This is a genomic window from Synechococcus sp. PCC 7335 (genome assembly GCF_000155595.1).
Taxonomy (GTDB): domain Bacteria; phylum Cyanobacteriota; class Cyanobacteriia; order Phormidesmidales; family Phormidesmidaceae; genus Phormidesmis.
The window spans coordinates 1385636-1443306 of record NZ_DS989904.1 but is presented as its reverse complement, the minus strand read 5'-3'; the positions used below and the strand labels follow the sequence as shown (position 1 = coordinate 1443306).

44 protein-coding genes (1 of these 44 cut by a window edge) are annotated in these 57671 nt (G+C 48.4%); 30 read left to right on the top strand and 14 right to left on the bottom strand.

The window, feature by feature from the left end; genetic code table 11:
- The 6 genes from S7335_RS06415 to S7335_RS25785 all read left to right on the top strand — a co-directional run.
- On the top strand, positions 1-244 hold the end of the coding sequence (locus S7335_RS06415) for a DUF3084 domain-containing protein (RefSeq protein ID WP_006455389.1). It extends 1187 nt beyond the left edge of the window; 244 of the gene's 1431 nt are visible here — the last part of the coding sequence; its start codon lies off the left edge, out of view; its stop codon occupies positions 242-244.
- Positions 245-532: 288 nt separating this feature from the next.
- The gene (locus S7335_RS06410; protein WP_006456267.1) at positions 533-967 is read left to right on the top strand and encodes a PadR family transcriptional regulator; all 435 of its coding nucleotides are present in this window, start codon (positions 533-535) and stop codon (positions 965-967) included.
- 446 nt (positions 968-1413) lie between these two features.
- Entirely contained in the window at positions 1414-1986 is a 573-nt protein-coding gene (locus tag S7335_RS06405; RefSeq protein ID WP_038015787.1) for a cofactor assembly of complex C subunit B, read from the top strand.
- A gap of 716 nt (positions 1987-2702) precedes the next feature.
- On the top strand, positions 2703-3062 hold the full coding sequence (locus S7335_RS06400) for an Hpt domain-containing protein (RefSeq protein ID WP_006455476.1): 360 nt from the start codon (positions 2703-2705) through the stop codon (positions 3060-3062).
- Between the two features lie 11 nt (positions 3063-3073).
- Positions 3074-4240 (top strand): histidine kinase dimerization/phosphoacceptor domain -containing protein, encoded by a 1167-nt coding sequence (locus S7335_RS25790; RefSeq protein ID WP_006454426.1) that lies wholly within the window; start codon positions 3074-3076, stop codon positions 4238-4240.
- Positions 4241-4444: 204 nt separating this feature from the next.
- Positions 4445-5938 (top strand): response regulator, encoded by a 1494-nt coding sequence (locus S7335_RS25785; RefSeq protein ID WP_006456165.1) that lies wholly within the window; start codon positions 4445-4447, stop codon positions 5936-5938.
- 368 nt (positions 5939-6306) lie between these two features.
- Here S7335_RS25785 and S7335_RS06385 read toward each other — a convergent pair whose 3' ends face one another.
- Positions 6307-6615, bottom strand: a complete 309-nt coding sequence (locus tag S7335_RS06385) for a DUF3155 domain-containing protein (protein WP_006455133.1) — start codon at positions 6613-6615, stop codon at positions 6307-6309.
- 334 nt (positions 6616-6949) lie between these two features.
- On the opposite strand from S7335_RS06385, the gene S7335_RS06380 reads away from it, so the two are divergent.
- Positions 6950-8542 (top strand): GAF domain-containing sensor histidine kinase, encoded by a 1593-nt coding sequence (locus tag S7335_RS06380; protein WP_006453884.1) that lies wholly within the window; start codon positions 6950-6952, stop codon positions 8540-8542.
- 401 nt (positions 8543-8943) lie between these two features.
- On the opposite strand, the gene S7335_RS06370 is transcribed toward S7335_RS06380, so the two are convergent.
- Positions 8944-11430 (bottom strand): GH116 family glycosyl hydrolase, encoded by a 2487-nt coding sequence (locus S7335_RS06370; protein ID WP_006456137.1) that lies wholly within the window; start codon positions 11428-11430, stop codon positions 8944-8946.
- Between the two features lie 483 nt (positions 11431-11913).
- Here S7335_RS06370 and uvrB point away from each other — a divergent pair, with 483 nt between their 5' ends.
- The 4 genes from uvrB (at position 11914) to S7335_RS06350 (ending at position 22085) form a co-directional block, all read left to right on the top strand.
- Positions 11914-13956 (top strand): excinuclease ABC subunit UvrB, encoded by a 2043-nt coding sequence (uvrB, locus tag S7335_RS06365; RefSeq protein WP_006453603.1) that lies wholly within the window; start codon positions 11914-11916, stop codon positions 13954-13956.
- 394 nt (positions 13957-14350) lie between these two features.
- Positions 14351-18829, top strand: a complete 4479-nt coding sequence (locus tag S7335_RS06360) for a chemotaxis protein CheB (protein WP_006457207.1) — start codon at positions 14351-14353, stop codon at positions 18827-18829.
- A 255-nt stretch (positions 18830-19084) separates the two neighbouring features.
- The gene (locus S7335_RS06355; protein WP_038015784.1) at positions 19085-20686 is read left to right on the top strand and encodes an FAD-binding domain-containing protein; all 1602 of its coding nucleotides are present in this window, start codon (positions 19085-19087) and stop codon (positions 20684-20686) included.
- Complete coding sequence (locus tag S7335_RS06350; protein ID WP_038015781.1) at positions 20676-22085, top strand: hypothetical protein; 1410 nt, start codon at positions 20676-20678, stop codon at positions 22083-22085. Before S7335_RS06355 ends, S7335_RS06350 begins: the two co-directional genes overlap by 11 nt.
- Here S7335_RS06350 and ffh read toward each other — a convergent pair.
- The gene (ffh, locus tag S7335_RS06345) at positions 22080-23555 is read right to left on the bottom strand and encodes a signal recognition particle protein (RefSeq protein WP_006454126.1); all 1476 of its coding nucleotides are present in this window, start codon (positions 23553-23555) and stop codon (positions 22080-22082) included. The genes S7335_RS06350 and ffh overlap by 6 nt on opposite strands.
- Positions 23556-23719: 164 nt before the next feature.
- On the opposite strand from ffh, the gene S7335_RS06340 reads away from it, so the two are divergent.
- From S7335_RS06340 to S7335_RS06315, 6 genes are all read left to right on the top strand, one after another.
- Positions 23720-24643 (top strand): DNA methyltransferase, encoded by a 924-nt coding sequence (locus tag S7335_RS06340; protein WP_050765791.1) that lies wholly within the window; start codon positions 23720-23722, stop codon positions 24641-24643.
- A gap of 116 nt (positions 24644-24759) precedes the next feature.
- On the top strand, positions 24760-25317 hold the full coding sequence (locus S7335_RS06335; RefSeq protein WP_050765789.1) for a hypothetical protein: 558 nt from the start codon (positions 24760-24762) through the stop codon (positions 25315-25317).
- A 5-nt stretch (positions 25318-25322) separates the two neighbouring features.
- Positions 25323-26597, top strand: a complete 1275-nt coding sequence (locus S7335_RS25780; protein WP_006455287.1) for an endonuclease domain-containing protein — start codon at positions 25323-25325, stop codon at positions 26595-26597.
- Positions 26594-27682, top strand: a complete 1089-nt coding sequence (locus tag S7335_RS06325; RefSeq protein ID WP_227499955.1) for a hypothetical protein — start codon at positions 26594-26596, stop codon at positions 27680-27682. The genes S7335_RS25780 and S7335_RS06325 overlap by 4 nt, the downstream gene beginning before the upstream one ends.
- Positions 27683-27727: 45 nt before the next feature.
- Positions 27728-30889 (top strand): helicase HerA domain-containing protein, encoded by a 3162-nt coding sequence (locus tag S7335_RS06320; RefSeq protein ID WP_006456860.1) that lies wholly within the window; start codon positions 27728-27730, stop codon positions 30887-30889.
- 452 nt (positions 30890-31341) lie between these two features.
- Positions 31342-32133, top strand: a complete 792-nt coding sequence (locus S7335_RS06315) for a hypothetical protein (RefSeq protein ID WP_006455467.1) — start codon at positions 31342-31344, stop codon at positions 32131-32133.
- Between the two features lie 12 nt (positions 32134-32145).
- Here the strand turns inward: S7335_RS06315 and S7335_RS06310 are convergent, their stop codons facing one another.
- Positions 32146-32733, bottom strand: a complete 588-nt coding sequence (locus S7335_RS06310; protein ID WP_006455277.1) for a TIGR04376 family protein — start codon at positions 32731-32733, stop codon at positions 32146-32148.
- Between the two features lie 17 nt (positions 32734-32750).
- Positions 32751-34301 (bottom strand): hypothetical protein, encoded by a 1551-nt coding sequence (locus S7335_RS06305; RefSeq protein ID WP_038015775.1) that lies wholly within the window; start codon positions 34299-34301, stop codon positions 32751-32753.
- 232 nt (positions 34302-34533) lie between these two features.
- Between S7335_RS06305 and murF the strand changes: the two genes are divergently transcribed.
- The 4 genes from murF to S7335_RS06285 all read left to right on the top strand — a co-directional run bounded on the left by murF (position 34534) and on the right by S7335_RS06285 (position 38364).
- The gene (murF, locus tag S7335_RS06300; RefSeq protein ID WP_006457057.1) at positions 34534-35901 is read left to right on the top strand and encodes a UDP-N-acetylmuramoyl-tripeptide--D-alanyl-D-alanine ligase; all 1368 of its coding nucleotides are present in this window, start codon (positions 34534-34536) and stop codon (positions 35899-35901) included.
- Between the two features lie 60 nt (positions 35902-35961).
- Positions 35962-36489: a M67 family metallopeptidase gene (locus tag S7335_RS06295; RefSeq protein WP_006457143.1), complete on the top strand. Its 528-nt coding sequence runs from the start codon at positions 35962-35964 to the stop codon at positions 36487-36489.
- 117 nt (positions 36490-36606) lie between these two features.
- The gene (gene moeB / locus S7335_RS06290) at positions 36607-37785 is read left to right on the top strand and encodes a molybdopterin-synthase adenylyltransferase MoeB (RefSeq protein WP_006457265.1); all 1179 of its coding nucleotides are present in this window, start codon (positions 36607-36609) and stop codon (positions 37783-37785) included.
- A gap of 120 nt (positions 37786-37905) precedes the next feature.
- On the top strand, positions 37906-38364 hold the full coding sequence (locus tag S7335_RS06285; RefSeq protein WP_006454955.1) for a GatB/YqeY domain-containing protein: 459 nt from the start codon (positions 37906-37908) through the stop codon (positions 38362-38364).
- 36 nt (positions 38365-38400) lie between these two features.
- Here the strand turns inward: S7335_RS06285 and S7335_RS06280 are convergent, their stop codons facing one another.
- Both S7335_RS06280 and S7335_RS06275 read right to left on the bottom strand, forming a co-directional pair.
- Entirely contained in the window at positions 38401-38838 is a 438-nt protein-coding gene (locus S7335_RS06280; RefSeq protein ID WP_006455093.1) for a DUF29 domain-containing protein, read from the bottom strand.
- A gap of 17 nt (positions 38839-38855) precedes the next feature.
- On the bottom strand, positions 38856-39935 hold the full coding sequence (locus S7335_RS06275; RefSeq protein ID WP_198011416.1) for a D-alanine--D-alanine ligase family protein: 1080 nt from the start codon (positions 39933-39935) through the stop codon (positions 38856-38858).
- Positions 39936-40140: 205 nt separating this feature from the next.
- Here S7335_RS06275 and S7335_RS06270 point away from each other — a divergent pair, with 205 nt between their 5' ends.
- Positions 40141-40437, top strand: coding sequence for a hypothetical protein (locus tag S7335_RS06270; protein WP_006456652.1), 297 nt, complete (start codon positions 40141-40143; stop codon positions 40435-40437).
- A gap of 62 nt (positions 40438-40499) precedes the next feature.
- Here the strand turns inward: S7335_RS06270 and S7335_RS06265 are convergent, their stop codons facing one another.
- From S7335_RS06265 to S7335_RS06255, 3 genes are all read right to left on the bottom strand, one after another.
- A complete protein-coding gene (locus tag S7335_RS06265) occupies positions 40500-42473 on the bottom strand; it encodes a TolC family protein (RefSeq protein ID WP_198011353.1) in 1974 nt (657 codons plus the stop codon).
- Positions 42474-42532: 59 nt separating this feature from the next.
- A complete protein-coding gene (locus tag S7335_RS06260; protein ID WP_006457262.1) occupies positions 42533-43960 on the bottom strand; it encodes a TIGR03279 family radical SAM protein in 1428 nt (475 codons plus the stop codon).
- 78 nt (positions 43961-44038) lie between these two features.
- Complete coding sequence (locus tag S7335_RS06255) at positions 44039-44932, bottom strand: undecaprenyl-diphosphate phosphatase (protein ID WP_006453688.1); 894 nt, start codon at positions 44930-44932, stop codon at positions 44039-44041.
- A gap of 600 nt (positions 44933-45532) precedes the next feature.
- Between S7335_RS06255 and S7335_RS06250 the strand changes: the two genes are divergently transcribed.
- The 4 genes from S7335_RS06250 to nadB all read left to right on the top strand — a co-directional run bounded on the left by S7335_RS06250 (position 45533) and on the right by nadB (position 50053).
- On the top strand, positions 45533-46381 hold the full coding sequence (locus tag S7335_RS06250) for a DUF3120 domain-containing protein (RefSeq protein WP_006456499.1): 849 nt from the start codon (positions 45533-45535) through the stop codon (positions 46379-46381).
- Between the two features lie 185 nt (positions 46382-46566).
- On the top strand, positions 46567-47586 hold the full coding sequence (locus S7335_RS06245; RefSeq protein WP_038017258.1) for an adenylate/guanylate cyclase domain-containing protein: 1020 nt from the start codon (positions 46567-46569) through the stop codon (positions 47584-47586).
- 138 nt (positions 47587-47724) lie between these two features.
- Entirely contained in the window at positions 47725-48207 is a 483-nt protein-coding gene (gene psbU, locus S7335_RS06240; protein ID WP_006455429.1) for a photosystem II complex extrinsic protein PsbU, read from the top strand.
- Between the two features lie 190 nt (positions 48208-48397).
- A complete protein-coding gene (nadB, locus tag S7335_RS06235; RefSeq protein ID WP_157620402.1) occupies positions 48398-50053 on the top strand; it encodes an L-aspartate oxidase in 1656 nt (551 codons plus the stop codon).
- 73 nt (positions 50054-50126) lie between these two features.
- Here nadB and S7335_RS06230 read toward each other — a convergent pair whose 3' ends face one another.
- The 4 genes from S7335_RS06230 to groES all read right to left on the bottom strand — a co-directional run bounded on the left by S7335_RS06230 (position 50127) and on the right by groES (position 53331).
- A complete protein-coding gene (locus S7335_RS06230) occupies positions 50127-50540 on the bottom strand; it encodes a DUF2358 domain-containing protein (RefSeq protein WP_006455385.1) in 414 nt (137 codons plus the stop codon).
- 4 nt (positions 50541-50544) lie between these two features.
- Positions 50545-51111 carry a hypothetical protein gene (locus S7335_RS06225; protein WP_006453625.1) on the bottom strand — a complete coding sequence of 189 codons (567 nt, stop codon included), beginning with the start codon at positions 51109-51111 and terminating at the stop codon, positions 50545-50547.
- Between the two features lie 199 nt (positions 51112-51310).
- Positions 51311-52936 (bottom strand): chaperonin GroEL, encoded by a 1626-nt coding sequence (groL, locus tag S7335_RS06220; RefSeq protein WP_038015768.1) that lies wholly within the window; start codon positions 52934-52936, stop codon positions 51311-51313.
- Positions 52937-53016: 80 nt separating this feature from the next.
- Complete coding sequence (gene groES / locus S7335_RS06215; protein ID WP_006456873.1) at positions 53017-53331, bottom strand: co-chaperone GroES; 315 nt, start codon at positions 53329-53331, stop codon at positions 53017-53019.
- 495 nt (positions 53332-53826) lie between these two features.
- Here groES and atpD point away from each other — a divergent pair, with 495 nt between their 5' ends.
- The 4 genes from atpD to S7335_RS06195 all read left to right on the top strand — a co-directional run.
- The gene (gene atpD / locus S7335_RS06210; RefSeq protein WP_006454031.1) at positions 53827-55287 is read left to right on the top strand and encodes a F0F1 ATP synthase subunit beta; all 1461 of its coding nucleotides are present in this window, start codon (positions 53827-53829) and stop codon (positions 55285-55287) included.
- An 80-nt stretch (positions 55288-55367) separates the two neighbouring features.
- Positions 55368-55784, top strand: a complete 417-nt coding sequence (gene atpC / locus S7335_RS06205) for an ATP synthase F1 subunit epsilon (RefSeq protein ID WP_038015765.1) — start codon at positions 55368-55370, stop codon at positions 55782-55784.
- 222 nt (positions 55785-56006) lie between these two features.
- The gene (locus S7335_RS06200; protein WP_006455345.1) at positions 56007-56906 is read left to right on the top strand and encodes a M48 family metalloprotease; all 900 of its coding nucleotides are present in this window, start codon (positions 56007-56009) and stop codon (positions 56904-56906) included.
- A 217-nt stretch (positions 56907-57123) separates the two neighbouring features.
- Positions 57124-57671 (top strand): Uma2 family endonuclease (locus S7335_RS06195; RefSeq protein ID WP_071776911.1); only part of this gene is annotated, 548 nt, incomplete at its 3' end.

Here is a 57671-nt window from a genome sequence, read left to right as displayed (position 1 = left end):
TAGAAGAGACGGTATTGTCTACTTCAATCCAATTGTTGCTAGGGGGCTAACTGATCCGGTCGTAGATTTTTTGCGGCAGGTACAAGTTTACGATCAGCCCATAGAAATTCAGGCGATCGCAAGCCAATCGACTTACACCATAGGCCCAGTCTATTTGGAGCTAGCTGCCGTCCAGCGAGATCGGGTGCTCTTTACTACCCAGAGCTTACAAACAGAAGCGTCCGAAGCACCTAGACCGTTCTAGTCAAACGCTATTTCGCTAAAAGCAAATAACCATACTCCGTAACAAAAGTTCTTCTATCTAGAGCAAGGACTTACAAGAATATGACGAAGTTAAACTTTTTATCATAATTCTAGGTACAAATCTGACAAATTCTTGCAGATGATTACTACTTACGTGAAAGTTAAGCAAATCTTTTATTCCATGCCTAAAATAAATCAGCAGTTCTAGCGCACGTGCTAAACATCCTGACGTAATTCATCTAAGCCGGCTGTCGCTGTTCCTTTACTCACCCGCTATCGGAGCTTCCCCATGAAGTTTGAAGATATCTATCAGTTTTTTGACGATCCGCCGCCGGTTTATCTCAATAAAGAGCTTGCTGTCTGTTACGTTCTGTCTGTACTCATCCGGCATGACTCATACGGCACTGAGCTTATCCATGCTATTGAGAAAGACTACCCAAACTATCGGCTGTCTGACACTGTGCTCTACAACGCTCTCAAATTTCTTGAGAACCAAGCGGCCATTATGGGCTATTGGAAAAAAGTAGAAGGACGAGGTCGACCTAGACGAATGTATCGCTTGCGCCCGGACTGGCAGATGAAAGCTCGTGAGTTAGCCGATCTATGGCAACGCTATATGGTAGGAAAACAAGGCACGACGCCATCTATCTCGCAAAAGAGTGGCATACCAGTTGCGGCTACAGTTCGCTCCGTACCAGCCGGCATCAAGTACGCAGGCTCCTAACTAGCAGCATGCTAAAGCTACCTATAAAGTCAATACCTATTGGGTAAAATGGCTTGCTTAGACTAAACGCTGAGGCAAACAATTGCCCCAGCGTTTTTTAAAGGGTGCTTTCATGGGAAAGTAGATCACAGTCAGGATGTATTCTTAACTTCAATAGTCGGGTAAACCGTTACAACTTAAGATTTTGCACTCCAAACTTCATTCGTAGTCCTAGTCAGCCTGAGATGCTAGTCAACCTGAGAGTTTTAATATAGCTAGCCTACGGATACGCATCGGATGAGTAGCTATACCTATATGCGCTAGCTGAGCGCCTTACTTTGTCACATCACTTTGTCACACCAGTGATTTTGCCGTTTAAGACTGTACGAAATAAAGTGGCGATCGCCATGTGCGTACAGCTTGCTAGATAGCTGTTATTATCGTTTGCCTCGGAGTTCCTTTTCGACGTGTTCACTGACCCTACTAGAACATCTACACTACTACTGACGAGTCTGATGGTAATTGGGCTGGTCTTTTTCATTCGAGCCTCCACTAAGGACAGAATTGAGGTAGCTCAGTTTGGCTCTACCCAACCTGCTGAACCGTTGCAAAAAGCAGTGATCGACTATTTTCAGCGCCGTGCCTATAGGCAAATAGAGTCCCCGGTAGAAGATATTGATACAACCGAACCTGTTGCATCCCTCAAAGACGACGCAGCCATCACTGTAGCTGGGTTAGTTAGACCTAGCTGGTTTTTGGCAATTTTTCTATCGGCTTTAGCAGCAGTAGGATTTGCCTGTTTAGCACTCATTATGATTACGCTGTTCCCAAGCTGGGGCCAAGTGATGTTTGGACTAGTCGCAGCTTCCCCTTTAGCAGGCATTTTCTACTGGCGGAAGTCAAGTCGGCCCGAAAAAGTCGTTTTTAAAGTAGAGAGTGAGAAAACAGAGAACTTTGTTTCTAAACTGACGGTAAAAGGGCATCGAGATGAGCTCGCAAAGTTCAAGCAGGCCTTTTCTTCTCAGCTAACGGCCTGCTAGCTGTTTACACTAAAGTGCTAGTAAATAAGGACCTCCTAGATCTCATTCTTAAGCTTCGTGCTTAGCAAAATAAGAAATAGTCAACGTCCCTTCAATTAAAGACTGCTAAAGACTGACTACTTGTAGAAATCTACACTTGGCTTATCGCATGCTCAAACGCTAAAACCCTCCGCCAAGGGTAACTTGCTTAGCAATGTATCATTTGTTCGCATAGCCATCTTCTATGGAAGTTAACTACTTAGAACAACTTTGCTTGCTATAGCAGGGAAAGAATTCTCTAAAACCTGAATGCTTAAGAGATATAGGCGCACTGGGGTGAACTTACTAGGCTCATTCGTTTATTTGTTCGTGTGGAATAAAAATCACAGGAACTACCTAGATTCTTCCATCAGCAACGTGGGTTTTATAAGAAGAAGCACCAAGTTAGTCAAAAGCTTCTATGTTTTCGTCTATGCCTGCTGATATGGAACACCAATCAGTTCAACCGGCACATAGCTTCGATCGACGAGGCGCTAGTCACTTCCTACCGCTTCTGATAAGAATGAGGCAAGGGAATCTTTCTGTGTCAAAAGCTAATCGCTAGCCAGACTTACTGGACTTCTTGCGACAGCGTTCATAGCTAGAGCAGCGTTTTACTACAGCCAACGTGGCAAATCCTAACACTCAGAAACTCTATGAACCATAGCTACGAAGGATAGTAGGCACTAGGGGTCAATATGTCTATCAATACGCAAAATGTTCCGACGCTAGATACGCAGGCGCTAGAAAGTATCAGTAGTGATAGCTCATTTCTAATTGAGGTGTGTGACAGTTTCTTGAAAGAAGCACCCCAGCGTATAGCAGCGATAGAGGGTGCGTTCGCCAAAGAAGATTCTGCTGAACTGAGTAAGACAGCTCATGACCTAAAGTCGATCAGTAGCTGTGTGAGAGCCACAGGTCTATTCAAGATCGCTGAGGTAATAGAAGTGATTGGGAAAGATAACTGTACACGGCCGTCTCTATCACTGGTAGAACAAGTCAGCGCCGAATATCAAACTGTTCACCTCGCTATTCAGGCTTATAAAGAGGCCCACTAGAAAAATTGCATATGCTGCCTACCACTACTCCAAAAGAAAACAAAGCCGAAGCGGGTAAAGTTCCTAGCTATCAATCTCCAGCATCCAAGACCATCCAGTCCCTTACAGATAGGAAGCTCAAATGCTTATCAGTTTTAGTCGTCGATGATGAGACCACCATTCGATTATTGCTCAGGGTCGCTATGCAGAAAGAAGGCTTTCGAGTAATCGAAGCAAGCAATGGTGTAGAGTGCCTGTCTCTTTTTGAGCAAGAGCGTCCAGATATTGTTCTATTAGATGCTGTCATGCCTGAGATGGATGGGTTTAGATGCTGCGCTGCGCTACGAGAGACATCTCAAAAAATAATTCCTAAATCAGAACAGAAAGGCGCCACACCTATTTTGATGATCACGAGCTTGGATGATTCTCAGTCTGTCGAACAGGCTTTTGCAGTGGGCGCCAGCGACTACGTGACCAAACCGATTCATTGGGCGCTGCTCCGTCAGCGGGTGCGAGGCTTACGAGATAGTATCAAACGTCGACAGGCTGAAGCTCAGATCAAAAAATCCCTAAGAGAAAAAGAAGCCTTGCTAAAAGAGGTCCATCACCGAGTAAAGAACAACCTACAGATCATCTCTAGTTTGCTAAGTCTTCAGTCCAATGCCGTTGAAGACGAGAATATCTTAGAACTTTTTCAAGACAGCCAAAACCGAGTTCGACTGATGGCAATGATCCACGAAAAGCTCTATCAATCTAATGACTTTGGAACTATTGAGCTATCAGGCTACATTCGAGATTTATCTAGTCACTTACTGCGCTCCTATAGAATCGATCAGACTAAATTCTGTCTAGAGATTGATATCGAACGTATCTATTTAGAGATAGATACTGCTGTTTCCTGCGGCTTGATCATCAATGAACTAATTACTAACTCTTTGAAATACGCCTTTCCTCCAGATCGAGCCCCGTGCCCACTAGGACAAATCAATATTGCCGCCAAGCTAACCGATTCCAATCACTTCTCTATCTGCTATCAAGACAATGGGATTGGGCTGCCTGATGACTTAGATATTGAGAATACAAAATCGCTAGGACTACAGCTTGTGACTAGTCTCACCGAACAGTTAGGAGGGCTCTTGGATATAAACAACCATCAGCCAACAGAATTTCGCCTCAGTCAACTTTCGCTATCGAGCTAGATAACGCAAAGTAAGGGTGCTTTACTTTGTCTTGATAGACATTCGGTAGCGCCTTACGACGACGCGGTTCCTACCACTGCGGGTAGAGTCGCCCCTTTGCCCTATAACGGCTTTAGCCGATGAGCAGATCCTAAGCAACCCTATGAAAGCTATAGCTGCTATCGAAGCAACCGTCCACTGCTATTCAATTGATGGAGTACTGTTATGACAACTGAGCTAGACGCTAAACCTATCCACCAGTCGGCACCTCCTAAAAAGAGGATCATGGTCGTCGAAGATGAGAGCGTGATTGCGCTAGACATCATATCTAGTCTTACTCGACTAGGCTATGACGTTGCAGGGAAAGCGGCTTCTGGAGATAGCGCACTAAGAAAGATTCAAAACAGTCGCCCCGATCTGATCCTGATGGACATCCATATCAAAGGGGAAATGACAGGAATCGATATTTCTGAAAAAGTCAAATCGGAATTTCAAATTCCAATCGTGTATTTGACAGCTAATGCAGATGATAGCACCTTCAAGCAAGCCAATCAGACCGAACCATACGGCTATTTGCTAAAGCCGTTTGAAGAAAGAGAGCTAAGCATCGCAATCGAAATTGCCCTTCACAAGCACGAGCAAGAACAAGTTATTCGCTCTAGCGAGCACTGGTATGCAACCGCTTTCCAATCGCTGAGCGAAGCAGTAATGGCAACCGATCGTCATGGTAATGTCATCTTTATGAATGCCATGGCCGAGTCCATTACAGACTGGTCGCTACAAGAAGCTTTGGATCGGCCAATTGCTGATGTCCTCAAGTTTCGAAGCGAAATGCAAAAATCTGACACTTCTGACACTATAAATAGCTCCCAAGCCGTGGGCTTAAGAAGTGTTCGCTCGATTGTGAAAGCGATCCTAGAAGGGACAGATGTTGTGCAGCTACCGGCGCACACTCAGCTATTACCGCGTTCGAAACAAGCAGTCTCGATAGTAGGACATGTAGTCGCTATCAGAGATACGATAGGCGATATTACAGGCTGTCTTTTCACATTTAGAACCCCTGTGATCACAGCTCAAACCAAGTCGTCAAACTCTTCGTTAGATACTTCAAAAGAGAGTCAGCCACCGCTGATAACCAAAACACCCAGTACTACCAGTGAGTTGATTGGCGATCGCGAAATCGACGCTATAAAAACATTTATCGACTCGTTTGTTAGTAAGCAGCCTACCCACTTTACGAGCGGTGAGCTAACTGCTAGCTACGACCACGCATCAGCTACACTCACTAGTCAAACACAAGGCGATATCGTTATCGGAAAGCTGGTGCGAGGCACACAGACGGCTATTGTCAACCGTAACTCCGACTATTGGGAAGCGGTGTGCCATCACTTGATAGTAAATAGCTTTTTCCCAGTCAGCCAAAGAACGAATGGAACCTGCTATTTTCAACATTGCACCGTTCCTAAGAATTGTCAGGTGTATCGTACTCATGCACAAGAGCTGTGGGAAGTATGGCATGGGAAAGCCTGTCCAAAAGGGGACGAGACAGCTAGCGCTACAGTCTCTAGGGCGAATCTTATGGTGCTAAGACGAGGCAGCTGGTATCACGTCCAGTCTCTGACATTGGCCGATGATATGCTCAAAATCCAAACAATTGGCGGAGAGATCTTCATATCCAGGCATGATCTGTTGGTTTGGGGAACGCAGCGCTGGCGCTAGTAGCAGGAATTGCCAAATGCAACTGGCGATTCCCAACCAAGATCTATATGTATCAACGACTCTACCCATCACGAATGTGTAGAGCTAAGTGGTGAACGCTATAGCAATGCGCGAATACATCCGCACATTGCGAGTCACTTAGCCTGTTGAAACACAAGGGTTATAGCCAACGACTATGCCGCAAGCTAAGTGACCAAAGCTACATAGTTGCAACGCATCTGTTTGAAACGGATTTGTAGCACACTAAGAAGCGCAATAAGAAAGGAGCGATGGATATCCACCACTCCTCTTATCTGGTACTTATTTAGCCCTATGCTTATCTCAACTAGTCATCTCAAATAGGTTGAGGTCCGCAGCTAAAGCCTTTTCTACATGGAAACTGCTACGTCTTCTTCTTCGCTCATGAGTAGGCGAAGGCTGGGGAACAAAAAGTGGTTCTCTTCCACATACTGAGCGCCAAATAGGCCTTTCTCTGCCCAAAAGTAGCGATCAGTTGTATGTTCATTACGCTTGACTAGCAGCAGGGCCGGAGGACAGATACCTTGAGCATGAATGTAGTTTCGAGCCGCTGTGACTGGCTTCTCCTCGCCACTTTCGATGCTAAATTGAGGAACTGATTCTAAAATGCGACGTCCCTCTAGGCGACGACGGCTTTTGCGCTTGCGTCTTCGTGCCAACTTCTTCCCTCCTGTAGTGTGATTTAGATGTAGCGAGAGCTACAAAATAATTAAAGCCTTGCAAAATATATCAGGTACGACTTAGAATTTCAAGTTGGTTTAAAAATCAATCTACGTTTGTTTTTGCTTGCGTTTTGCGGCGTGTCGTATAGCAGGCAGTGTTTCTATAGGTTGCACTCGGCAGCGTTCTTAACCAGAATGTATTAAGGAAATGTTAGAAACTTATTGCTTTCGTTCCCTTTTCTGCTGTTGCTTTGTATATAGTCTGCTGTTGCTCTGTATATAGATATAGTTCACATAGATATCGTTCCGCTTTGCTTTTGTAGACGTTTTTATGGCCGCGATCGCCAGTCCAGAATTTTTATCGCTTTGCCAGGTTCAGCTGCGGTTGTTAATTCAGCAGATGGAGGAGTCTTCTGCAGCTATCTATATTGCCGAACTAGCAACCGACGATTCAGCAGCAGAGGAGGGCGAGGCGTATACTCGTCAGCAGTCCAGTTTTGCGCCTGTAGTCAGCTATCCTGAGTCGATTGAGCGCTGGGTAGAGAACTTTGAAGGCCGACGGGGCGACAGTCAGTTTAGGGTACTGGCGTTACCAGGAAGTGCTGAGACAGCCCTGTCGAAAGAATCGAAAACCAGCGCTAGCAAGCAGAGTACTGATACACGGAACTCTGGTGAGCAATCTAGTGAGCAAAGTTCTGAAAAATCCTCAGGCGACAAACCCCCTAGTGACAGGGCTAGCGACAGAGCCGAGTCTGATAGCGTTTTTGATAGGGCCAAAGGCGATCACCCTTGGCCAGAGCTTCAGTCTGATCGACGGTTAGTGGTGCCACTGGTCTATAGCGATGTGGTAGTCGGACTACTGGTAACTGTGCGACGTGACCGCGCTTGGAGAGAGGACGAACAGCAGCATATTGAAGCAGTTGCTCAGATGCTAGCGGCAAGCTGTGTATTAGAGCGGCGCAACCAGTGGCTGCAAGCACAGCTTTCTAACAAGCGAGCGCTTCAAAGCCGTCAGTCAGAAATTTTTCACAATTTGCTGCACCAGTTCCGCAATCCCCTGACTGCCGTGACGACCTTTGGTCAGTTACTGGTACGGCGGCTAGAACCAGAAGACTCAAATAAGCCAGTAGCAACAGGAATTGTGCGCGAGAGTAAACGGCTGCGAGAGATGGTGGCCCACTTTGACGAGACGGTGGCGATTGGTGATGCGAATCTAGCAGATGATGTCGCGCTTGGTCCACCACTGCTACCACCTGCGCCGCTGAGCCTACCACCTCGGACAGAGCCTGTGGTGTCAGCAGCTGGGGATAGGGTAACCGCAGCAGCAAAGGAAAATGGAACAGGAACAGGGCTGGGGCACGCGCTGACGCTATCTGCCCAGTACTTGCCTGACATTTTAGAACCTGTCTTGGCGGTGGCTGACATTGTTGCTACTGAAAAAGGAATAGAGCTACACGCACAGGTGGCACCAGATACACCTTCGGTGTGGGGAGACGAAGAAGCGCTAGGTGAGGTAGTGAGTAATCTGGTCGATAATGCGGTGAAATACACTCCTGCTGGCGCTCAGGTATGGGTACAAACTGGTGTCAGTCGAATGCGTCAGATTAGCAGTCGGTATTCAGCGCAGGGGCAGTATCAAGGAATCGTAGTCGGTGATACAGGACCGGGGATTCCAGCGGATGATTTGGTACGGCTGTTTGAACGGAACTATCGAGGCGTGCAGGCTGAGGGCGATATTCCAGGGACTGGGTTGGGGTTAGCGATCGCACAGTCGCTGACTGCTGAGATGCAGGGATTCATTGAAGTTGTTAGTCCGGCAGCAGGAACACCCTGGTTGCCGTTAAGCGCTTTCGATGCTCATTCTGGACCAGGAACCGTATTTATTGTGTGGCTATTGGAGGTAGAGCGTAGGGTAGTGGACTAGTCGGTAGTGTTACAAGCCGCGGAAAAGGTATGCCTCTATTAGCGCTGGGCAAACTAGAACCGTAGCAACAAACGTATGTCTAAACACGAACAGTCACATGCAGAAAAAACCTAGTAAGAACAAACCTACGAAAAAATCGATTATATTCGCACTGCTTCTAGCAATGGGGTTCATATTTGCGGTGGTCTCCTTTCATATCCAACTATTGGTGCTAAACGTACCCGTATGGATTTTTCCAGCTACCTTAGTTGTTGTTATTCCCTTCTGGTTTCTGGTGTCTGTGGCAATCACTGATTCTATAGATAACTAAATCTATCCACACTATCTATCTACACTATGCTACATGTCGCAGCGTATGAAGTCGCAGCGCTTATGGAATTGAAGATATGCGTTACAAATGGCTACCTTACGAACCCGCATTGGTACACTGCCCAAATTGCCATTGGCCTTAGATAGTGACAGGCGCGAAACGTGCCAACCGCTGTGATTGCCTCTGGTGTACGAAACTGCAATCCGTGCTCATACACCTGTCGTACCACCGCCTCTGTAATTTCCATTGCTTCGTGCAGCTTGCCCTCATGAGCCAAGAATGCCGCTAAACCAAAATTAATCCCTGTCCAAACCTCTAGTTGATGAGTATCGTCAGGGTTTTGCGGTGAGCCGTCCGGTCGTACACCATTCGCACAACCTACTTTAACGCCAAGTTCTGAAGCGCTAAAATATCCAGTCTGAGCACCTTCAAACTTCTGATTCTGAGGACCCAACTGCGCAGTGTACTGATTAAACCTAACGAAACAAGCCTCATAAATCGCTCTCAAGGTCGGTTCTACAAATTCGCTATCCACCACATCTGGAAGGCCCATCGTAGAGGCACAAAACTGCCCACAGAGCTGATCGGCCATGACGACATCCGAACCGCTGCCTGTATCCAATCGATAATATTCGCCATTCCAAAGCTGCTTTTGATAAGCTGTGCGGCCATGCTGCCACCAGCGTCGATATTGAGCAAGTAAAATCACAATCGTTCCTTCTACTCGCTTGCTCTCTTGTAAAATCTCTCCTATCTTGATGGCTGCACTTAGAGCCGCAATCCATAGGCCGCCACAGTAGGCGCTAATTCCCTGCAATTTCCAATCATCAAAGGTCTGGTCGGGTGCGCCGCTATTTTCGATCAAACCGTCGCCATCGGTATCGAACAACTTTGTATAGCCTAGAGTTTCTACAATCGCAGGCCAACAATCTAAGAGAAAGTCCATATCCACGCTGCCCGTCGATTCAAAGGCCCTATATACCTGTAGAACAAAGTCGCTAGAAAGATCTTTCCACTGATTACAATCTTGATAGCTCGTGTAATTCGTTGCCATCCACGGATTCTCATTTGGTGCCCCCAGATCGTGTGGAGTGGCACCTTTGAGCTTGCGTGGGGCCATGTGATCGGCTTCGCCAACGGTGTAGTAATAGCCAATGATCCGTTCTTTCGCGTTAGCAGTAGGAATCGCTCTAGCAAAGGCTCGCAGGATGGATTTCTCCAGTTCTGGCCAAAGCAGGAGGAGAGCATAGCCACCATAGAGACGCACATCTAAGCTCTCATACCAACGGTAGTCAATGCATTCGAGCACACCGAACTGTCCAACCGGGTCGCTTTTGCTAGCAGCAGACCATAGCGTACCGCCACTCGCGAGATCATATAGCTCGTTGAACAGGGCCATCTTGAACCAGTTAGGCAAATCTGTTCTATCTAGAATTGGCTGCTGCCAGTTAATGATGTTCTGTTGCCAAATGGCGTAGTTATTTAGAGCAGTAGAGGCGATCACCCAAGCATTGCGACCGCTCCGATCAAAAAAGTCTGTGTAGCGCCGATAGGCTCGCTTTCCCTTAGCAAATTCAGTGACGGGTAAGTCCCAGCTAAGAGTAAAAGGAATTTGTTTCGTCTCACCAGGGGCAAGTGTGAAGCGTAGGGCGATCGCCCCTCCAATCCGTTCACCGCCGCTTTGATCTACATCTTCAAGATTGCTGAGGCGGCCGGTTGTTGAAAAGTCATTCCATAGCTCACTGCCGTCTCCATCGGGATGCCATCGGGTATGATACGAGACTTCCGCTTCGAGATGATGAGCTGCGATCGCCAACTGTCCTTGACCTTCCGCCGGACTACCTGTCCAGTTCCCGTCTAGAACAACACCTCTAGCAACACCTTCCTCACAAACCAGGGTGTTGTAATTTCCTTTACTTTCTCTCAGTAGCGGAACGTAGTCGTAAAAAGGACTGCCATCCTCTCTTTGCTGAATCTCTGGAGAGGTCTCACTATTAGTGAACCAGCCCACCATATTCTCCCAGCTCAGCATGATGCTAAGTGTCAACGGTTGGTCAGTATGATTGTGAGCAGTCCATATGAAAGTAGCGGTTGGATAGCTGCTTTCTATATAGTTGTTTGCCCAGATAGGAGAAAGCTGCTCACAGGTTAGATCTGCTTTGAAGATATTTTCATACAGGTACCAGCTACGTGGATACAGCGCATGATAGGTGCCTGTGTTTTCTGTTGTTTTGCCAGCGGGATACCACTGCCAGCTAGCGAGTTCAGTCTCTGGCTTATCCGAACTCATTGCATAGGCTTTTGTTTCACCGTCCGCGCTTTGCTCAAAGACACTGAACTGACAGCCAGGGAAACTGTCAAAGACATGTTCGCCCCCGTCTAGATGCCATAGATTGAATGTACCGTGCGGAGAGCGACCAATACAGCCTGCTCCAAACCCACCTAAAGGCGCACCATGCTCTGGCCCATCATCCAGATTACTGGCATAGCGCACAATATAGGGGGTATCCCAGGTCTTTCCAATTGGCCACTGCCAGACGCACTGCGGAATCTTAGAGCTAGGATCACTGGGCTTCATCTATAGGACACTACACGCTAGAACACCCCGGATTATCCTACGCTTTGTCAACTGCGCCAACTATATTTAGCGATCCGACTACGCCAAACTATTGCCAGCTATATATGACGGTATAGAGGCCATCTCTCTAGGAGAGATGGTAAGCGAAAGCTTATTCCTAAAGACGCCTTTTCCTTTATGGATAGCTGTCTGGTTTTGTTCGTAGACGACAGGGTTGCTCTCCCTGACATTTTGGCCTTAGAAATTTTAGCCTTAACGGTCTGGCACCCGTGGCTTGCATAGAGTTGCCTTGAAAGAGCGTTAGGCATAGATAGCGAAGTTAGTACTTGTGTATTATTATGAACGCACTAGCTCTCATTTGTTCTGCACTTGAGCGATCGCGGTCTCTATCGAAAGATGCGATCGCCGCTAGCTAATTCGTCTACCATAAGACAGGTTAAGTGCTATAAAGCCTGACGGTTGCCGCCGCTCTTGTTCTCATCCATGCCAAAGAAATTCAATATTCAAGCCCCTTTTGAACCTGCAGGCGATCAGCCCCAAGCAATCAAGCAGCTTGTAAAAAACCTCAAAGCGAACAGAGAGTATCAGACCCTACTAGGCGCGACCGGTACCGGTAAAACGCACACCATTGCCCGCACTATCGATCAGGTAGGTAAACCGACGTTGGTGCTAGCCCACAACAAAACGTTGGCCGCTCAGCTATGCAACGAGCTGCGCGAGTTCTTTCCAGATAATTCCGTCGAATACTTCATCAGCTACTACGACTACTATCAGCCAGAAGCCTACATCCCTGTCACCGATACCTATATCCAAAAGACATCTTCTATCAACGATGAGATTGATATGCTGCGGCACTCTGCTACCAGATCACTCTTCGAGCGCAAAGATGTCATCGTTGTTGCCTCTATCAGCTGTATCTACGGCTTAGGGATTCCCTCTGAATATCTCAACGCTTCGATTCCGCTGCGAGTAGGTGCAGAGACCAACCAGCGCCAAGTACTACGCGATCTAGCTTCTGTTCAATACACGCGTAACGATCTTGAAATGGGCCGCGGTCGCTTTCGGGTCAAAGGCGACGTGCTAGAAATTGGGCCTGCTTATGAAGACCGGGTGATTCGCGTCGAGTTCTTTGGCGATGAGATTGACGCTATTCGCTACATCGATCCGGTGACAGGGGCGACGCTGCAAAGCATGGACGCGCTAAATATCTATCCGGCCCGTCACTTTGTTACCCCCGATGACAAGCTAGAGGCTGCTTGCAAAGGCATTCGAGCTGAGCTTAAAGAGCAGCTCGAATTTTTAGAGAGTCAAGGTAAGCTGCTAGAAGCCCAAAGGTTGGAGCAGCGAACTCGCTACGACCTAGAAATGCTCGAAGAAGTTGGCTATTGCAACGGCGTCGAAAACTATACTCGCCATCTAGCGGGTCGCCTACCGGGTGCGCCGCCAGAGTGCCTGCTCGACTATTTTCCACATGATGACTGGCTACTCGCTGTAGATGAGTCTCACGTGACTGTGCCTCAGATTCGAGCCATGTACAACGGCGACCAGGCCCGCAAGAGAGTGCTGATCGAGCACGGCTTCCGGTTGCCCAGTGCTGCTGATAATCGACCGTTAAAGGCCGAGGAATTTTGGGATAAAGTCAATCAGTGCATCTTTGTATCAGCGACGCCCGGGGACTGGGAAATCGGTCTTTCTGAAGGACACGTTGTCGATCAGATTATTCGCCCAACAGGCGTACTTGATCCTGAAATCATGGTGCGACCTTCCGAAGGTCAAGTAGATGATTTGCTAGGTGAGGTTCGTATGCGAGCAGAAAAAGATGAGCGAACTCTGGTAACTACCTTGACCAAACGCATGGCCGAAGATCTTACCGACTACTTTAACGAGCACGGGGTTCGAGTTCGCTACCTTCACTCAGAAGTGCATTCAATTGAGCGAATCGAGATTATTCAAGACTTGCGCAACGGTGTATTTGACGTGCTCATAGGCGTCAATCTATTGAGAGAAGGACTAGACCTACCCGAAGTTTCCCTCGTGGCTATCCTAGATGCGGATAAAGAAGGCTTTTTGCGAGCGCAGCGATCGCTGATTCAAACCATTGGCCGTGCGGCTCGCCATATAGAAGGCAAGGCGATTCTCTACGCGGATAATATGACTGAGAGTATGGAGCAGGCAATTGGTGAAACTGAGCGCCGACGGGCCATTCAGGCTGAATACAACGAGAAAAACGGAATTACGCCGACCGCGTTGATTCGTCGTCAGTCCAACTCTATTCTCTCTTTCTTGGATGTTTCGCGTCGTCTTAATGCTGAAGAATTAGAACAAGCTGTTAGTCATAGCGATGAGCTAGCGTTAGAAGATATTCCGGCGCTGATCGGTCAGTTAGAGACAAAGATGAAACAGGCAGCGAAGGAATTGAAATTTGAAGAGGCTAGTGAGTTTCGAGATCGGATTAAACATTTGCGCGATCGCCTGCTGGGGAAACACAAATCGCCTTCTAGGCTAGACAAACAAGAAGTCAGTTAGAAAGCCTATCTTCTTTAATACCTTTCCAATCAGAGGAGTGTCTACCATGCACAGTTCTAATGCTAAGAAGCTTCGACGGAAATTTCATAAGCACAGACACTTCATAAATAGAGATTTTATACCGACATAGCAGTATTTTATACCTGCGCATTTACACCGACATCGTTGGACTATCAATCGATATCATTGGACAAAAAGTACTGCTTTCATTAAGACTACATCTATGTAATTTGTTCTTAATAATAAATTAAATCCAACAATCTCAATCAACCGTGATGTGTTGTCATATATCGATACAATTGATATGCGATAGAACTCACTCTTTAAGCATATAAGAGATATTAGTAATAAGCGATAATAGTAAGCCTAGCTACCGTCGACAATTCTTCCCAGTATGACAGTCTCATCCTCAGATTTCTTTATCGTTGGGATTGGTACCTCAGCCGGAGGTATCCAGGCGCTAGAAGAGTTCTTCTCAAACCTTTCTGATCATCCGAATGCGGCGTTTGTAGTTATTCAACATCTTTCGCCAGATTTTCGTAGCATGATGAGTGAAATTCTGCAGCGCAAGACAGCGATGCAGGTGCGTCAGGTGGTCGAAGAGATGCCTGTAGAGGCTGGCATGGTGTACGTGATGCCGCCTGGGAAGAACATGCTATTGCAAGATCGGCAGTTTGTCTTAGTTGATCGCGCTGAGCATCTGAACTATCCGATCAACCTCTTTTTTGAATCGATGGCTCAAAACTTCGCTGAGCGAGCCATTGGAGTGGTGCTAACAGGCGGTGGCAGTGATGGGTCAGATGGGTTGCAGCAGATCAGTAGAGCGGGGGGTGTTGTTTTAGCTCAAACACCAGAGTCGGCCCAGTTTAGCAGTATGCCTATTAATGCGATCGCCACAGGCATCATCGACAAAATCCTCTCTCCCCAAGAACTTGCTAGAGCTGTCTACAATATTGTTCGCTTCACCTATGACCAAAATCAAGGGGAGAAAGCCGAAGCAGCCTTTGTTAGCCCCGATGCACTTCAAGAAATAATTAGCATCCTAGCAGATCAAGCCGACATTGACTTTTCTGACTATAAGACAAATACCCTTCGAAGACGAACACATCATCGCTGTGCGCTCAATCACTGCCGGAATATCACTGAGTACATTAGCATTCTTTCTGAGTCAGCAGAAGAGCGGCAGCTGCTACGACAAAGCTTGTTGATCGGTGCTACTCGCTTTTTTAGGGACGGTGCGCCTTGGGTACGCTTAAGAAATCAAATACTGCCCGACCTCATAGAAAAACAGGAAGCAGGCGGCCAGCTTCGGATCTGGGTAAGCGCTTGCTCTACGGGAGAAGAAGCTTACAGCATGGCGATGACAGTCGCGGATGCGTTGGAGACAGCGAATAAAGAGCTAACAGTTAAGATCTTTGCGACAGATATTGATTCTAAGTCACTCTCTTTCGCGGCAAAAGGCGTTTATCCAGCCAGCATCGCCAACGAAATCACGGCAGATCGCTTAGAGGACTACTTCGATAAAGTCGGAGATATGTACAGGGTTAAGCGGTTCTTGAGAGAGATGCTGATTATCGCGCCGCACGATTTGACTAAAAATGCGGGATTCTCAAAGATGCATCTAGTTAGCTGCCGCAATGTGCTGATCTACATGAATTCTCGCCTTCAGCAGCAGGTAGTGAGACTGTTGCACTTTACACTTGCACCAGAAGGCATTCTATTTCTTGGTGGATCTGAAACGCTAGGTGAATACGCTGAAGATTTTGAGGTAGTCCATGCTGAAAGTAGGCTGTATCGTAAAAGAGAGAACGGGCGAAGGCTACTACCCAACGCCTATGTGCAGCCTACTGCCACAGCGTCTCGATCGCGAAGACAGATCAAAGACGACAGTCAAAGAGATAAACAAATTGTTGAAACTGCGTTTAAGCATGCGCTGGGTGATCGCAAAGTTACTTGCCTAGCCGTCAACCACAATAATCAGCTGCTGCAAATTTTCCACAATTCGGCGCAGCTTCTAGAGCTTGCTATTGGGGAGGTACGGATGGATGTTACTGAGATGGTGCCAAAAGCGCTACGCTTACCCCTAGAAACCGCCCTGCATCGAGCTAAACGTGAGAAAGAATCGGTGACCTATACAGGCATCCCGCTGCCTAAAAACGATACCGTTCACCATATAGATTTAAAGGTAGGCTTTGAGCCAGAAAACGGGCGAGACAACAATCTTTTAGTGGTTATGCTAGAGATTGTTAGTGCTACGCTTGCTGTTGATTCGAGTCCTTGTGAAATCTCGGCGGATGCGGCAGAACAAATCAGTGCTCTAGAATACGAACTTAGACAAACCAAAGAGAACTTACAGGTTACGATCGAAGAATTAGAAACCATCAACGAAGAACAACAGGCTACGAATGAAGAGCTGTTGGCCTCGAACGAAGAACTACAAAGTACCAATGAGGAGATGCAGTCCGTCAATGAGGAGCTATACACTGTTAACGCTGAGTATCAAAGAAAGATAAATGAATTAGTGCAGCTCAACGAAGATATTGACAATCTGTTACGCAGTACAAATGTCGGCGTAGTCTTCTTAGACCGCAATTTGTATATTAGAAAATTTACGCCTGCTGCTGCGGCTGTGGTAAACCTGCAGGCGGGTGATGTCGATCGACCCATTGCTAACTTCACTAATCGCTTAGTGGAAACGAGTCTAGACGCTTTGGCCCGAGAGGTCATTGCTCATGAATCTTTGATAGAGAAAGAGGTCTGCAACGCCGATACCAAAGAATCCCTGTTGCTAAGAGCCTATCCGTATATCAAAGCGGATGGTGAACTAGACGGTGTGACCTTGACATTCTTAGAAGTCACTGAACTAAAGCGGGTGCAGGCAAAACTAGAAGAAAGTAACGCCGTATTAGAAACTGTCTATGCTACGAGTCCAGTAGGATTTGCGCTGCACGATGAGAATCTGCGCTTTGTTAGGCTAAATCAAATGCTAGCAGAGATCGATCAGCTATCGATCGAAGAGCATATTGGTAGGACAATGGCTGAAATCCTGCCGTCTGAAATCGGAGAGCAAGCAATGGCTCTACATCGACAGGTATTAGAAACAGGAAACCCTGTTCTAGATTACGAATTTGAAGGGGCGCTGCCAACCGAACCGGATGCGTATCGCCACTGGCTAGCGAGCTACTTTCCCGTAGATCTAAAGAATGGTCGCCGCTGGGTAGCTGCCGTGGTCAATGAAATCACAGCGATCAAGAAGGTACAAACAGAACTGCAAGATAGCCGTAACTTTGCTCAGAGACTGTCTGAGTCTAATCCTGGCATCATTTACATATACGATATTCCCTCTATGTCAGCGACGTATCTAAACTCCTCGGTGAGTAAGATCTTGGGCTATACCCCAAGAGAAGTTCGTGATATGGGTGATCACATCATCCAAAGACTTGTTCATCCCAAGGATTTCTCTAAAGTCATTCAGTACTATCAGCGATTTATCCATAATCATACAGACGTCTTAGAGACCGAACTCCAGATCAAACACAAAAATGGAAGCTGGAGATGGATAGCGCTTCGCAGCGTGGCTTTTGATGTCGATAGCGCAGGAAGAGTCCAGCAAGTATTAGGCCTTGCAACAGATATTACCGGGAGGAAAACAACCGAAAGGCGGCTGACAAAACAGAAACAAACCTTGGAAAATGCGATCGCGGCGGCCCAGGCTGCTGATTCTGCCAACCAAGCCAAATCGGAATTTCTTGCGAATATGAGTCACGAAATTCGCACCCCAATGAACTTAATACTAGGAACTAGCCAGTTACTAGAGCGCACAGGATTAAACGAAAGGCAGCAAAATCTATTAGAAGTCCTCCAGCGCAATGGACAAACCCTGCTGACTTTAATTAATGACGTGCTAGATCTTTCTAAGTTAGAGGCTCAAGAACTCCACATTGACTGCAAGCCTTTTGATCTTGGGACCCTACTTAAAACGACTTTCGCTAACTTTGCACCTAGCGCAGAGGAGAAAGGACTATCGATAACATTAGAGGTAGATAGCACTTTACCAACCCTTGTTATCGGCGATAGCTTTCGACTACAACAAATATTGCATAATCTACTAGGAAACGCAGTCAAGTTTACAGCAAAAGGAAGTATACAGCTGCGATCGCAACGCATTCAGAGAGCTAAGAACAAAGTAACCGTCCGCTTTAGCGTTACGGATACAGGTGTAGGAATTCACCCAGATGCACAAGAAAATCTGTTTGAGCCTTTCATTCAAGCAGACAATTCGAGCACTCGCCAATATGGCGGCACTGGACTAGGCTTAACCATCTGTCGTCGCATCGTCGAACTCATGCGAGGCGAGATCGGCGTCGAAAGTCAACCTAACCAAGGGAGCACCTTTTGGTTTGTAGTACCGTTAGAGAAAGCGGGAGACAGTGAAGACGTTTTAGAAGCACAAGCCCTTCAACCGCCGGCAGAGGATGCTATCGACAGTAGTCAGGCTCGCATCTTGGTGGCTGAAGACAATATCGACAACCGAGATTTGCTAGTGATGCTGCTAGAAGATATAGGCTACGACAATGTGGTGACCGTAGAAAATGGGCAAGAAGCGCTGAATAAAATCAACGCCGAATTATTCGATCTAATTTTGATGGACTGTCAGATGCCAATAGTCGATGGATATGAAGCGACTAGAAAACTAAGAAAGCAAAACTCTCGCAATAGTAGTATTCCAGTCATTGCAATCACTGCGAATGCCATGAAAGGCGATCGCGACAAATGCCTAGCTGCAGGAATGAGTGATTACATCACTAAGCCCTTTGCCAGTGACGATCTAGAACGTAAGTTAGTGAAATGGGCTCAGCCAGATAGCCCTTGAACTAACGGGAATAGTGAGTAAATTACCAGAACAACAAACACAATCACAATTGCCTTCTTGAAGCGTATGCATCCGCGCTTTGCTATACAGGCGCTTACAGACAAAAGTAAAAAGTAAGTAGGAAGGATGATGCTCTGGGCACCCAGAATCTTCTAATGTTTGAATAAAATAGCGCTGTTTGATTCGAAGGACTTATTTCTTCTTGATTGACGCTGCTGTTTTGATCAGACCCTTACCGTTAGCGGATAGCAATTGATGAGCGCTGTACAAGTTGTGTGGTTCAAAAAAGACTTTCGACTCTTCGATCATCGCTGCTTGACGTTCGCTGCGCAAAAGGGACCGGTTCTACCGCTTTATGTTGTCGAGCCAGACTACTGGGCACTAGAAGATACGAGCTATCGGCAGTATTTGTTCCTCAAGGGCTGTGTAGAAGAAACGATTGAGGCATTAGAAGAGCTGGGTGGGTCGATGGCGATCGCCTCTGGTGATGTAGTAGAGGTGCTCAGTCGACTCCAGAAAACATACGGCAATATCGAGCTTTGGGCACATCAGGAAACAGGCAACAACTGGACGTTTCAACGGGATAAAGCGGTTAGAAAGTGGTGCCAGCAAGCAGGGGTAGCCTTCCATGAGCCGCTTCAGTTTGGCGTATGGCGAGGCTCCAAAATAAACCGCGATCACTGGGCTAAGCAGTGGGATTCGCTGATGGCAGAACCCATCGCATCACTGCCAGAAAGCATCTCTTTTGTAGCGCATTCTGAAGATAGAACGATGCCATCGCCCGAAGTACTAGGGCTGAAGCACGATGGCATCACCGCACTGCAGCCACCCGGTAGAAACGCAGCGCTTCAGGTTCTAAGCAGTTTTTTGTACGAACGCGGCGAGAGATATCGTACAGATATGTCTTCGCCTGTGACTGGTGAAAGTGGCTGCTCTAGGCTTTCTCCATACCTGGCCTACGGTGCGATCTCCATGCGCGAAACCTATCAAGCCACTCAAAAAAGAATTGCCGAAGTCGCTGCTATGCCCAAAGCAGAAAGGGGGACCTGGGCCGGATCGCTCTCTTCTTTTGTGGGCCGTCTGCACTGGCACTGTCATTTCACTCAAAAGCTAGAGCTAGAGCCTGAACTTGAGTGGCTACCCATGGCAAGAGCCTATACAGGCATCCGAGACGACGGCGACCATGCAATTAAGCTACGAGCGTTTGCAGAAGGTCAAACTGGCTACCCCTTTGTTGATGCCTGTATGCGTTACCTGCGCGCGACCGGTTGGATTAACTTCCGGATGCGAGCGATGCTGATGAGCTTTGCTAGCTACGACCTATGGCTGCCCTGGCAAAAGAGTGGCGATGTTCTAGCCAGGCTTTTCACCGATTATGAGCCTGGCATCCACTGGCCTCAATCTCAGATGCAATCAGGCGTCACAGGTATCAACGCTATCCGGATCTATTCACCTATCAAACAAGGGCTAGACCAAGATATAGAAGGGACGTTTACCCGCCAGTGGGTTCCAGAACTCGCCGCACTACCTGACGAAATACTACAGACACCTTGGCTCTTAGAAGGAGAACTCTCGTATCCGCCGCCCATTGTGGAACATAAAGAGGCTGCAGCCTTAGCAAAGTCTAGGCTCTGGGCAATCAAGAAAACACCTGAAGCAAAGAAAGAAGCTGAGCAAGTATACGAAAAGCACGGATCTAGAAAGAAACCTCGTCGCAGAACTTCTTCAAGAAAGGCTTCGGCTACTTCCGCTCAGCGCACAAAAGCTAAGCGTACTTCAAAAGGCAAGGCAAGCGCACAAAAAACGACTGAAAAACTCCCTACAAAAGCTGCTCAGGAGGCTGCTCATGTCAGTTGATATCGGGTTCGCTCAAAGCAGCGGCGATCTGCCTGATAGAGTGACTGTTGCGAATGATCAACCTGTTTTGGGAGAGGGCAACTATGTTCTAGTGATCCTCAACCGAGCCTTACGAGGTGAAGACAACCCGGTCATAGACGCAGCACACCATCACGCGCGGGCGCTGGATTTACCTGTTGTTGTTTACAGCCAGTTAGACGAGCAGATCGATTGGGCGAATGACCGTCTGTTCTACTTTGCTTTGGGTGCGTTTAGAGAATGTGCGATCGCCCTTAGAAAGCGCAAAATCCAGTGCGTACAGACTCTAGAGCGAAAGGATGAGGAAGGGACTATGCGATCGCTGCTCGCCGAAGCCGTCGCCATCTATACCGACGAAGATCCTACCTTTCGAGATAGGGCTAGATTAGACAAAATTCTAGCAACTGCCCATCAAACCGTATTCTTTGTAGACGCCGCTAGACTTGTTCCTGTCCGCAAGCTGCCAAAAGGGCTCAAGACAACCCCTGCTTTTAGAAAAGCGCACGGAGAGTTGAGAGAGCGTTATGCTGAGCTGCGAGCAGCGACCCAAACCAGTCAGATCAAGGCACAAACGCTATCGCTACCAAACGAACACAACTTCGCAGACTACAGCGACGCAGCTCTCAAAGATCTGGTTTCACAGTGCGATATCAATCACAGTATCAGAATCTCGAAAGAGCACCCACCGACTCAAGCAGTCATAGAAGCTCGAGTCAAAATCCTAAAAGAGAAAATCCTTGCCAAATACAAATGGATTAGAAACAACGCAGCACTAGAACATTCCACCTCACAGCTATCCCCCTATCTACACTTTGGCATGATTAGCCCGCACCAGCTCCTAGCTGAAATTGAATCTTCAGAGGTTCCCAAAACTTACACCTGGAAATTTCGAGACGAATTCCTAACCTGGCGAGAATGGTCCCACTATCAGGCCTTCTACGTTCCTAATCTGCATGAATACAGGGCCTTACCAGACAAAGCAAAAGAGACGCTAGAGGCTCATGCAGGCGATCCACGCCCCGAGCTGCAATCAGATGAAGACATTTTGAACGCTCGCACGTCCGATAGTACCTGGAATGCTGCTCAAAACGAGTGGTCGAATACGGGATGGCTACACAACAACCTGCGGATGTACTGGTCAAAACAAATCTTACGCTTTACCCGAACACCAGAAGCCGCCTGGGAAATGGCTTGCTACATCAATGACCATTTCTCTTTAGATGGCAGAGATCCTGCAACCTATGCCTCTATGCAGTGGGCCTTCGGTAATGCGAAAAAAGGCTACAGCGAGAAGGAGATTTACGGATGGGTAGCACCGAAGTCTGACAGAGCTATCTTGAAAAGAGACGGCATGAAAGCATGGATTGAGCAAAGGCTATAGAGAGCCAAATCCCTTCTTTTTTTTGTTCTTCTTTTTCTTCTTTCCACCGCCAGCGCCACGCCAACCGGGCCTAGGCGCCCCACCGAAAGGATTTCTCCCCATCGGTCCGCCACCCATTGGACCGCCGCCCATACCAGGAAAGCTACCGTCAAATCCTGGTAGCCCCATATTTCCTTGGCCCATTTGCTGCATGAGTCCGCGCATCCGCTGAAAATCACTCACCAGCTTGCCGACATCCTTCTCGGCATAGCCAGCACCCTTTGCCACCCGCCGCCGCCGACTAGGCGAACCGGACAACACTTCTGGGTTCTGCCGTTCTTCCATCGTCATCGAATTGATCATGGCCTCACAGCGCTTTAGCTGCTGCTCACCCTGCTGTAGCTGGTCAGAAGAGAGCTTATTCCCCATACCTGGAATCATCTTCATGATGCCTGCTAGTGACCCCATGTTTTTCATCAGTCGGGTCTGCTTCAAGAAGTCATTAAAATCAAATTTCGCCGACAGAATCTTCTCTTGCAGCTTCTCTGCATCGGCAATATCAACTTCTTCTTGGGCCTTCTCTACTAGGGTCAACACATCACCCATCCCCAGAATTCGAGAGGCCATCCGGTCTGGATAGAAAGGCTGTAGCGCTTCAACTTTCTCGCCGACACCAATGAACTTGATCGGCTGCCCAGAAATTCGCCGCACAGATAGCGCCGCCCCCCCGCGCGAATCGCCATCCATCTTGGTTAAGATCGCGCCGGTAATCCCAATTTCATCGTGGAACGTGCGAGTCAATGTGGCCGCCTCTTGGCCTGTCATCGCATCTACAACCAGCAATACTTCATCTGGCTGCGCAACTTCTTTAACCTGCGCCAGCTCGGCCATCATGTCCGTATCAATTTGCAATCGACCCGCCGTATCGATAATGACCGTATCAATACCGTCTGCTTTTGCCTTTTTCAAACCCTGCCGGGCGATTTCCACCGGGTTTGCATCCGCGCCGATCTCAAAGACGGGCACATCGATCTGCTTACCTAACGTCAGAAGCTGATCAATCGCCGCTGGTCGATATACGTCAGTTGCGACTAGCAAAGCAGAGCGTTCTTGCTTGCGTAGATGCAGAGCGAGTTTGGCAGAAGCTGTTGTCTTACCCGTACCTTGCAAACCAGCCATCAAGACAACCGTTGGCTTGTTCTCGCTATCGGCCAAGGGGACATTAGTATCGCCCATAGTCTCCACCAGCTCGTCATAGACGATCTTGATGAACTGCTGGTCAGGGCGAACGCCAGATACCACATCAGCGCCCTGGGCCTTTTCTTTAACATCGGCGACGAAGCCTTTGACCACGTCCAAGTTCGCATCCGCTTCTAAAAGGGCGCGCCGAACTTCTCTCAGCGCCTCTGTAATATTTGCATCCGAAATTTTGTCCTGGCCACGCAGTTTTTTCCAGGCGGATTCAAATTGTTCTGAGAGGGCTTCAAACATAGGAAGTGATCGGGTTATAGACAAAGTTAATTACGTGTTTCTATTCTAAGGGGTTCGGTTCAAATCATCTGATAAGCTGCTGTGTGAGTTGAGTGGTGGAGCCTGAACCGCTGTCGAAGCAAAGATTGTCAAAGCAAAAAGCACCCAACAATCGAACCCTGACAATGAGTACAGCAGAAAAAGTTGCCTATGCAACCAAATTGCTAAGGATAAGTGGCCCCCAGTCAGTAGCCGATATTCTAGATCGGACAATTCATCAAGATTCGTTGACTGCTTTACCGTTGATGCCAGATAGCTTCGTTGACTTGCTGATCGTCGATCCGCCCTACAACCGCCAGAAAGATTTCAACGGTTCGACCTTTAAGGTGATGCCTGAGGCTGACTATCAGATCTGGCTAGCGAGCTGGATGTCCCAACTACCGCGTCTACTAAAGCCAACAGCCTCTATATATATGTGCTGTGATTGGCAGTCATCAAATGCGATCTATCAGGTGTTTTCTAGGCACTTTCAGGTACGTAACCGAATCACTTGGGAACGCGAAAAAGGACGCGGGGCAAAGCGCAATTGGAAAAATGCCTCTGAAGATATTTGGTTTGGCACAATGTCGGACAAGTACACCTTTAATGTGGAAGCAGTGAAGCTACAGCGGCGAGTTCGAGCGCCTTATCGAGACAACGCTGGTAAACCCAAAGACTGGCAAGAAACTCAGCAAGGCAACTTCCGCAACACCTATCCCTCAAACCTATGGACCGATATCTCTATTCCTTTCTGGTCCATGGCAGAAAACACAGACCACCCTACTCAAAAGCCTGAAAAGCTGATAGCCAAGATGGTTCTAGCCAGCTCCAACCCGGGTAATGTGGTGTTCGATCCATTTCTTGGATCTGGAACGACTTCTGTTGTGGCTAAAAAGCTCGGTCGGCACTATGTGGGTATAGAGCAGGAAGAACTCTATGCCTGTTGGGCACAGAAACGATTGGCACTCGCTGAGCAAGATACTTCGATTCAGGGATATACAGATGGGTATTTCTGGGAGCGGAATGTGGGGCTGGGTGATCGCATACCGGCAGTGAAACAGAATCACTAACCCGATCACTTCCCACACAACCTATACGTAAGTGCGCAAAGAAAGCGGAAGAATAGCTTTTAGCCCTATCAAGTTTGGCTAAGCTATTGAAAGCTATTGGATTGGATAAGCAGAGGATGACAAGCTTGGGGGCAGCAGAGGTGAAGTTCTTGCTGAAGCTGCTGGGATGTGACAACTATCAAGTCAGTGTTTCAGAATTAAGTCCTAGCAGCAAAACTAGTCTGGCTGAGTACAGCCGGATTTGTGAGTCGTTGAAATCTAAGGGACTAGTAAATTACAGCAGCGAGATTGCTCGTTTCACAATTGCCCCGCCCGGTAGAACGTTGCTAGCACTAGACACCACTAGCTTGCCGGTGACTCCAGATGAGCTAAAGGTACTAAGAGCTTGCAAAGGATCAATGACGCCTGAAAGTCTAGGTAGTAGAGTCCCCGACAACGCAAAGCAACAGCTCATTAGAAACCTTGCGGAGCGAAGGATGCTGAAGATTACCAAGTCCGTGATTAAGGAAGTCTGGCTAACTACCGAAGGAAAGCAATTCTTGTGTCATGACTATGAGCCCAGTGGGAACTATGTGATTGGCACAGCAGACATAATGGCCCACTACGTGCGCTTTTTGCGTGAAAACTTGGGTCGAGAGGCTGCGCGGCGCTCACCGACTGAGCATCCTAGATAGTTTCTATGTCAGTTGATCAACAGCAAACAGGCTTTGTAAACAAGCTGTCGTTGCACCAATCCCGCCGAAATCAGTCTATTCCTACGCTTTCTACTCTAGTAGGAGGGACTGCAGCAACGCATCTGCTGTGGGTCAGATGGATGCGTCAGACGGGGCGATGTACGGCTGTTTGTACCTACGAGTCACTGCCATCGCTCTTTTGTGCGTGGCTCTCTACAGCTATTTCGTACTGTGACTTGCAGTCCTTAGCATTGACGCGGACGGCTCAATTGGCTGAACGAGAGGTTGAGCAGCTTTCTAAGTGGTTAGCCTACGTGGGTGAATATCAAAAAAATCAATTCTGGCAGCATCTTACTGCTCTGTTTCCTCAGGCTCTTTGGCTAAGAGCACTGATATCACTGGGCATGAATCATCCTGCCAAATGTATGGAGACGCTCACGCTTGAGGGAATCACATTACAAGAAGATGATCCAACTGTGGTTGCTCAAGGTTTCGCTGTTGTGTCTAACCTTCTGCCTGACACCACAATCCCAGGACTCCTTATTCACTTACCTTCTGGTTGCAGCGAGCTATTCTTTCGATACTCTGTCCTGCCAGCTCTAACTCGGTTAGTTGAATCCGTCCCTGCAATCCCGGTTGGCCTTTTGTTTAGTCTGTCGCAATCCGATGAGCTGATAGAGCAGCTACCAGAATCTAGGGAGAAGGCAGTTGTTCGAGGCGGAATGGTAAAGCTAACCACACCGAAAGAAGAGGAGCTGCGTCAGTGGCTGGGCGAACACGGACTACATCAAGAAGATAAGATACAGCCTATTCTTCATGCTGCGCGGCAGTACGGCGCTACCAAGGAAATCTTAATAGCAGCGGTAGGACTTGCTAAGACAGTTAGCCAAAACGAACCTGCTAATAGTAGTGGCGATATCTATCGCAGTCACCCAGAACGGCTTCTGTTTCAATATTTAGAAGCTAGGCCGGCAACTGCCGGACAGTTTCAGGTGAACGCCCAGGTTGATATTACCTTTGGTAATCGCGCTATGGAAGTCGATTTTTTAGCAGACAAGGCCAAAGTCGTTATTGAACTAGATGGTAGCTACCACCATCTGCGATCACTTGATAGCTATCGCCGTGATCGCCGTAAAGACTTTGCCTTGCAGCAAGAAGGCTTCTGGGTTCTTCGCTTTCTTTCTGAAGATGTGATCACTCACCTCGAAGACATCCTCAATGCTATCGACCAGGCCCTAGCCCTGCGGCTAGCTGAAGCGCCCGTTCAAATGGAGACATGATGCGTCCACTAAAACCCATATTCCTCTCAGATTTGATTCTTAGTCGACTGCTCCTGGTAAAAGATGGCGGTTTGACTAAAAGTAAGTTAAAAGATGCTGTAAAGGCGATTACAGCTAGTCAGCTGTCTGCATCAGCCTTGTCTGAGAAACTAGAACAAGCGCTTCTATTACTTGAGAAACAGAGCTACGTTGAGCTAATTGGGAAAGCCCGTTACCAGACTACGGATAAAGGTACTCAGCACATTCTTAGTCTGCTCGGGTTAAAAACGCTGCCGACTAGGTTGCAGTGGACTACCCTCAAAAGTACATACTGGATCGCCTACGCCCTAAGTTTGCCAGCGCTGAGTTCAGAAACCAGAAAGCAGCTAGCTGATGCGGACGGATTACGAGCAGCTATTCTCCAGTCTGAATATGACCTGCCCGTAGAGGCATTCTCGACACTCGTCCAAACCCGCAACGCTCTGCTGTGGCAGCAACTATGCGATCCGTCCGTCAGCCAGAGCTTGCAAGACCAGCTACACCAGCTTAATCAGCAACCATTCAATCAGGGGAACATTATGGGTGCGTTGCTGAATAATCTTTTGCAAACACCCAATTCTTTGAAATGGGATAAGGCTCTCAAACAGCTCGTAGCCAAAGCCATCAGCGCTAGGCGAACTGATCCCAACGAATTGCGCTTAGCGGTGTTGCGTCAGGCGCTCTCGGATACTGTAGCCGAATCAGTCTCTGGTCTTGAGGTTTTAGATCAATCAATATCTAAACCTTCTACTGACCACCAAGAGTTCTCCAATCTGGAGCTTGAGGACTTTTCCAATACCGTATTGATGGCTGCTAAAGATACTGATGAAGGCTGGTTTGGAGATAATAAGGTGTTTATCTCGCGAGTGTGGGAGACGCTGAATTCGCAGCAGCCAGATTGGAACCTCACGCTAGAGGCGTTTAAGCAAAAGCTATTAGAAGCGAGTCGCAAAGAATGGATTCAGCTCAGCCGCGCTGACTTAGGCTATTTGCTCAACGCCAAGGACTTGGCCGCTTCTGAAATTATCTATTTGCAAAGCCAATTCCATTTCATCCGTATCGACTGAGTTCGCCACGAACAAGCTTTTTACTGTCTGGACTTTCCTCTCATAATGACCATAGAACCGCGGCTAACCGTATTTTGCTCTCACCAAGGCTTAGATACTTTTCACGCAATTACGCATCAGCATCACATCTGGCATTCAGATCCTTACGATGTCGACACCATTCATCAGCCGGCTCGATCTGCTTATGAACGCTTACTCAGCAGAGTAGATAGCGGTGTTGCGGATGATTCGGGGCGTATTTTGCTGCTGCTAGGAGAGTCGGGAGCAGGCAAAACTCACCTGATGCGCGTTTTCCGTAATCAAACTCACGGGCGTAATCAGGGATTTTTTAGCTATATGCAGATGACCTCTGCTGTTTCCAACTATGCGCGGTATGTGCTGAGAAGCACCATTGACTCTTTTGAGAAACCTTATTATGAGAACTTTGGCGTCACGACAGGATTGATGAAAATTTCAAACGCTCTGGCAGAAAGCCCTAGCGTGATGACCAAAAGCGAGCTGCATCTATTGAGACAAGAGAATCTCAACCCTTCTGAGCTATTAGGTCTGATCTATCCTGTTGCGGATCGGGTGATAGGGCTAGAGAAGTTCAGTGGTGTGGATTTGGACGTTATCCGAGCGTTGCTGTATCTTCAATCAGGTCAACCGGCTATCAGCGCTAAGGTGCTGAAGTTTTTGCGATGCGAGCCACTAGCGCCCTATGACAGCGACATGTTAGGTGGGATGGCTTCGCGAGATCATGACGACGATCCCTTACGAGTGCTACAGTCTCTAGCGCTTCTGGTTCGAGCGGTGACAAGCGGCGCTTTTGTTATCTGCCTCGATCAGCTAGAAGACATACGCACAATGGAATTTGCCGAACAGAGATTTCAAAGAGCTATTCAAACCATTGTTACCCTAGCTGAAATTCCTAACGTGGTTGTAGTACTCTCTTGCCTAGCCGATTTCTATGAAAGCTTGAAGAAGCAACTGCCTACACCCTATGTTGATCGTTTGGAGCTAGATCCTACGCCTGTCACACTCAAAGCGCAAAGAACGACCGATGAGGTTCATCTGATCATTGAAAAACGATTGCAGCACCTTTATGATGCAGCCGATATTGACATATCAGATATTCAAAATTCTTTGTATCCTTTTCCATCGGGAACAGTAGATAAACTGGCAAGCTTGCCTACTAGACGTGTTCTAGATTGGTGCCTGCAAAAGAGAGAAGAGAGCATTTCTACAGGTAAGCCTCCTGAGCTTGGTCCTAGCCTAGGCCCAGACCCAGACCCGGAGTTCACAGAGCTCAGCCAGCTTTGGAACGATCATTCAGCTGGTACCTTTTTACCACCTGAGAGCGATCACGACCTACTGCGCCTTCTAGGCAACAGCATCGTACAGTGCGCCAAAGAACTAGGTGACAGCTATTGTTTTACAGTGGACAAAAGCGGAGACTATCTCACAACTGATATTCAGATAGGACAAAACCCAATTCAAGAATCCCTGCTGCTTGGGCTATGTCAAAAGTCATCTGCTGGGGGTGCTTTATTACGACAGATCCAAGCTTTTGAGAGCGCTGCTAGTGGCTACATTCCAGTAATTCTTAGGACCACAGAATTTCCGGGCAACCCTAGAACACAAACTGCTGCGAAGATAGGTAGTTTCATCAGCAATGGTGGCCGCAGAGCTATGGTTGTAGATTCTGACTGGCGCAAAATGATAGCGCTTCAAAAGTTTCGGGAACTTCATGGTTCCCGGACTGACTATCAGCAGTGGTTGCAAACAGAACGGCCGCTGTCTCAGCTTCCCTCTATCCAAGAAATACTTAAGTTGAGGCAACTGATAGTAGAGATTCCAAACTCACCGCCCACGGCTATACCTGCATACCCTAGTCCGACTCGCGAAACTAGCTCTACAGAACCACAACCAAAAAGACCCGCATCTTCTTCGTCCTATACAATCAACTCTTCTCCACCCAAGCCAGGTTCAGCCATCCTACTAGGTCATACCCGCACATCTGTGCCAACGTCGGTAGAGATCAAACCAGAAGCTCTGGTGCGGCACGGTGCCTTTCTTGGTGGCTCCGGCAGTGGAAAAACAACGCTAGCGCTAAGCCTAATTGAACAGCTACTGCTGCGTGAAATTCCAGCAATCTTGCTTGATCGCAAGGGTGACTTATGCAGCTATGCAGATCCTACGGCTTGGAACAAGCCCAACAGCGATCCTCAAGTTGCTGTGTCTCGTCAACTATTACAAGACAAGATAGAGGTTTCTGTCTACACACCTGGAACCATCCCAGGACAAGGTCGACCGTTGAGCATTGCGATCGCACCTCCTGGCTTAGGTCAACTGCCCAGCGGCGAACGCCAGCAAATTGCCAACTATTGTGCAACAGCAATTGGAGGCATCTTGAACTACAAGCAGTATGGTCAAGACAAATCGCGCGTAGCTATTTTAGGGCAGGCGATCACAGTTCTTAGCGAATTACAAATCGACAACCCACTTAGCATCAACCGACTCATAGAATTCATTGCAGAAGAAGATCCATTGTTAGTAAACGCGATCGGCGTTCTAGATCCAAAGCACTGCAAAAAACTTGCCGAAGATCTTCAGACACTCAGCCTAATGAGAGGTCATCTATTCAATAGTCAATCAGAGCAACTATCAGTCGATCGACTATTGACTAGTCCAACATCTGAAAAAACACCTCTATCGATCATCAATTTGGGTTCTTTAGGCGACAACGACAACATTCTTTTTTGGATCTCTCAGTTTTTGCTCGATCTCAACCGATACGCTCAGAAACATCCCTCAGGAAAGCTGCAAGCAGTGGTCCTATTTGATGAAGCCGATCTCTATTTACCAGCGCAAGGTAAACCATCTACTAAAGAGCCGATGGAAAGTCTCCTAAAGCGGGCTCGTTCGGCTGGGATCGGAATTCTATTGGCAACTCAAAGCCCCGGTGACCTAGATTACAAATGCCGTGATCAAATTTCCTCTTGGTTTGTTGGGAAAGTAAAAGAAAACACAGCACTCAAAAAGCTGAAGCCAATGCTGAGCGAAGCCAAAATTGACGTTACTAGCAAGCTAGCCAATCAAAAGGTTGGTGAGTTCTTTGACATTCGCGCTGGCAATGTCACGAGTTTGAAAGCTAACATGTCGCTGGTCAGAGCAGAGCAAGTGCCTCTTGAGGAGATTAAAAAGATAGCAGCCCAATCTCAATAGCCAAACTACGATCTGCTAGGTGATGTGTTCTACTTTTTGAGTAGAGGGACAGACTAAATTCTCTTATCAAGACGGCCTATCGGCAGGTTGGTGCGGGTGACAGCTTCGTACATCACAGTCAGTCGTTACGTTTTCTATAAACTGGTCTACCCTAAGATAGTCATCTCCAACGCATTGTGCATAATATTCTCGTCAAGCACACAGGCCTTCTCAGTTGTCTGAATCTCATACAGGGCTAGAGTTCGGGGCGAGCGTTTGAGCCGTGGTAGGGACAAAGGAAAACGCTAAGCCTCGTTACAACAGTTGGCCTGTTGCCAACTGCTAAATGAACAAATTGTCACACGACTTTGTACCTCCGTAGAACGAAGATATTAGCAAAATAAAAGTAAGGTAAATTTCCTTTCTCTTCGGATCTCTTTTCTACCAATAAGCGCTAGGCTTTACCTATTCTATTGAGTTTAGTCAATACATCACTGCTGCGATCGCGTCAGCGAGACACAGACAGCAAAAACTACATACAAACCCAAAATAATTTAGTGGTGGTGGTGCAATCAGTGAACACGAAAAGTACGAAAATCAGTCGGCTAGAGCAGTTAGGGTTGGCGATCGCAGCTACCTTTATGACCGTGGGCTGCACCGAATCGCCCATAGTCGGCAATCTACTCAACAACGAAAATCTTGCTCAAGCAGAGGTCACTCAGATATCGAGTAATCCAAGCACTCCAAGTTCGATAGCGGACGCTGAACCTGTTGAGTTTGAGGTATGTGCGGCAGTCGATAGCTGGCGAAGACCTACTGAGAGCGAGCAGGAAAAACAGCTTAGCCAGAATGGTAGGTACGCTGAAGCGCTCAACAGCGATCACTCAGAAAGTCCATCAAAAATGGCATCTAGTCAATTCTGGGATCATCGCATTATTAGCTTTACCACTTATGGTCTCAGCGCTCGGATAGAGCCCATCAGCTTGGCTGGACTGTGGACCGTAGAAGATCAGCTATGGGACTGCTACGAACCCGAAGTCACTGCCGAGATCAATGAAGGTGATCGCGCTGAAACCTGGCTTCTCAACCAGCAAATTACCCGCTTGCAATGGGATGGCAGCAGCTACGTGATGATCGTAGAGCCAGTCTCAACCGGGATGCAGGTCGTTCAATTCGAGCGAAGAGACCGCTCGGAAACTTTGCCACTAACCGTTGTGAGTGTATCGGGACAACCCATTGAGGTGACTTCTGGCGACTGGCAGTAGAGAAAATTTATCTCACCGTCCCATCTTGCGTTTAAGCTCGTTGAGATCTTCTTCTGCTTCCCACTGACGAAAGGTTTCATCTAAAGGATCGAAGGCTTGATTCCCCGTGTAGGTGGTTTGATTCCAGCCAGCGGTCCCCCAGTCGGTATCTGCAGATTGAGCGGCCCTTTGAGCAGCCTGTTGAGCTGCTGCCTGAGCAATCTTTGTTTTGACTTCTTGGCGCTTTTTGCTAACGCGCTGCCGCAGCTGTGTCGTTTGGGTGATGCGCTCTTTGACGCTTTTCATCTGACCCCACAGATGATTGCCTCTTCGTAGTAGGGCAGCTTCTCTTTCTTGAGCAGGGCCAACGAGATCTTGCCGATTAGCGGCTTTTGCCTTCTCAATGCGTTTGTGCCATTGCTGAATGTCTTGCGCGGTATCTAGAATATTGCTTTCTAATTCCTTTTCACGTCGCTTTAGATTGGTTAATAGTCTAAGCGCATCTTCTTCTTGCCCGCGTAGCTGATCTTCTAGCGCCCGTAACTCTAGATGGGGGTTAGCTCTCAAGAACTCGTCTAGCCGAGTTTCTAGAAAACGGCTGAGATCGTCGAATAAGCTCATAGGATTGGTCAAAGAAATTAGAACCTTTGACCAATATAAACTGAGCGCACTTCATCGTTGCGGCGAATCATAACGTCTTTGCCATTCACACCGACCAGCGTCCAGTTGGACAAACCGATGCGATCGCCTACATAGGCCCGTTGCGAACTGCCATCGACTTCAAATAGTGCTGCTGAGCGATCGCCTAAATTCAATACGCCCACCAGCGCTAATTCCGATCTCGGCGTCACATCATTTAGCGCAGCCGTTGGGGCGACAGCAGAACCTACGGCCAAATCAACGCTAGGAGGAGGTAATGACTCACTACTAGCAGGCACGAGCGGAATAGAAGAGATTCCGGTAGTTGGTGGGTCGGGCGGCAAGGCCATGGCCGTACTAGATTCTAGAACAGGAATAGTAGGACGCTGTGGCAGGCCAGTCGCAGCGGATAGTGCAATCGGCGGTAGCGCAGCCGTTGCCCGAGCGGAGGGAGAGTTTGCAGCTACATTATCTTGCAATCGACCATTTTGATAGGTCGGCACAGAGACATGCTCAACATTAGGGGGGTCAATCACTACAGGGGGGTCAGTCACTACACTGGGTAGCTGCGGCAATCCGTCAGCACCAGCAGCACTACTGGCAGCAGCACTGATTGTAGGTAAGGTCTTAGGCAAATCGAGAGCAGGAACCGGAGTGATAGCAACTGCCTGAGCCGCTATGCGCTGACTCGCACTGACAGTTGCTAGTGCCTTTTCTAGATAAGTTAGAAAATCCGCATCAGAGACAGCAGCCGGCTCTACAACAGGATCTGAATCTAACGGTAACTTTGTATCAAGCGCAGCGCTAGCAGTCCAAAGTCCTAGCACACCCGCAATGATGACTCCCACCGCGCCCATCGTTAGATAAAGTAGTGACGCTCGCCAGTGTTTGAAGCTAGAGAGGGTCTGAAAAGGCCGAGATAAAGTCTTAGTGGTAGAATTCGAGTTAGGGGAGGGTGGATAGAGAGACACTAAAACTGGCTGAACAGCAGGATCAAGCTTAAAGCTATTCGTGTTTGCGCTCGGTATGCCCTGACTTGAAACACTATCTGCACTTGAAGCACCATCAGCAAGTGGATAGCCAGATGTCTGCATACTGCTTTGAAGGATACTTACAAATGACTGTTCAAACCGAGTGGCAGGCTGCTCCCCTACCTGATAGCCAGTTCGGTAGCTTGATGATACGCAAGGAACAGGCGACAAGGAACTGAGTATCGAGGAACTGAATGATGAGCTACTAGAAGGACAGGCGGCGATGGCCGTTTCGTAAACATCTGCGGCACTTCGAGCAGGGAAGTGAGAAGCTGGTTGAACGATGGGGGACGTAGGCGCAGGAGCGAGTTGGGAGTGCGGCCTAACGAGGGGCTCATAGTCACTAAGATCACCGTTTAAGAGCCGGTCAACGTCGCCAAAAAGATCGTCCATCAGGCTATCGCTGTACGAATCGATCATCGGCTCACTAGACTGTGTTGCCAGACCGACAGCAGCATTGCTGGAGATAGAACGGCTATTCGAGATCGAGATTCTAGTAGATAGAGTAGACCTTGGCATCAAGTTTTCTGGTGATGTTCCTTGCGAGCTAATTTTGCCCGAGCGCTCGACAAACCTATCAAGTTTCAATGTTTAGCTCGAATGAGAACCAGTTTGGTTGAGGATCTCTCGACAAGAAGCTCCTTAAGACTATGCCCTTAAGACTATGCCAGTTACTAAGCTCTGTTTTCTTCTGCCGTTTCTAGCGCAGGTACTTGTATTATCCGATTAGTCAAGTGGGGCATAAAAATGTATGGGCGGTTTCAGTGCTTCTCTAGGTGAAATTGCAAAGGTGCTTGGGGTAGCACCACAGGCTTGTGTGGAGATAGAAACACAAGCTATGGCAACAGGAGTAACCACAGATACACGAACGGTACAAGCTGGCGAGCTGTTCGTAGCATTAGTCGGTGAAACTTTTGACGGGCATGAGTTTGCTAAACAGGCGGTGGAAAAAGGCGCGATCGCAACGATTGTCAAAAAAGGCGTCTTTTCTAAGACAGTAACTTTGCCACGTATAGAAGTAACCGATACGCTCGCAGCCTATCAAACCTTAGGTCAGTGGTGGCGATCGCAATGTGCCATACCGGTTGTCGCAATCACCGGGTCAGTCGGTAAAACCACCACCAAAGAACTGGTCGCAGCGGCACTCTCTCAATTCGGAACCGTGTTTAAAACGCGAGCAAACTACAACAACGAGATTGGCGTACCCAAGACGCTACTAGGCCTGACAACCGAGCACGATTATGCAGTGGTCGAGATGGGAATGCGTGGCTTAGAAGAAATTGCGCTACTCACCCAGATTGCCAAGCCAACGGTCGCGCTGATCACCAACGTAGGAACAGCGCATATCGGCAGGCTAGGATCAAGAGCGGCGATCGCCCAGGCTAAATGTGAACTGCTAAGAGAATTACCCACTGATGGAACGGCTGTTCTGAATCATGACGATGCCCGGTTGATGTCTACTGCGGCTAGATTCTGGTCTGGGACGCAAATCACTTATGGGCTCGAAGGCGGTGATGTACGCGGCCAGATAGCAGGCAGCGATATCATCGTTGACGGGGTAAAGATTCCGCTACCTTTACCGGGTCGTCATAATGCGCTGAACTTATTGAGCGCGATCGCCACTCTTAAAGCGCTTAATCTCAATTGGCAGCAGCTCTCGCAAGGCTTCAGCGTCCCCATGCCAGCTGGGCGATCTCAAAGACATCAACTGCCCAACGATATTCTGTTGTTAGATGAAACCTATAATGCTGGAGCCGAAGCTACGATCGCCGCCCTAGAGCTATTAGCAGATCAGCCAGGCACTAGGCATATTGCTGTACTTGGTACTATGAAAGAGCTAGGAACTCAATCGGTTGACTTACACAGACTTGTCGGTAAAACCGTCGCCGACCTAGCACTCGATCAGCTCCTGATCTTGGCTGATCCCATTGAAGCTAAAGCGATGGCCGACAGCGCTAGATCAGTGCCTAGTCAGCAGTTTGACAATCATGATCAGCTAGCCCAATGTTTGAAAGCTCAGCTTCAGGCAGGCGATCGCCTTCTTTTTAAAGCTTCGCGCTCAGTCGAAATGGACAAAGTCGTCGATCAGCTTCTAAAAGATTTCATGGTTGATACGTAGCCTAGTAGCCTAGAATTAACAAGTATTTTTCACACCTCTATTCCTAAGAGTCAGCGCTTTGTGGTGCTAGTCCTTTCTAACCAACAGCTATTAGCTATGTACTCTCACGCTGAACGGGTATATCCCGAAGAGTGCTGTGGGCTTATGGTTGGTACCCTCGACGCTTCTCAAGCCCAACCCTTCAAAAGGGTCGCTGAGTTAGTGGCGCTCGACAATAGGTGGACACCTGATGTCATTGAATCTAATGCTGTTGAGCCAGGTAGTGACCCAGGGCGCTCAAGGCATCTCTCCAAACAGCGACGCTACTGGATAGATCCTGCGGACATGTTACGGGTGCAGAAGCAGGCAAGAAATAAAGGCCTCAACATCATTGGGGTTTACCACTCGCATCCAGATCATAGAGCGGTGCCTTCAGAGTGCGATCGCGCTCTAGCCTGGCCTGACTACGCCTATACAATTGTGTCAGTTCAGCGTGGCAAGGCAGTTGATGTTCAAAACTGGGCACTAGACATCGCCCATCAGTTTCAACCAGAAGCCATGCAAATAGCGCCCTCTTCAGCAACAGATCGAATGCCGCTCTCGGCTTAAATAATTGTCTTACCACTACTCACGCTCTCTAGCTGCCGTCAGCTGCAATAGGTTTGTGATTCACAGTATGTAATCACCGCCTCAAATCCAGACTCCAAGCCCCTTTATCCATTCACCATGCTGAATCCAAACTTGGATGATATCCAACTAACCAAACATGAGTACGAACGCTACTCGCGGCACTTAATTCTTCCCGAAGTTGGCCTCGAGGGTCAAAAAAAGCTCAAAGCTGCCAGTATCTGCTGCGTCGGTACAGGCGGGCTCGGTTCACCGCTTCTCCTCTACTTAGCAGCAGCAGGTATCGGTCGTATCGGCATCGTTGATTTTGATGTAGTCGATCACTCCAACCTCCAACGCCAAGTCATCCACGGCACTTCCTGGGTTGGCAAACCGAAGATCGAATCTGCCAAAAATCGTATTCTCGAAATTAATCCCCATTGTCAGGTAGATCTCCACGAAGTTCGGCTCTCTTCTGACAACGCCTTAGAAATCTTTGAGCCCTACGACATTGTTGTAGATGGCACCGACAACTTTCCTACTCGCTATCTGGTCAACGACGCTTGCGTTCTCCTAGACAAACCCAACGTCTACGGCTCAATCTACCGCTTTGAAGGGCAAGCCACCGTCTTCAACTACGAAGGGGGGCCCAACTACAGAGATCTCTACCCCGAGCCACCACCGCCGGGGCTCGTTCCTTCCTGCGCGGAAGGCGGCGTGCTAGGAATTTTGCCAGGGATGATTGGTGTTATCCAAGCGACTGAAACTATCAAGATTATCCTTGGCAAAGGCAACACGCTGAGCGGCAGACTTCTGGTCTACAACTCTCTGGACATGAGCTTTCGAGAGCTAAAGCTACGTAAGCCGCCCGAAGAGCACCGCGCCGTCATCGATAAACTGATCGACTATGACCAGTTCTGCGGCATTCCCCAAGCAGCGGAAGCAGAAGCCAAAAAACTATCCGAAATGTCGGAGATGTCTGCCACAGATCTTAAAAAACTCATCGACAGCGGCTCAGACGACTACTTCTTACTAGATGTTCGTAATCCTAATGAGTACGAGATAGCTCATATTCCGGGTTCGACCCTAATTCCACTTGGTGAAATCGAGAACGGGGACGGCGTACTTAAACTCAAAGGCATGCTCAACGGTCACAAACTAGTTGCCCACTGTAAGATGGGGGGTCGCTCTGCTAAAGCGCTCGCTATTCTAAAAGAAGCTGGGATTGAAGGGACTAACGTCAAAGGTGGCATTCTCGCCTGGAGCCGAGAAGTCGATCCTTCTGTCCCTGAATATTAAACGCTGACTAAACGTCAAGTTTTACTCATTCACTCTGAATTAGAAAGGCTTGCAAACCGCGAGCCTTTTGTCATCTATAGCCACAGACCAGCTAGGACAATCAACTAGGACCAATAAATCATGAGCTTAAAAGATCGCATCTCCGAAGAAATCAAAGCGGCGATGAAGGCAAAAGACAAGCTGCGGCTCGAAACCGTGCGCGGTATTAAAAAAGTCATCCTTGAAAAAGAGAGCGAAATCCGAGGTAAAGGCCGTGACAAACTCACTGAAGAAGAAGAGCTAGCCGTCGTCATGCAGTTGGCTAAGCAGCGCCGCGACTCTATCAAGCAGTTCACGGATGCAGGTCGTGAAGAGCTAGCCGACAAAGAAGCTAAAGAGCTAGAAGTCTTAGAAGAATACCTGCCTGCTCAGCTATCTGAAGAAGAGATCGAAGCGGCTGTGGATGAAGCGATCGCACAGGTTGGAGCCACTGGCCCTCGAGATATGGGTAAAGTCATGGGACCTGTGATGCAAAAGCTCAAAGGTCAAGCAGACGGTGGAAAAGTACAGGCGATTGTGAAATCAAAGCTGATGAATTGACGCTCAGCCTTCCTTTTTTAAAGAAACATTGTAGAGTCAGGGTAAGAAACTGAGGTCTAATGCTTTCTCTAACTCATAGGGACAATCGATTGGAAACGTCTCTAATATCAGACCAGTTTCGTCAGATGCTAGCGTTCTAGCGTTTGCATAAGTTTTGTCAACCACAGTGGGTAGATAGTTTCTCAAACTGGGACTGTCCAACAAAATATCTTCGATCTCGATTCTAGAATTCGATATAGAGGCCTTCCAACTTTTCGACTGCTTATCAGGCTGATACTGCCATTTCAATAGATGCAATAAAAGCACCTTCAAATAGCTGCGAAGGGCCTTCTTATCCCGCTTCGCCAAATCTTCTATCTCCGCTACCAGGTTAGCTACATCCAAGTCTTCTAGCCGCTTTGCTCTAAGCGCGGCCGCCTGATCTTCTATCCAAAGATTAAAATCAATATCGTATAGGGATTTGAGCTTGAGCATAGGAACTAGCGAATGCACTACGTATGAGCTGTTCTCTCTAATCCTAGCTGAATTAGCTTGTCTACCAAATCAGAGAACTTGATGCCAGAGGCTTCCCACATCATGGGGTACATACTGGTTGCAGTAAATCCAGGCATAGTGTTGATTTCGTTGATCAAGATCTGATCTGTCTTTTCGATATAGAAGAAGTCTACTCGGGCAAGGCCAGAGCCATCGATCGCTTGAAAGGCAGCAATGGCCATTTCTTGGATGCGATCGCGCACCTGGTCCGACACCGGGGAAGGAATCAATAGTTCTGCTCCCCCTTCGGTGTATTTCGCTGCGTAATCGTAAAAGTCAGTGCTAAACCTAGTCTCACCCAGCACTGAGGCTTTGGGGTTGTCATTGCCCAGAATTGAGCACTCTATTTCACGGGCAACCACGCCAGTTTCTACAATCACCCGTCGATCATAGCTAGCTGCTAGATCTAAGGCGGTTTCCAGCTCTTGCCGATTGGTTGCTTTAGAGATACCCACAGAGGAGCCTAGGTTTGCTGGCTTAACGAAACAGGGATAACCCAGTGCTTCATCTATACCATCACAGAGCTTAGGAAATATGCAGGGGTTGGAATAGATTTCTGCGCGTGAGACACCGCGATAGTTGACCTGGGGCAACCCGGCCTGAGCAAAGGCGCTTTTCGAGGCAAGCTTGTCCATCCCCAATGATGACCCAAGTACCCCACAGCCGACGTAGGGCACTTCTAGCACTTCAAATAGGCCTTGAAGCGTGCCGTCTTCTCCATTTGGACCGTGGATAACAGGGAACCAAATATCGATATGGCCTAGCGCCGACAGGTCAGGCAGACGTTTGATAGGTTTAGCAGCAGAGGGCAACTCCCCAATAGGGCCTTCGTCCTGCATGGCAGGTTTGCCAGAAGCCAAGACTTGCTGAGCGGTTTGCCCACTTTCCCAACTGCCATCTTTATGAATCAAAATAGGCACTACAGCGTACTTAGTTTGGTTCTCGTCTATGGACAGGGCCTGGGCGATCGCACCTGCCGAGCGAATCGATACTTCGTGCTCACCAGAGCGTCCGCCAAAAACTAAACCCACCTGCATAGCCATCGCTGTCACTTCCCTATCCAATGCTTCCGGCTAGCCTATCACGGCAGATATAGCAAAGTAAGGATGCGCGCTTACTTTGCTCGTCAGGAGCGTTTTTTTGACAAAGGTTGAACCTTTCTGGTCATAATGAATCCGCACAGTTTCAAGCCCAATGCTCGAAATGCATTTGAGCAGATAACTACTTTTTGATAAGGACGCTGTGAAATATTTTTTCCTTTCTGAAAATTGGACGACTGGTAGAGTTTGGGAGTTTGGCGGTCTTTGGAACGAACTTGCCTGGAAGCGGAAACCCTATGTCAGTCGTCAATCACTCTATATTCAAGAAGATGGCGACAACCTGCGGCTCTATCAGGTAGAAGAATCAATATTGATGATCGAAGTGAAACCAAAGGAGGCCACAGCGCCCGCTATCGGTCAAGTTGTTCTCAAAAGATTACTCACGGCAGAGCAAGTCATCGACCGGCTATGTCAGGAGAAAGTGTTCACTGACATTTAGCGCCCAGTCGCTGGCTAGCAGAAGTGGCTTGGGGAAAAATAGAAGTAGTCACCTGAGCCGAGCTAGAGTGCGCTGACGTTACTAATTGCGCGTTCTATCGCGACTAAAGCCCGGTTATAGCCCAAAATGGCCGCCACGTTGTTAGCTTCAGCCTCTGTCAGCTCGCTCTGAGCACTTAGGACGTCTAGCTGAGTGCCTACACCCGCTTGTAGTCGCAAGTTAGCTAGTGCCAAGGCTTCTTCTGCTTGCACAACAGCGACTTCTGAAGTAGCAATGTTCTCTTGGTTAGCCTGCAAATTAAAGAAAGCTTGCTCTACGTCAAATCGAACTTCGTCTAGGTTCGAGCTGAACTGTTCTTCAGCAATTTGACTAGCAATTTCCTGCTGTCTAGCACTAGCACGCGCTGCCCCACCGTCGAAGGGATTCCAGACAAAGCGAGCACCAAAAGAATAGGCATCTGTGACGCCATCGTTATCATTAATAAACGTCTGTGCGCTGTAGTTTGCGAATAGCTGAACAGAAGGTCTAATTGCCGCTAGCGCAATTTTTCGCTGCTCGTCGCTAAGATCGGCTTGGTATAGCTGCTGCTCTAGTTCGGCGCGGTTTTGAAAGGCTAGTACAATACTTTCTTCTAAGTCTAAGGGCCAGTTTTCTGCGACGGCTACTGGGGTCGTGGCAATAGTAGCAGTTGGGGGCAAGTTGAGCACCTGAGCGATCGCCCGGCGATTGATCCGCTCTTGACTTTGAGCTTGAATCACCGCTTGGCGCGCATTGGCAAACTGAACTTCGGCGCGCAAGGTATCAAACCGAGTACCTACGCCCACTTCCTGTCTAAGTCTAGAATCGCGAAGGTTACGGGCGGCTTCTTCTAGGAAAGACTGGTTGATCCGAATTTGTTCACCCGCATCTTGCAGATCGTAATAGGCATTGGCAGTAGTCAGCCGGATATCCTCCTGTTGAACTTCTACAGCCAGCGTACTAATTTCCTCTTGGAGTTCTGCGGCTCGGATGCTGGCACGGCGCGCGCCGCCAGTAAAGACATCGTAATTAATTTCAGTTGAGCCGCTGACTAGCGTATCTATGCCGCTTGGTTCTTCCAAAAAATCTGCACGAGTACTTTCTTGAGTGATGGCATTGGCAGTGACGTCTATACCAGGCAAAAGAGCGGCTCTTGCTTCTCTAACTGCAGCAGTGGCCTGCTCTAGGCTCAGTAAAGCTGCCTGAAGCGACTGGTTATTACGATAGGCCAGCTCTACAGCCTGTTCTAAGGTGATAACTTGCGTTTCTTCGATTGAGACTTCTTCTGTTGTAGTTGGAAAAGTTAGTGGATTAGGATCGGCAGTTAAGCTGTCAGGGACTACGTCGATTTCACGGCCTGATGCCTCTGAGGGCGCACCGAGTTCTGAGTCTAGAGTCTCCGAATCTAGTATCTCTGAGGGTGTCTCCGTCTCAGAATCTGGGGTTGTGGGAGGGGGCGCTGGGATGGACTCAATGATCAGGGGGGGCCTTGGAATGGGTGACTCCAAAGTAGGCAGACCATTACCATCTTCATCAGCTTCGATCTCAGAGGTAGTGTTCGCCTGAGCAACCGCTTCTGAAAAGCTCGCGCCAGCTTCTAGCCTAGTGTCTAGCTTGGCTAATGACTTGATTTCTAGATCACTACTTTCAGCAGATTGAGCCCAGCGAGTCTGAGTAGAAAGCTCTGATTCTATGGCCTGTCGTCGATTGCGTACTTCTATAGGCAGCGGCTGAGCGGAGTCTCCGAGCAGGCGATCGCGGAGCTTGGAAAATTTTGGGGCAGCAGGCTCTATGCTCGGTACTATGCTACTCGGTACTATATCACTCTGGACTGTGCCAGCAGTAGGCTGAGCAGTGAGTGTAACGTTCTCGCTCGCAGAGGACTCAGACAGTGCGCGCGGAGCGAGCCCGAGCGAATTACCTACTGTGGCATCTTGAGGCTGATCTTCTAGCCGCGAATCATTATTCGTAGGCGTTTCTTCCGAGGCAGCAATAGCAGCTTTAGGTAGAAAAGACATCGAACTACTGGCTGCTAACAAGAAGAATGCAGCTGATTGGAGATAGCGCATAAAACTAACTAATTCAATAAGTGGGGATCGATGACCTGGTTAAGCTTAGCCGACATAGCCACCCTACTCAAAGGCATATAGCTAGGAGTAGATCCACAGCAGGCATCTATGAGTTCTGATAGACTTGCAACGGATAATACTGAACAGTTTAGTTCATTTTCTAAGCTCAGTAGGGACATATCGTCGAGAAAGTAAGTGTCTTCTGGGCGCTGGCTATCGCCTTGTTTGAGCATCACGGTAGGCAGCAGAACATAATCGCCTAGGGCTCTTCGACTCAAGTGCCTAGCGACATCCTGGCCAGTCAGTAGCCCTGTTACGGTGATTTCTTGCCCCCAATAGTCACTGTTGATAGCCACCATATCCACACTCAGACCATCGACCTGATTTAAGCGATCAACCAACGGCGCAAAGGCATGCTCAACAGCGTTACCAACCACCCAGGTAACCTTACGCGGCGGAGTGACCTTTGCCGGTAACTTTTGAGCAAGCTGATCAAACTCTTTAAGAAACAATCGAATAGAACCTACTCCATTACCAATTTGCGGATAAGACTCATAGTGATGTTCAGGAGGCAGCGATCGCCGTCCCATCAGAAACCACTCATCGGCTAGCCAAGCAAAAGTAGTCCCTAGCTTGGCTTGGAAATCGGCCTGGATAGCCGTAACTTGATCGATCACTTCCTGCGCTTTGGCAGTCGTCACTGGAACTAGTTCATCTTGGTCTGGGCGAAAGCGGGTAAGCCCGACCGGAACAACAGCAGCAGAAATGACCGTAGGGACATCGCCTGTATGAAAAGCGGCGAGATCTTTTAGGGTTCTTTCTAGATGGGGACCGTCGTTAATCCCAGGGCAAACAACGACCTGGGCATGAATCTGCAGCCGGTGCGATTGGAACCAGCGGATGTGATCTAGAATCTGAGCGGCTCTGTCATTTTTGAGCAAACGCGATCGCACTTCCGGTTCAGTCGCATGCACCGAAACATAGAGAGGAGACAGGCGCAGCTGAGCAATCCGATCCCACTCGGCAGGTGGAATGTTAGTCAGTGTCAGATAGCTGCCATATAGAAAGCTCAGTCGGTAGTCATCGTCTTTTAGATACAGCGTCTCTCTTTTTCCAGGTGGCTGCTGATCGATAAAGCAAAACGGACAGCGATTGACACACTGAATGAGTCCATCAAATAGCGCTGTCTCAAACTCTAAACCAAGCTCCTCATCAAAATCCTTTTCGATTTCGATCTGATGCGAGACGCCTTTTGCGTCTATCACTTCCAAGTTTAAAACTTCATCAGCGCACAAAAATCGGTAGTCGATCAAGTCTCTAGGGCGCTGCCCGTTCACAGAGACCAGCCGATCGCCCGCTTCAAATCCAATCTCTTCAGCAATCGAGCCTGAGACCACGCTGGTGACTTTAGCAGGGGAAAGAGTGGTGGTTTTCATAGGCGGTAGCGAACAAATATCGTTTTATCAATGGTGCCAGTTCCATTTCCATATGGTGTCAGTGTATACAGCCTTGAGCTATATATTCTCCAATCTTCCAAGCGCGATCGCAATCAAAATCACCGCACCAAACGCAAGACGGTACCAGACGAAGACCCAAGTACTGTGCTTTTTTAAAAAATCAATTAGCCAGGCGATCGCTAGATAAGACGATACTACCGCCGCTGCTAAGCCCCCTAATAAAGGCACTAAGGCAACGGCACTATCAGCGCCGACAACATCTGTGATAGACACTAGCCCTGATAGTAGTATTGCTGGCATTCCTAATAAGAAAGAAAATCTAGCCGCCGTTTCCCGCTTGAGACCAATGAACAGCCCAGCCGTCAGCGTAGAACCAGAGCGAGAGGCCCCAGGAACCAGCGCAAAGGCTTGAGCAATGCCCACAAGCAAACCATCAAAGAGCCCTAGCTTGCCAAAATCACGCCTGCGCTTACCCAGTAGTTCTGCGATCGCCAGCAAGATCGCCATTACAATTGAGGTGATGGCGATCGCTGATGTCGAACGCACGATTGAATCCTCGTAGCCAGGGACAAACAGCTTTAGATACAGGCCCACTACCACGATTGGCAACGTTCCTAGCAGAATACCTAAACCCAATCGAAACTCAAGCGAGCCAAAGCGCTTTGCCAACAGCGCCTTGAGAAAATTCACTGTCACCATAGACAGATCGTTCCAAAAGTACCAAAGAATCGCGGCAACGCTGCCCAGCTGAATCACTGCCGTAAACGATACCCCCGGATCGCCCCAGCCGAGCACAACCGGCACGACTTTTACATGAGCTGTACTGCTAATCGGCAAAAATTCTGTTAGCCCTTGGACAATCCCAATCACAACAGCTCGAATCAGCGTCATTGATTGGTCAGTGGCTCCCGAGGCCGTCATCATCCAGAGCAGCATTCCTGGTATCAGCATGTATGATTTCAACCTGCAATCTATTTTGTCTACTTTTGACGCTCGAACTTTCAGCGCTTAATCAAGACTTATCTCGCGATACCTGTCTAGATAGGGCGCTGAGATACGCTAGCTTGAATCTCGCACATACGCTAGCTTGGACCCCTTGATAAGACGTTCATTAGGGCAATCGAAAGCTCCTACAGCTAATGCCAAAGCTAATGCCAAAACCAAATGACCCAAGCCATCGTTTCAAGTACGTCCTCCTACTAGTAGTCACGTAGTCACGGCTAGTAGTCACGGCGATATTCTATAACTACTAAGCGTTCCCCCAATCGGAGGATTTTGAAAGAACTCTGTAAAGAGTGCATTAAGTTAACGGGCAACTTCACTGCTTCACCGCTAAGCTCTACAGAGATAAAATACATACGTGTAGCAATTAGCTTCATTTGGCGAAGATTGTAGTCATTGAGAGTAGCCACCAAGAATACTAAACGCCGACTACAGACTGCTATAGAACCTTTGACTTAAGACAACCCTAATTTTGGAGCACAGCAGCATAGCCACAGCCTAGGATAAATCGTGCTATGTTAAGAATGGTTAATCAATCTCAGAAAAGCCTTGCAAGTTCTCCAAACAATCACGCCACAAGTCAAGGATATTGAGACTTTGCAGATTTCTAATAAAAGTAGCGTCAACAGCTCATTAAGCAACCGGCTGAGCAAGAGTGACGATGATTCTGTTGTGTCGCTACGCAGACCACTACCTACAGCTAGTCTGCCTACGGCTAGTCGAGCGGGCAGCCAGCTACGGTATAGAATTGCTAGCCTTTTTAGTCGCACTCGCGTTCAGGCTTTTACGGCTGCCGCCTTTTTAGTCGCCGTTCCGGTTTTTGTTCAAGCCCCCCTAGTTCGCTTAGTTCCGCAAGTCAGCTTACTGATGAGTGCTATCTGGCTATTCATAGGCTGGAAGCTACTACAAAAAGACAATACCCAGCTTTGGGGAGACTTGATGATTGGGTTTAGTTGGACCTGGTTAGCCGGAGCGGTCTATTGGGGCTGGTTTCGGTGGGACCCATATGTCCATCTGCCCATAGAGGCTTTAGGTCTGCCGATGGTGCTGATTCTGTTGCGCTACGGAAAAGCAAAAATCGGCAACTATTTTTACTTGGGTTCGCTCCTGGGTACAGCGATCACAGACCTATACTTCTATTGCGTAGGTCTAATTCCTTACTGGCGAGCGCTCATGGTAAATCCACCTGACCAAGCAGGCAGGATTCTACACAGCGCCCTGATGCGGATGGGAACCTACCAGGGGGTAGGCAGCGCGATTGTGCTGTTGTCTCTATTAGTCATGCTAGGGACTATACCGTTAAGATCGAATAGCACTAAGTGGTGGGCTTTCAGTGGTGCGGTGCTAAGTACTATCTTGGTAGATAGCCTATTTTTTGTGGCTGCTATTTTTGCCTAAGTGATATGCCTAAGTGACTTGCTTAAGTGACCAAAGCCTAGGTAGTCAAACCCCGAACAACCATGGCTCAAGTGACTAGGTCTTAAGTGACTAGGTCTTAAGTGACTGGGGCTCGAGTGACCGGGGTTGGATAGATTTTCCTATCAGCTCGTGTGTCTTCAAAGAAAAGTTATTTATTGGTAGCTGTGGCAACTTCTAAGCCTACCACCGAGATTGGGCCCTACTTAGTCCTGAAAAAAGACTGCAAGCAGCGGCCGATGCTATTAGCTGGCAATCAGTGCTGGACAGTGGGTCGTAGTGAGGACAATCACTTTGTGCTGTGCGATCGCTGGATCTCGCGTAACCATGCCATGCTGCAATACATGGAAACGGGTGAGTTTTATCTCATCGACTTAGGGAGTCGTAACGGGACCTTTCTCAATGGTCGCCGCGTAAGTGTGCCAGTTACCTTGCGCGATGGCGATGCAATCACCTTCGGACAAACTGAACTCAATTTCTACTGTCCGATCGCCAAACCGGATCTAGATTGCGATGACAAACAAGTTCAGGACCATAGTGCCACCGCTACTCTTCACATTCGCAAGTTAATTTCGGTACTAGTCATCGACATTCGCGACTACACCGTTATGGCCCGTCGGCTTGACGAGAAAGTCTTATCTGCAGTAATTGGCACTTGGTTTCGTTACGCCGGAGAAATCCTTGGCAAGCATGATAGCTGGGTTGATAAGTATATTGGCGATGCGGTGATGGCGGTCTGGATTCATGGCACCCAAGAGGTGACACCGGAGTCCATATTGCAAATTGCCAAAGCCATCAGCGAACTTAATCAGATGACAATGCAGCTCCATAAAGAATTTTCCTTGCCCTTGCCTCTGCGCATTGGAGCTGGACTCAACACTGGCTATGCCATGGTCGGGAATGCAGGTAGCCGCGATCGCCCCGACTACACCCCCCTAGGCGATACGGTGAATGCGGCTTTTCGATTTGAGAGTTCGACTAAGCACTTGGGCCTAGATCTATCGGTGGGTGAGACGACCTATCAAGCACTAGCGCAAATAGGCGTTAACGAAGAAACCTTTAAACGTTATGCCACCGAGCTAAAGGGATATGAGCAGAGGGTAGTCACTTACGGTTGCGCCTTTTGCGATCTAGAAAGCTTCATTGCTAGCCATGAGCCCAGCTACGAAGAATCAGTGGCCATATAGAGCACTAGTTCATAAGGGACTGGCTATATAGGGCATTAGATGGCTATTAGAAGACAGTGTCTCTCTAGAGATCCGCGCAAAAATGATATCCTCATAGTAAAGCTGCTGAGAGTATATTTAAAACGAGGTTTTGAGCGGATGAAACTAGCAATCAGAAAAGCATTGGGTAGATGGCTTGTCTTCGGTATCACACTGATGATTGTCCAGGGCTTCATGCTCTCTGGATCTTCGCTGTCAGCTATGGCATCGCCTTCCAACAGCAATACAGCCTTTTTTGCCAACGGCCAAATTAACGGCATCACGCTACTAGCCAACGCCGGTGGAAAGGACTTGCGTAACACTGTAGACGACAAACTAGCTACCGCATACGGCAGTAAAATTGACGTGAACAACACTAATATTGCTGCTTTTCGCAAGCACCGCGGTTTATATCCAACCATTGCAGGCAAGGTGGTTTCTAACGCACCTTATGATTCTATAGAGGACATCTTGGATATTCCTGGTCTGAGAGAAGTTGAGAAAGATCGTCTTCAGAAGAATATGGACATCTTTACAATCTCTGATCCGGTTCCTGCTCTGGTAGAGGGTGCAGATCGATTCAACAACGGTGTCTATAAGTAACGCCTAGGTGATGGACTAACTATAGTCAGAGCTATCTCTTACCACTGAACCATCCCTTTGAAGCCTTTAGCCAACTTCGGCTGAAGGCTTTGCCTTTTGAAGTATTGTGACTGATAGAGTAAGACAGCTCGAGCTGCCACTCAGCTGCCACTTATGAGAGCGTTTTTTGTTGGCAATTTCTTCCAAGACAATGGGCTTCGATGTATTGGTTGTAGGCGGTGGTGCTGCTGGGCTTTATTCAGCGCTGTGTCTGCCAACGCATCTTAAGGTAGGCCTGCTGACTAAAGACACACTGGCGCTATCAGCAAGTGACTGGGCCCAAGGTGGAATTGCGGCCGCGATCGCACCTGATGATTCAACTACCTTACACATCGATGACACGCTAAGAGCAGGCGCTGGGCTCTGTGAGCCTGAGGCGGTAGAGCTACTCGTCGAGGAAGCTCGGCAATGTATAAATTCTTTGGTTGATCTAGGTGTGGCTTTCGACCGTAGCGGACAGCAACTAGCGATGACGCTAGAAGCTGCGCATTCTCGCAAACGAGTTTTGCACGCAGCAGATACGACCGGACACGCAATCGTCCTAACGCTGGCCCAGCGAGTACTAAGTCAAAAGAATATACAAGTCTTTGATCAATCTTTCGCATTAGATCTGTGGATAGAAGCAGGTGTCTGCAAAGGAGTTTGTCTTTCCCAAATCAACAGAGAAGGAGCATCGGATATCCGCTGGCTACCAGCGCAGGCGGTTGTGCTGGCAACAGGCGGCGGTGGCCAGGTTTTTTCACAAACGACTAATCCTGAAGCTAGTACAGGAGATGGGGTGGCCATGGCTTGGCGAGCAGGGGCAAGTGTTAGAGATCTAGAATTCTTTCAGTTTCATCCAACTGCACTTACAAAAGCAGAAGCGCCGCACTTTTTGATCAGTGAAGCAGTCAGAGGTGAAGGCGCACATCTACTAGATAGCGAAGGATATCGATTTGCTTTTGACTATCATCCAGATGGGGAGCTGGCCCCACGTGATGTAGTCAGTCGAGCAATCTTCTCTCACTTGCAGAAAAATAGGGGTACGGAAGTTGTCTACTTAGACCTTAGCCCTATCGAGCCAGAACGAATTCAGTATCGCTTTCCTAATATTATTCGCGTTTGCAAACAGTGGGGGGTTGACTTATTCAATCAACCGATTCCCGTCTCTCCAGCAGCACACTACTGGATGGGGGGAATTGTTGCTGGACTTAGTAGTGAAACAACCATCGCGAATTTGTACGCGGTGGGAGAGAACGCTAGTACGGGTGTTCATGGAGCAAACAGGCTAGCGAGCAATTCTCTGTTGGAGTGTTTAGTGTATGGAGCGCAGCTTAGGAGTATCCGGTTAGCTGACAAAGCGGCGATTCCTATCGCTACTAACGCTGAGAGAGCAAAGGCTAAGATGGTTGTGGTCGATGATAGCTCGCAAAAGCAGTTGATTCGATGGCGCGAAGAGATTCCTCAGCTAATTTGGAGCCATTCAGGGATTAGCCGAGAGCAAGCCTTGATGGAAGAGGCGATCGCACAGATTACTCAATGGCAGCAGCAATTTGACCAGCTTTCTATCAGCAAAGATTTGAACTTCGAGCCTGGAGAAACTGTGAGACTACCCTCAGTTAGTGCCGGAAAAGTTAGGCTTTGGGGAGAGGTAAGAAACTTGCTAGCGATCGCAGCGCTCATTCTTAGAAGCGCTAACTTCCGCACAGAAAGTCGAGGCGGTCATTATCGCCGCGATCATCCTGCTCAAGATGAACAGTGGTTAGGTCATACAGTGATAGAAGGCGATCAGATAAGACTGCAGAGGCTTGGCAAAAGCTATAGCTAGCGCGAAGAGCCTAACTCGATGGCTTAACTCTCGTACCGACTCACAACCACAGTTGCGAGATGCCCTATACTCATTAAGCTTCTGTTTTGAACACCTGCTTTAACACATCTAACCGTGAGCAACTCCAATAGTCCACATGCGACTCAATAAGATTCTGCTCGCTTAGCCATAACTCCGTGCGTCCAGGGATATGGAGTCTCGAAGACCAGGGAACGGGGGGATTCATATTAAGCGTCCACCGCAGCTCAATTAGAGAGGGCGCAGACGCTTCGATACTGTGCAGATCCATTTGCACATCCCCAAAGAACCAGTCGATAAAGCCAATCATTCGGCGAAACAGCTCAACTCCTTCAAACTTGTTCATTGGGTCTTTAAACTTTACATCTTCAGCGTAGAGACCATAGGACTGGTCTTTTGGGAACCTCTCGTAGTCTTGCTTTAGCTGTTCAATGATCTGTTGCTTCGTTAGTTGCTTCACGATCTTCATAGTGCTACGCCCGATCAACATCGACAGTAGGCCAAAGCCTCTCTAGCTGTGCTCGCCAAGCCGTCATTGCCTTATTCTGATAATCTTGCTCGCCCATCTCACCCATCACCCCTTCTGAGTAGAAGCGGTCTAAGGTCCTGATTGTGTCTTCTAGAGACTGGCCTTGAAGTTTAGCGGCAGTAATAATCTGAGTAATTTGGGCTTCCATTAAACGAGAGAAAAAAATCTCTGCGCCTTGCGATTTCATTTTGGTTAGTTGATCAATAGCTCGTGCTAGCAACGGCGGAGTCAAGGACTCAAAATCAAATTGAGAAACGCCCCAAACGACGTTCTGATGAAAAGCGTAGCGGGCCTCTCGAGTCTGATCGAAGTTAGCCTCTAGCATTTGAGTGATGAATGACTGAGCCTCCGCAATTGGCATGATTGGTGTCATGAGCTTTAGAAGCGGCGGATTTGCGATCGCAATCAGCCGCATCTCCTCCGTTTCTACTTGCCAAGCATCCGGGGGCGCATACTGAGCGGCCTTGCCAAATCTAGCGGTCAGTGCATCAGTCAGGTCATCAGGCGTCATATCACAAATGGGAAGAGCTTCATCATTTAGGAAAGTCGTACAGAAGGTTCTTGAAAAGAAGCTCTGCCTGTTTAAAACCTAGCATCGTCATCACAAAAGGCGGCCCATCAAAAGATAGACCGCCTGGTTCTAGAATTGGTAAAAGGAGATTAGTCTAGCTAAATTCCTTTACTTTTCTACTGGCTCGACCGATTTCGACTTAGTAATCAAAATCACCCATACCACCACCTGATGGAGCTTTATCGTCTTCAGGCTTGTCAACGACAATGCACTCTGTAGTTAGCACCATCGCTGCGATAGAAGCCGCGTTTTGCAAAGCAGAACGGGTAACTTTTGCAGGATCGACAATACCAGCTTCTAGCATGCTGACGAACTCATTGGTCGCCGCGTTGTAGCCAACATTGGCGTCTTTCTCTTTGACCCGCTCAGCAATCACTGCACCGTTTTGACCGGCGTTCTCAGCGATTCGCTTCAGCGGTGAAGTCAACGCACGAGTCACAATCATTGCACCAACTAGCTCTTCACCCTCTAAGTTAGAAGTCGCCCAGGACTCTAGACCAGGAGAAAGGTGCGCTAGCGTCGTGCCGCCGCCAGGAACGATACCTTCTTCAACAGCAGCTTTGGTTGCATTGATCGCATCTTCAAGGCGAAGCTTGCGGTCTTTCATCTCGGTCTCGGTTGCAGCCCCGACTTTGATCACGGCGACACCACCAGAGAGCTTAGCCAAGCGCTCTTGTAGCTTCTCAGTGTCATAGCTAGATTCAGACTCGTCAATCTGGCGGCGAATCTGATCGCAGCGACTCTTCACAGCAGCCTCGTTGCCTTCAGCGACCAAAGTTGTGCTGTCTTTGGTGATAGTGACGCGGCGAGCCGAGCCAAGCTGCTCGAGAGTGGTCGTGTCAATTTTAAGCCCAGCGTCCTCGGTAATCAGGGTACCGCCTGTGAGAATAGCAATATCTTCAAGCATGGCTTTGCGGCGATCGCCAAAACCGGGTGCTTTGACCGCAGCTACATTCAACACACCACGCAAACGGTTGACCACTAAAGTAGCTAGCGCTTCTTTCTCGATATCCTCGGAGATGATCAGCAAAGGACGGCCGCCACGAGCAACTTGCTCAAGCACAGGCACAAGATCTTGTACAAGGGCAATCTTCTTGTCAGTGATCAAGATATAGGGCTCATCAAAAGCCGCTTCCATCCGTTCGGGGTCAGTCACGAAGTAAGGCGAGATATAGCCTTTGTCAAAGCGCATCCCTTCGGTAATCTCGAGTTCGGTGAACATCGATTTGCCTTCTTCTAAGGAGATAACGCCTTCGCGGCCTACTTTCTCCATAGCGTTGGCGATCATTTGACCGACTTCTTCATCGTTACCCGCAGAGATAGAACCCACCTGGGCGATCGCATTCGAATCACCCACTGGCTGTGCCTGCTCAGCAATCTTATCGACGAGATAAGCCGTCGCTTTATCAACGCCGCGCTTGAGGGCGATCGCGTTTGCACCTGCCGCTACGTTGCGCAAGCCTTCTTTAACAATCGCGTGAGCTAGTACAGTCGCAGTTGTCGTGCCGTCACCCGCAGAGTCGTTAGTCTTAGACGCTGCCTGACGAATCAACGAGACGCCAGTGTTTTCGACGTTATCTTCAAGCTCAATTTCTTTGGCGATAGTCACACCGTCGTTGACAATTTGAGGAGAGCCAAATTTCTTTTCAAGTACGACGTTACGGCCTTTAGGACCGAGGGTGACTGCCACCGCTTCAGACAAAATGTCCATCCCACGCTCTAGAGCGCGTCGGGCATTTTCGTTATAGATGATGCGTTTTGCCATAGTTATAGATAGGGAAGAGTGTTAGTGAAAAAACAAGATGAACCAGTAGCTGTGGGGAAACCAACTAGCTAGGCAAATAACTAATAAGTAACAGTAGCTAAAATGTCTTTTTCAGAAAGCAAAATGTACTCACCGCCTTCCATCTTGATTTCGGTACCCGCGTATTTGGAATAGAGCACCTTATCACCTACGCTCACATCCATGGACTGGCGGCTACCGCTCTCGTCTACTTTGCCAGGGCCAACGGCTGTAATTTCGCCAACCTGAGGCTTTTCCTTAGCCGCATCAGGCAAAATGATACCGCCAGCAGTCTGCTCTGCCGACTCGCTGACTTTGACGAATACGCGATCGCCCAAGGGCTTGAGTGTTGCTTTACCTAAAGAGATAGCTGCCATTGTGACTTCTCCGCTGTGAATCAAAATAATGTTGTGCTTGTCCCGGCTCAGCAAATCATGCTAATGCCGGCACGATTAAAGCCCAGCAAAGTAATCAGTTGCGATCTTCGCTAGGGCCCTATCAAAAGTTAAAAGCAAGAGTTAGCACTCTCTGCTGTCGAGTGCTAATCTATCGAAATAGAGGAGATGAATGCAACGGGACAGACGGTGCGGGTTACCGAACTAAGAGAACGACCAATAAGATAAAGACCAATAGCGAAGTTCTAGGCACAAGAGCAAGCGCTTCTATAAGTCCGCTCCTATGGCTGAGTAGAACTTACACTCTGCGTAAATTCGTCATTCATCATTCACACTTCATATTTTTTAAAGCCTGACATCTAGTGATAATCTTGAGTATGGCGCGAGTTGATCTTATTAAGAAGTTACATTTGGAGTTACTTTGGTTAGATCGTAACTAGGCGCGGTATCAGCTAAAACGTAGGACAGGCGCACAGAATGGTCTCCACCGCAGAGAAAACAAACACTGGCTACATCACTCAGATTATTGGCCCAGTTTTAGACGTTAAGTTCCCCAATGGCGAACTTCCAAAGATTTATAACGCGATTAAAGTCACGGGCACAAATCCTGCTGGGCAGGAAGTTACGGTTACTTGTGAAGTGCAGCAGCTACTGGGTGACTCTCAGGTTCGTGCGGTCTCGATGAGTTCTACCGATGGACTCGTACGCGGCATGGAAGCTGAGGATTTAGGTAGTCCTATCAACGTCCCGGTTGGGAAAGCAACGCTAGGACGAATTTTCAATGTTTTAGGTGAACCTGTAGACGAGAAAGGTCCTGTCGATGCCGAATCGTCTCTACCTATTCATAGACCTGCGCCTGAGCTTGTCGACCTTGAGACAAAGCCAGCTGTATTTGAGACTGGTATCAAGGTTGTAGACCTACTGGCTCCTTATCGACGCGGCGGAAAAGTTGGGCTATTCGGCGGCGCTGGCGTCGGCAAAACTGTTTTGATTCAAGAGCTAATCAACAACATTGCCAAAGAGCATAGCGGTGTTTCAGTATTTGGTGGCGTTGGCGAGCGCACTCGTGAAGGGAACGATCTCTACAACGAATTCATCGAGTCTGGCGTAATTAATGCCGACGATCTTAGCCAATCGAAAGTGGCTCTAGTGTACGGTCAAATGAATGAGCCGCCTGGTGCTCGCATGCGCGTAGCCCTCTCTGCGCTGACAATGGCTGAGTACTTCCGTGATGTGAACAAGCAAGATGTATTGCTGTTTGTAGATAACATCTTCCGCTTTGTACAGGCCGGTTCTGAAGTATCCGCACTGCTAGGCCGAATGCCTTCTGCGGTAGGTTATCAGCCCACGCTAGGAACCGACATGGGTGACTTGCAAGAGCGGATTGCCTCTACAACCGATGGTTCTATCACCTCTATTCAGGCGGTATACGTGCCTGCGGACGACTTAACCGACCCTGCTCCGGCTACGACCTTTGCCCATCTAGACGCGACTACCACGCTTTCACGGGCATTAGCCTCCAAAGGCATCTATCCGGCGGTAGATCCCTTGGATTCTACTTCCACCATGCTTCAACCAGACATCGTCGGCGAAGAGCACTACGGCACAGCTCGGGCGGTACAGTCCACGCTACAGCGCTACAAGGAACTGCAAGACATCATTGCAATTCTGGGGCTTGATGAGCTTTCTGAAGAAGACCGCCAGGTAGTAGCCCGCGCTCGTAAGATAGAGAAATTCCTTTCTCAGCCTTTCTTTGTTGCAGAAGTCTTTACGGGTATGTCTGGTAAGTACGTCACGCTAGAAGATACTATCAAGGGTTTCAACATGATTCTTGACGGCGAGCTAGATGACGTTCCTGAGCAGGCTTTCTACCTCAAGGGCGGCATTGAAGAGGTGATCGAAGCCGCTGAGAAAATGAAAGAAGACGCTGCTAAGTAACGTCTTGATCCAAATAGGAAGCAATGCCCCTCTCAAGTGGGGGTGCTTCCTTCTTTAACAACATTATTCAACAGAGAACTATGTCTTTAGTCGTGCGTGTGGTTGCGCCTGATAAAACGGTCTGGGATGACGAAGCTGAAGAAGTGATTTTGCCAAGCACAACTGGTCAGCTGGGCATTTTAGGCGGCCACGCGCCTTTGCTAACAGCGCTAGATACGGGTGTGCTGCGAGTGCGTTCGGCGGAAGGGGCAAAAGAGTGGACTGCGATCGCGCTGATGGGCGGCTTTGCAGAAGTCGACGAGGATGAGGTGACTATCCTTGTCAACGGCGCAGAACGTGGTGATAGTATCGATCAAGCCGAAGCCGAGAAAGCTTATGCAGCAGCCCAAGAAAAGGCAAACAGCCTTTCTGTAGAAGATCGTCAGGGCACGTTGAAAGCAAATCAAGCCCTGAAGAAAGCCCGCGCTCGCTTGCAAGCAGCAGGTGGTAAACTCTAGAGATTTGGAACAATCTATCCCTTGTGAATCGCTGTAGATTTAGAACTTAGCGCTAACTCTACAGCGATTTCTGTTCGCTTAGCTAGTGCTAGTGATGATGTAGCTAGAGTGAAAAGGGAGATCTCACCTACGGGGGACAAGTGCGTTTGGGGTTATGCGCTTAACTAGTCAAGGCGCAGTAACGCCATAAACTCCAGCGCAAGAGGTCAGAAAAGTCAGTCCATGGTCCGAATCAATCAATTAAAAACGCTGCTGTTGCTGATGTTGCTCAGTGGTTTAATCGTGCTAGCAGGCTATCTGCTAGTCGGCAATGAAACGGGTCTGTATTATGGATTGGCGTTTGCTGCTTTCAGTAGCTTTGGTTCTTGGTACTATTCTGATCAGGCAGCCCTATCTGCATTCAAGGCGCAGCCGATAGCACGAGAAGAGGCACCGGAGCTGTACGAACGGATTGAAAAACTATGTGATCGCGCTGAGCTGCCAAATCCTAAACTGTATGTTCTCCCATCGGAGTCACCAAACGCGTTCGCGACTGGGCGCGATCCTGAGCACGCTGCGATCGCGCTTACCCAAGGCATTATCGACCTGCTTCCACCCGACGAACTAGACGCTGTGATTGCCCACGAACTCACCCATGTCCGCAATCGCGACACCCTCACCCAGGCCGTCGCGGGTACTCTTTCAGGTTCATTAACCTATCTCGGACGTATCTTAACTATTGGCGCACTATACGTTCCGATTGCTAGGATAGGACGCCGAGGCAACAATCCTCTAGCCATCTTATTTTTGTTAGTGATTGGCCCTTTCAGCGCTGGACTACTACGCATGGCTATCTCTAGAACCCGAGAATATGCCGCAGATGAAGGCGCCGCTGAAATTACCGGTAATCCTCTTGCCTTGGTCCGTGCCCTGACAAAGCTAGAAGAAATAGGTCAAAAAGTTCCCATTCACGGCAATCCAGCCTTTGCGCCCCTATTTATCGTCAATCCGCTATCAAAAGAAGGCTTGATGAAGCTTTTCCTGACTCATCCACCGACAGAGGACAGAATCGAGCGGCTAAAAGCAATTGCAAAAGGAACTCCCTCTGCGAACACCTCCAAGGCGATGAGTCCCGCTGCTTAGCAAGGGTACGCGAGTTAGAGCCGCAGAACACATCAAATCTTGCACAAATCTCGCAGTATCTAATCAGCTTCCGGCTAAGCAGTCCTACTGTAGCTATCCCTCTCTGAGCAGATATCCTACCGATTGATCAGTCGGTACTGCTTATTTTGCGATAGAGCCAGACATCACCCCGATAACCAAACGCTATAATCCAACTATTCTGCACCTTTCGGGTTCAATGTCACCAGTTACTGCCAAACGATTCAGTCTAGAGGAGTATCATCAGCTAGCTGAGCTTGGCTTCTTCCAAGAGAAGAACCGCGTAGAGCTGATTCGAGGTGAGATTGTCTATATGGCAGCTAAAGGCGTAGCGCACGAAGTTTGTATCACCCGTTTGTGCAGAGAATTACTAAAACAGATAGGCGATACTGCCACTATCCGCTGTCAGTCACCTATCTTACTACCTATACACAGCGAACCTGAACCAGACTTTGTGATCGTACGCAATCGCATAGATGACTACATGGATGGCCATCCTCAGCCAGAGGATATCCTACTGTTAGTTGAGGTCTCAGACTCATCAATAGCCTACGACCAAAGCAATAAGCTCTCGCTCTATGCGGAGTACGATATTGCTCACTATTGGATCTTTAACCTCTTAGATGCAGTTTTAGAATGCTATAAAGCTCCCTATCAAAATCCTAAAGGTAGCTGGGCGTATCGTTCCAAACAGATATATCTGCCTACTGATTCAGTCGTTATTCCCAACTTACCTATGCAGACTAA

Bases quoted from the DNA above. Each gene is read 5' to 3' on its own strand.
- S7335_RS06410 (WP_006456267.1), top strand. From the start codon at position 533: ATGAAGTTTGAAGATATCTATCAGTTTTTTGACGATCCGCCGCCGGTT.
- S7335_RS06400 (WP_006455476.1), top strand. From the start codon at position 2,703: ATGTCTATCAATACGCAAAATGTTCCGACGCTAGATACGCAGGCGCTA.
- S7335_RS25790 (WP_006454426.1), top strand. From the start codon at position 3,074: ATGCTGCCTACCACTACTCCAAAAGAAAACAAAGCCGAAGCGGGTAAA.
- S7335_RS25785 (WP_006456165.1), top strand. From the start codon at position 4,445: ATGACAACTGAGCTAGACGCTAAACCTATCCACCAGTCGGCACCTCCT.
- S7335_RS06380 (WP_006453884.1), top strand. From the start codon at position 6,950: ATGGCCGCGATCGCCAGTCCAGAATTTTTATCGCTTTGCCAGGTTCAG.
- S7335_RS06370 (WP_006456137.1), bottom strand. From the start codon at position 11,430: ATGAAGCCCAGTGATCCTAGCTCTAAGATTCCGCAGTGCGTCTGGCAG.
- uvrB (WP_006453603.1), top strand. From the start codon at position 11,914: ATGCCAAAGAAATTCAATATTCAAGCCCCTTTTGAACCTGCAGGCGAT.
- S7335_RS06360 (WP_006457207.1), top strand. From the start codon at position 14,351: ATGACAGTCTCATCCTCAGATTTCTTTATCGTTGGGATTGGTACCTCA.
- S7335_RS06355 (WP_038015784.1), top strand. From the start codon at position 19,085: ATGAGCGCTGTACAAGTTGTGTGGTTCAAAAAAGACTTTCGACTCTTC.
- S7335_RS06350 (WP_038015781.1), top strand. From the start codon at position 20,676: ATGTCAGTTGATATCGGGTTCGCTCAAAGCAGCGGCGATCTGCCTGAT.
- ffh (WP_006454126.1), bottom strand. From the start codon at position 23,555: ATGTTTGAAGCCCTCTCAGAACAATTTGAATCCGCCTGGAAAAAACTG.
- S7335_RS06340 (WP_050765791.1), top strand. From the start codon at position 23,720: ATGAGTACAGCAGAAAAAGTTGCCTATGCAACCAAATTGCTAAGGATA.
- S7335_RS06335 (WP_050765789.1), top strand. From the start codon at position 24,760: ATGACAAGCTTGGGGGCAGCAGAGGTGAAGTTCTTGCTGAAGCTGCTG.
- S7335_RS25780 (WP_006455287.1), top strand. From the start codon at position 25,323: ATGTCAGTTGATCAACAGCAAACAGGCTTTGTAAACAAGCTGTCGTTG.
- S7335_RS06325 (WP_227499955.1), top strand. From the start codon at position 26,594: ATGATGCGTCCACTAAAACCCATATTCCTCTCAGATTTGATTCTTAGT.
- S7335_RS06320 (WP_006456860.1), top strand. From the start codon at position 27,728: ATGACCATAGAACCGCGGCTAACCGTATTTTGCTCTCACCAAGGCTTA.
- S7335_RS06310 (WP_006455277.1), bottom strand. From the start codon at position 32,733: ATGAGCTTATTCGACGATCTCAGCCGTTTTCTAGAAACTCGGCTAGAC.
- S7335_RS06305 (WP_038015775.1), bottom strand. From the start codon at position 34,301: ATGCCAAGGTCTACTCTATCTACTAGAATCTCGATCTCGAATAGCCGT.
- murF (WP_006457057.1), top strand. From the start codon at position 34,534: ATGGGCGGTTTCAGTGCTTCTCTAGGTGAAATTGCAAAGGTGCTTGGG.
- moeB (WP_006457265.1), top strand. From the start codon at position 36,607: ATGCTGAATCCAAACTTGGATGATATCCAACTAACCAAACATGAGTAC.
- S7335_RS06285 (WP_006454955.1), top strand. From the start codon at position 37,906: ATGAGCTTAAAAGATCGCATCTCCGAAGAAATCAAAGCGGCGATGAAG.
- S7335_RS06280 (WP_006455093.1), bottom strand. From the start codon at position 38,838: ATGCTCAAGCTCAAATCCCTATACGATATTGATTTTAATCTTTGGATA.
- S7335_RS06275 (WP_198011416.1), bottom strand. From the start codon at position 39,935: ATGCAGGTGGGTTTAGTTTTTGGCGGACGCTCTGGTGAGCACGAAGTA.
- S7335_RS06265 (WP_198011353.1), bottom strand. From the start codon at position 42,473: ATGTCTTTTCTACCTAAAGCTGCTATTGCTGCCTCGGAAGAAACGCCT.
- S7335_RS06260 (WP_006457262.1), bottom strand. From the start codon at position 43,960: ATGAAAACCACCACTCTTTCCCCTGCTAAAGTCACCAGCGTGGTCTCA.
- S7335_RS06255 (WP_006453688.1), bottom strand. From the start codon at position 44,932: ATGCTGATACCAGGAATGCTGCTCTGGATGATGACGGCCTCGGGAGCC.
- psbU (WP_006455429.1), top strand. From the start codon at position 47,725: ATGAAACTAGCAATCAGAAAAGCATTGGGTAGATGGCTTGTCTTCGGT.
- nadB (WP_157620402.1), top strand. From the start codon at position 48,398: ATGGGCTTCGATGTATTGGTTGTAGGCGGTGGTGCTGCTGGGCTTTAT.
- S7335_RS06230 (WP_006455385.1), bottom strand. From the start codon at position 50,540: ATGAAGATCGTGAAGCAACTAACGAAGCAACAGATCATTGAACAGCTA.
- S7335_RS06225 (WP_006453625.1), bottom strand. From the start codon at position 51,111: ATGACGCCTGATGACCTGACTGATGCACTGACCGCTAGATTTGGCAAG.
- groL (WP_038015768.1), bottom strand. From the start codon at position 52,936: ATGGCAAAACGCATCATCTATAACGAAAATGCCCGACGCGCTCTAGAG.
- groES (WP_006456873.1), bottom strand. From the start codon at position 53,331: ATGGCAGCTATCTCTTTAGGTAAAGCAACACTCAAGCCCTTGGGCGAT.
- atpD (WP_006454031.1), top strand. From the start codon at position 53,827: ATGGTCTCCACCGCAGAGAAAACAAACACTGGCTACATCACTCAGATT.
- atpC (WP_038015765.1), top strand. From the start codon at position 55,368: ATGTCTTTAGTCGTGCGTGTGGTTGCGCCTGATAAAACGGTCTGGGAT.
- S7335_RS06200 (WP_006455345.1), top strand. From the start codon at position 56,007: ATGGTCCGAATCAATCAATTAAAAACGCTGCTGTTGCTGATGTTGCTC.